The sequence below is a fragment of the Methylophilus sp. 3sh_L genome, from assembly GCF_046766015.1.
GTDB lineage: Bacteria > Pseudomonadota > Gammaproteobacteria > Burkholderiales > Methylophilaceae > Methylophilus.
Map to the genome: position 1 here is coordinate 286850 of NZ_JBKOUF010000003.1, position 57671 is coordinate 344520.

Genomic DNA, 57671 nt, shown 5'->3' on the forward strand with positions numbered 1-57671 from the left:
ACGAGCTCTTCAAGATTCTATTTTGGGTGGGCCTAATGTCTTTATCCAGTATCGAGAAAAAATTCAACGGAATTTGGTGTCGCGCTCTGGCGCATGGCCCGTTGAATGAGTTGACACCCGAACTCATTGAAAAATGGGCAACCGAAAAGAAACTTACCAATCCAGTGGCGGAAGTCGCTAACGTTGGTGCGTTTCACACAACACCATGTATTGTGTTGACCCTCGAGGAGGGTAAAGCTTGCTTTCCGACTATTCCAGATTCCGGGGATGAGAACTGGCAAATTCGACGAAAAAAATATGAAGACCAGGCTCTTCTGTGGGATAAGGTCGAGTGGTTTTTACCGCTTTGGGTGCCTATGGGTAAGATATCAGACCTTCTTGTTTCCGTTCAAAATGTAACGAGAAGCAGAGCTCTCGATCTATTCAGATATCACACCTCTACACTTTACACCTTGCCTTTCCAAGCGGTATGTATAGAGCAAATATTGCCACTGGCTAAAAGTTTGAAAGATATCGTGCCATTGGCACGAGAGGCGTATCTGGGTGCTTATAGCGGCTACTGGTCAACTAGTGTAGGTACTTTAATACCGGCAATTGAAGGCAGTCTGACACGAATAGTGTCGGATCTGGGAGCAAAGTCTACTACTACTGAAAAGATAGATCACGCAATAGATAAGGCGATTGAAACTGCTGCGCAGATCCATTTTGACCGGATGTGGGTGCCGGCTGAGTATAAGACCTCTACATATCTCTTTGGACAGGACGAGCGTGTTTACGCCTTTGAGACATTTCGGATGTGGCTCAAAAATCATTTTTTTTGCAATACTGAAGACTATCGAGGTGAAACATGGTTGAACAGACACATGTTTGCCCACGGTACAGTTGCTTCATGGCAGCGATCAGGAAATTTTGCTCGTATGATAGTTGCGCTTGCCACTCTCGCAGCCGTCGAATCTTGGTATGAATCTTCCCATAGCCGTCCTATATTGTGGCCCCCCTTACAAACAGGATTCTTTTGCTCATGGGATTACAGTACATGTTGGACCTGTTTTGGGTTGGCAGCCACCAAAAGCATGATAAACCTTGCAAATACAGGGCTAGCTTATTACTGGTCAGAAATGGAAGTCATATGCGAACAATTTGAGGTTTTCTGTGTGCACAAATGGAATTGCACTGCCTGAAACTAGCTTTATAGTTGTGTCTGCGGATCTCGAGCGCATAGACAACCCGATAAGAGTCGCCAGCAATCAATCTCTAGGTTGATGTTTAGAATTCCGATATTGTTTTAAGTTATTCAACAAACTCTCGGTATAAAACTTTAAAAATGGCAACAATTCTTTCGCTCTAAATCTCGCGACAAGTCGATGTCCATGCTCGGAGTCGGTGAATTCTACCCAATCAATAAGTTGTTCATCGCCTTCCGAAATAACGTCGATATTGAAATGCGCTATTGAGTGTCTGAGACTTTGAATCAACGTTTTGAGGTTAGAGATGTGTCCGCCAAATTCGGTTTCATTCAAGCCAATAGATGCCTTCAAGTTATTGTTTATGGGCAATTTCGGCAAATATGTTAAAGCCCTTTCCTTTGGCATGACTATTAGGCCCAGTAAGCAGTTAATCGTTAGAGTGTAGTTATATTGCTTTTCAAAAGGGTATTGGTCTAAAGATGCATAATATTGATTTATTAGAGCAATAGTTCTCTCAATAAACTCATATTCAAGGTCTTGGTAATTTCCCATAAAGTCCTAAACGTATAGCTGCTTGTTTAATAATGACACTTTACGCCCATTAATGGGGCGTCATTATCTATATGATGCACTTTTCCAGAAACGCAATTCCATGATTAATGAATGTAGAGCTTACCTTGCTCAAATTCCTCCAGAAACACCTTGACTACATTTGATGCGCCGTGCCGGGAACTCAAACTGGGCGGTTTGAATCGCTGCCCGCACACGGTCTTTACTCTCCTTCACTTCGGTTTCTGGCAAGCCGACGATGGTGAAACTGGGCAGACCATTCGCCAGATGCACTTCAACCACCACTTCTGGTGCATCCATCCCACTTAAGGCCCGACTGTATAACACGGCCAAACTCATGTCGCACTCCCGCACCAAAGAATGCTAACAATTGTAAATTAATTTTTACTTTTTGGCGGCGTCGGCTTGTTCCAGCTGGCTGATTTTTTCTTCAAGCTGTTTTAACTGTTGCTGCGTGCGTGCCAGCAAAGCGGCCTGAATATCAAATTCCTCGCGTGAAACAAGTTCCATTTTGGGGAGCGCGCCCTGAATTAGTGCATGCAAATTGTTTTCAAGCTCTGAAATGGGGCTTGAGTCAATTAGTTGTTTGATTTTAAAAGATAATTCTTTAATTTTTTCGTTTGAAAATAGCATGGCAAGCTCTCCTTGTGAGGCTATTCTAGCATGTAAGCACATCAAAAAAGTGTATGCAAATGGTTGATTTTTATATGTTTTTAATAAATAACATGATGTTGCGATGTTAATTTAACTTTTAGGATTAAATTATTTTATTAATTAATTGATTTTTAATGATTATATAGGTTGGCACGTGCTTTGCTTTTAGGTCAATGTTGTTTCATTCTCGTTTACAACAATTCGATCAAGATTTTCACAGAGAGAGGACTAAATAAATGCGCCAATCTAAGTTAATTACAGCTGTACTCGCGACACTGTCTTTCGCTAATTTTGCACATGCCGATGAGCCAAAGGTTTTGCATGAAGAGCTTAAAGAGGCAAAAGCACCATACATGGAAGAAAAACAGGCCGGTTCCGATTGGGCTGCGACAGGTAACATCGGTGTGGTATCTGACTACTACTTCCGTGGTATTTCACAATCCTGGCACAAGCCGACCGTACAAGGCGGTATGGATATTACGCATTCCAGCGGTTTCTATACTGGCGTTTGGGGTTCTGGTGTAACACCAAATACTTATCCTGATGCAAACACCGAAATTGATGTTTATGCAGGTTTTAATGGCACCATTCCTACAGTTGAGAAACTGGGCTATACAGTCGGTGTTTATGGATACTTGTATCCAGGTGGTTCTTGGAAAAAATACAAATTTACAGGCGATAACAATCCAGATGGTACTTTAAAAAGTCAAACCCCAAAAGGTGGTCGTTGGGATACATATGAATTGAATGCAGGTCTCTCATATGATTGGATTAGCGCAAAACTTTCTTACACGTTAACAGATTGGTTTGGCGCAGATAAAGATACTGGTTGGAACGGTAGCACCAAAGGCTCAACTTATATTGAATTGAATGCGGCGTATCCATTACCTTGGTGGGATTTAACGCTGATTGCTCACGTTGGACGTTTAAATGTTGCTGGCAAACTAGATCCTAACGCTGACTTTTCTGCAATCGGTGGTGGTTCAGCACCTAGCTCCTCTACATCGGGCGCTACGAATCCTGATTACACAGACTGGAAGATTGGTTTGAGTAAAGCATTCAAAATTGGGGCTACCGAAGGTTGGAATGCTGGGGTGTACTGGATTGAGTCAGACAACTCTCGTTATTGGGGTCGTAATGGCTATGGCGGCTCAAGCTTTAATGGAGCACCATCAACACAATTTAAGAACCTGAATGATGGTCGTGTTGTTTTAACATTAGGCCGTACATTCTAAGTAAGCAAGTTTTAGATCTGGCGGGCATGTGCCTGCCAGAGTTAACAACGGGAGAAGCAAATGAAATTTGTATCCGCAATAATCAAGCCATTCAAGCTTGATGAGGTGCGTGAGGCTTTGTCCAATATTGGCGTACAAGGCATCACTGTCACTGAAGTCAAAGGATTTGGCCGTCAAAAAGGGCATACCGAGTTGTATCGTGGTGCTGAATATGTCGTAGATTTTTTGCCTAAAGTTAAACTCGAAGTTGCGATCAAAGATGACATGCTGGATCAGGTCGTAGATGCGATTGAGAAAGCAGCAGCAACAGGCAAAATCGGCGATGGCAAAGTCTTTGTCTTCGATTTGGAACAAGTTTACCGTATACGTACCGGCGAAACCGGTCCGGATGCGTTATAAGAAAGGGCTTCTGTTATGAAGAAAATTCTTTCAATCTTATCGCTGGTCGCCGTGATGGGTCTGGCGGCAAGCCCAGTCAGTTATGCAGAAGAAACGGTGACTGAAACCATTACCGTACAAGAAACCGTTTCTACTGATGCGGCGCCTGCGGCCGAAGCGCCTGCAGCGGCCGAAGCTGCCCCTGCTGCTGAAGCAGCGCCAGCGCCAACAATGGATGTGGGTAATACCGCATTTATGATTGTTGCCACAGTACTGGTGATTTTGATGACGATTCCTGGCTTGGCATTGTTCTACGGCGGTTTGGTACGTCAGAAAAACATGTTGTCAGTGCTGATGCAAGTGTTTGTTGTCTTCTCAATGATTTCTGTGTTGTGGGCTGCGTATGGTTACAGCATGGCTTTCAGCGAAGGTAACATGATTGTCGGTGGATTAAGCAAGGCGTTTCTGGCGGGTGTTACACCAGAAAGCCTCTCCGGCACTATTCCAGAATATGTGTTTTTGACCTTCCAGCTGACATTTGCTGCCATTACGCCTGGGTTGATCGTTGGTGGGTTTGCCGAGCGTATGAAGTTCTCTGCTGTATTGTTGTTCACGGCATTGTGGGTGACTTTTGCTTATATCCCAATCGCACACATGGTATGGGGCGGTGGTTACCTGGCCGAGTTGGGTGCCAAAGACTTTGCTGGTGGTACTGTTGTGCATATCAACGCTGGTATCGCTGCTTTGATTGGTGCCATCATGTTGGGCAAACGTATTGGTTACGGTAAAGAAGCCATGCCTCCGCACAACCTGGTGATGACCATGATTGGTGCTTCCTTGCTGTGGGTGGGTTGGTTTGGCTTTAACGTTGGTAGTGAACTGGCTGCTGATGGCATTGCCGGTATGGTGTTGATTAACACACAATTGGCAACAGGTTCTGCAGTACTGGGCTGGATTTTTGCTGAGTGGTTGTTCAGAGGTAAGCCAAGCATGCTGGGTGCCGCTTCTGGTGCAGTGGCTGGTTTGGTTGCGATTACCCCTGCTTGCGGCTTTATCGGCCCGATGGGTTCTATCATCCTTGGCTTCACTGCCAGCTTCGTCAGCCTGTGGGGCGTGACCAAATTGAAAGGTGCGCTGGGCTACGATGACTCACTGGATGTGTTCGGTGTTCACGGCTTGGCCGGTATCTGGGGTGCAGTAGGCACTGGCGTGTTGATGGCACCAGGTTTGGGTGGTGTTGGCTACGCAGAAGGTGTGACCATGGGTGGTCAAGTAACGACTCAAATCATCGCAGTCGTGGTCACCTTGATCTGGACAGGTATCGTAAGCGTGATTCTTTACAAAGTGGTAGATGCGGTTGTGGGTCTGCGCGTGAGTGAAGAATACGAACGTGAAGGTCTTGATACGACCGAACATGGCGAACGTGCTTACAGCTTGTAATCGTTGTGTGGTATAAAGAAACGGCTCTTAGTGAGCCGTTTTTTTTTGGGGAACTAATATAAACGGTTGTTATCCATTTACAGGGCCTAGTTAACAACAATTCTTATTATGGCAAACATTCATACGACTTCCCTCACGCCTTTTCAAAGAGTCGTCAAGTTACTCTCATTTGAAAAACAGGATATTTTGCTGCTGCTGTATTTAACCGCGGCTTATGGTGTATTGGGCATCGCCACGCCTGTCGCCGTGCAGGCCATGGTGAATATTGTCACCATGGGCGGTATATTGCAGCCACTGTATGTGGTGGGCGTGATTCTGTTTTGTTTGCTGGCATTGTCTGGCGCGATTTATGCCATAGAGAGTTTTCTGGTGGAGATGATCCAACGGCGGATTTTTGTGCGCTACAGCTTGCAGATTGCACAAAACACCGGCCAGATTCATATCTCTGTGTATGATCAATTCAATCCGGTAGAGCTGGTGAATCGCTATTTTGATATTCAAACCGTGCAGAAGTCGATGGCGACCTTGCTTACAGTTGGCCTAACTGCCTTGTTACAAGGGCTGATAGGCAGCATTGTGCTGCTTTTTTATAGCCTGTATTTTGGCATTCTGGTCATCCTGATGCTCATCGTGTTGTGGGTGATTATTTTTGGTTTGGGTAAGCCAGCCGAAGAAACGGCAATCAAAGAGTCTAAAGCCAAATATGAAATGGCGGCCTGGTTGGAAACCATTGCCCGCAATAAATGGCTGTCAAAATTTTATGGCGCTAAACAGCGCAACACGGCCAATACGGCGCAGCTGGCAGAAGGCTATCTGCTAGTCAGGGCCAAACACTTTAAAGTCCTGATGATGCAATTGATTGGTGCCGTGGGACTGTATGCATTAATCGGTACGGGCATGCTGATTCTAGGCGGGACCTTAGTCATCAAAGGCCAGATCAATCTTGGCCAATTCGTGGCTGCCGAATTGATTATTTTTGGCGTGCTGTCAGCGTTTGTGCGGTTTGTCACCAAGCTTGAGTATTTCTATGATCTGCTCGCAGCAGTAGACAAGCTGGGCGTACTGGAAACATTACCCGTGGAGCGGTCTGGTGAGCATCAGCCTGGCGAGGAAGGATATACCAAACTTAAGGTCCATGAGTTGACCTTTCAGCATGCGGATCAAGCTGCGTTGGTCAAAAATCTGAGCTTTAGCTTACAACGCGGGGAAAGCCTGGCGCTCATGGGTGGCTTGGGCAGTGGTAAAACCACCTTGCTTGAGTTGATCATGGGCATGCGGCAACCGGGACAAGGGCATATCAGCTACAACGATATTGATGTGCGTCAGCTCGATTTGTCCCATTTGCGTGACCGCATAGGCGTGGCCAACAAAGTTGAGTGGCAGCATGGCTCTATCCTGGACAACCTAAAGTTGCAACGACCAGAGGTGAGCCTGGATCACGTGATCGAGTTATTACAGGTACTGGGCTTGTGGCAAGAAATCAGTAAGCTGCCGAATGGCATAGAAACTGTCTTGACTGACTTTGGCGCACCGATGACGCATACGCAGCTGCAGCGGTTAATGCTTGCTCGCGCCATGCTAGGTCAACCGGATGTACTGATTATTGATGGCTTGCTGGATCAACTGTCTCAAGATGAATTGGATCAGGTGCTGATGCTCCTTAAACGTCACCAGCAGGATTGGATGGTGCTGATTACCACGCGCTATCAGCATATTGCGCAGCAATGTAAACAAGTCATCAATTTGGAGAGCATGGCAAACACCGGGGTAGCAGGAGGTCAGCATGAGTAATGCGATTGAAAACGCGCTGACGCAGCGAGTACAGACCCCTGAGCGGTTAAGGCTGTGGATCAAACGGATGGCCTGGCTGCTGGTCGTGCTGCCAGTGGCTTTTTTACCCCTGCCGTGGCAACAAAACGTGACTGCGCTGGGGAAGGTTACCGCCTATTCCCCTTCCGAGCGGGTACAAACGGTAGATGCGCCCGTGAGTGGGCTCATCCAGCACTGGTATGTGCAAGAAGGCTCACAAGTGAAACAGGGCGATGTTTTGCTGGAAATCAGCGACACAGACCCTAACTTCCGGCAACGGTTGCAAGCGCAACGCGATAATCTGGAGGATAAACTGGCTTCTAAACAAAGCGAGTTGTCGGCTTACGCTGTGCAGCGAGACAACCTAGCTGCGGGCCGCGACGCCAAAATTACTGCCGCCCAATATAAATTGGATGTCGCCAACCAGAAGATTCTCAGTGCGCGCGAGGCGGTGAATTCTGCCCAAGCGACGCTGGATGCGGCCACAATGCAGGTTAAGCGCATGCAGCGCTTGTTAGGCGATGGTTTGGTGTCCAAGCGGGATACCGAGGTGGCTGAGCGTGACCATACCATTGCTAGCCGCAGCCTGAATAGTGCACAAGCGCAACTGCAATCTGCCATGGCGGAAGCGCAATCGGCACAGGCAGAAATCCGCCAGGTACGGGCCGATACGCAAGCTTATCTGGACTCGGTGACAGCCAATATCAACAAAATTAAAGGCGAAGTCTCGGATGCTGAAAACAGCCTGCATAGCTCAGAGATTTCACTGGCGCGGCAAAACATGCAAAAAATGATCGCACCACGCGACGGCACGATTTTCCGTTTGCCCGTCAATTCGCAATCTCAGATCATTAAACAAGGCGATCCCTTACTGATTATTGTGCCGCATACTTCACAGCGGGCCGTGGAGTTATGGGTCGATGGCCGTGATGCGCCGCTGATCACCCGCGACAGTACCGTACGCCTGGAGTTTGAGGGCTGGCCCGCCATTCAGGTGCCTGGCTGGGCGCAAGTGGGGGTTGGTACTTTTGAGGGCAAAATTGCCTTCGTTGACCCTACTGACAATGGCACCGGTCACTTCCGCATCATGGTCATCCACAAAGAAGGCACGCCAGAGTGGCCGGAAGCCCGCTTTTTGCGCCAAGGGATCAGTGCCAAGGGGTGGGTACTGCTAGAAAAAGTCACCATTGGCTATGAATTATGGCGCTTGCTCAATGGCTTCCCGCCCAGAATTCCGCATGAGCCTACGCCCCTCAATCTGCCTGCCGGTGTTGGAGCAAGCAAATGAGGCCTGCACTGCAAGCATCGGTATTCACCTGGCTGTTTAGTCTAGGCAGCATGCTATTGGCCACGGCAGCTGGTGCAGATGAGTTGCTGAATGACGGTCGGGCGCGCCAACGATTACAGAGCACAGAAGGCAGGGGGCTGGAGCCTTATGCTAAGGGCCAGGGAGTGCCATTGCATGATGCCATCAAACAACAGCAACTCCAGCGTAACAAGCCGGTCGTGATCGATCTTAAAAGTGCCCTGCAACCGTTTGACTCACCTGAAACCGTCAATATGCTCAGTAACGCTCCCAAACAGGGTGCGCAACTGACTATTGCCGATGTGCGGCAGAAAGCACTGCAAAACAACCTTAACCTGCAAGTGGCCAAAATGGATCCGGCCATTGCTGCGCAATCGTTGCGTGAAGAGCAGGCCAAGTTTGACCAGGTGATTTTTGCCTATGCCAAATATGGCCAGAAAGACTTGCCTGCGATGGCGGGTGATAAAGTCATTCTTAAATCGGCTAACTCTGCGCTGGATGGCGAGTTGGTCAAGCTCAATCCAGCCGCGCAAAACAAGGAATTCTGGGAGCTGGAAACCGGCATCAAAGTGCCGTTAAGAACGGGCGGTAGTGTCACCCTGAGTGCCCCCCTCGAAAACTATGAGAGTAAAGGCAGCCTGGCCAGCGACCAATACCGCAGTGCTTTACGCTTTTCTTTCAGCCAGCCCTTGTTGCGTAATGCCGGGCGGCAGGTGAATGAGGCGAGTATCCGTATCGCCGCACTCGACCAGGACAGCGCCCAACTCAGAACGCGTTTGCAAAGCATCCGTATTGTCACTATGGTGGATAAAGCCTACTGGGATTTATATGAAGCGTGGGCAGCCCTGGATGTGCGGCGCAACCAGTATGAATATGCCAGCCAAAACCTAGCCATGGTGAAACGCCGTGTGCAGGAAGGCCTGACGGCTGCGATTGAAGTCAACCGGGCTGAAATCGGTGTGGCCGACCGCATGGAAGCGCTGATTATTGCCGAAACCAACCTGAAATTGGCGCAAAGGCAGTTGCAATTTCTGCTCAATGAGTTGCCTGAACAGGGTAGCGCCAGCTTGCCGTGGGTGCCGTCTACCAGCCCCAATCTGGTCAAGTTTGAATTTGACCGTGAAAAACTACTCAAAGATGCGCTGGATAGCCGGATTGAACTGCTAGACCAGGAACTTAAGCTGAGTGCAGACCAGTTGCAAATTGATTATCTGCAAAACCAGACCCTGCCCATGTTCACACTGGATTACCAGTATGGTGCCTTATCCAGCTCAGCCAATCGGGCGGGCAATATTGGTCAAGACCTGTTGAATGGGCAATACAATGACTGGTCTGTCGGGCTTAAATTTGAAATGCCGGTCAGTAATGAGGCGCGCAAAGCCAAGCTGGACAAAGCCATTGCCCAGCGTATGCAGCGCCTGACCAACAAAACACTGCAAGCACTGACCGTCAAACGCGAAATTCATGATGCCCTGGATAAAGTTGAGCAAAACTGGCAGCGCATCCTTGCGGCAAGGCAGCAGGTGATGATCGCCGGCTATAACTATGAAGCTGAGCTTAAGCAGTTTAATGAAGGCTTGCGTACCATGACTGAGGTGCTGGAAACGCTGACCAGGCTGGGAGAGGCGCAGCTCAAGGAAATCCGGGCGATTAATGACTATCAGATTGGCTTGATCGACCTGACTTTTGCCACCGGGACGGTATTGGGCTATACGCAGATTAGTATGCAGTAGCTTGTTGGCACAGGCATGCTGTCATGTGGGATTCATAAGCACTGACAACAACAAACGACCAGGCAGCAGTTGGATATGAATACTGCGCCGTTCTCTTTAAAGTTTATTCAATGATGCCAGGTTTAAGCAGGGTTTCCACTTGCGCCAGCGTCATTCTATGGATGCCCGCCTTTTCACCGTGTTTGCGTGGTGCTGTACGCAGGTCGTCGGCTTCAAAAATACTGATGCGTTGTGTGCCGTAACGTGTTTCTACCAGCACGACAGGCACGCGTTTGCGTAACAGCTCGTGTTTTTGTTTGCTCGGGCGGTCAGACATGCGGTACTGCTGCTCGTCGAGGTGGTAGGGGATATTCTGGTTAAGCAGGTAGATTTCGAGTTCTTTCGCGCTCTCGGCGAAGACGTGGATTTCGGTGTCGGCATGCGGCCCGGCGGTGCCTTCCATCACTGCACCGGTTAAATAGGGTTGGAATTTTTGTAATAAGCGCATGGTGTGCAGAGCCGCCTGGCGCAGTTCCAATAGGTGCGCGGCATCAGTCTCATCTGCATAAAGCGCGTGATATTCCCGCAAGGCCGCATCAATTTCACCATTGGTCGGCAGCGGCGCATCTTGCGTGATCCCCATGGCTTTGATGGCTTTGCGTTTGGCACGGGCGTAATCACTGATACCTTCTTCAAACATCAGGCGCGCGGCAGATTGGGCAATTTCCTGCCTCAAGTCACTCGTAAAATCATCAAACATACTTTGGCTTTTCGTAGATTGATTGCTAATTCGGGCTCAGCAGTTTGGCTGCCGGATTGGCTGGCAATTTTCTGTCCTCATTGTTGCCGCTATGTTCGCCGATCAGGCGCTCCAAAAAGGAGGGCTCTTCTTCTTCCGGGGCGTGCTCGCCTTCTGGATCAAATAAGCCTGGCAGATTATCAGGTTTTGATTGAGGCAAATGTTCTTCGTAAAAATACTCATAAATACCGGCATCGTCTTCACTGATTTGTGCGCCGGTGTAAGCATCCACTTTCAATTGCAACACTCCCTCCGGCACTTTGTATTGATAAACCGGCTGACCAGACAAGGTTTGCTGCATGTAGCGTATCCAGATGGGTAGCGCTGCGCGGCCACCCGTCTCGCCGCGGCCCAGATTGTGCGGGTTGTCATAACCGACCCAGGCAACTGCGACTTCTTTCGGGTGGTAACCAGCAAACCAGGCATCAAACTGGTCGTTGGTGGTGCCCGTTTTACCGGCAATGTCAGGGCGCCGCAAAGATAATGCCGCACGCGCCGTCCCATCGCGCACCACGTCTTGCAGCATGGTCGTGATGATAAAGGCATTGCGCTGGTCAATCACCCGCTCGGCAGACACATGTTTGCCAGGTTGCACCGCCTGGATCACCTTGCCGCGACTATCCGTGATTTTTTCGATCAGGTAAGGATGTACTTGGTAGCCACTATTGGCAAAGGTGGCGTAGGCAGCGGTCAGCTGCCAAACCGTGGTGGAGCCAGCCCCCAATGCGGTAGACAAATAGGCCGGGTGATCTTTGGGGTCAAAACCAAATTTGCGCAGGTAATTTTGGGCATACCGCGCGCCTATGGCATTCATGAGCCGGATCGAAATAGTGTTTTTTGATTGTGCCAAAGCCTCGCGCAAACGCATCGGGCCTGCATATTTTTCATCGTAGTTACGTGGCTCCCAGCTACTGTTGCTACCCGTCTCGGTGGAGGTGAAGCTGATAGGGGCATCTTCAAACACGCTGGCGGGCGAATAGCCTTTTTCAAGCGCGGCAGAATAGATAAACGGCTTAAAACTGGAGCCAGGCTGGCGGCGGCCCTGGGTGACGTGATTGTATTTGTTGCGCTGGAAACTGAACCCACCAATCAACGCTTGTACCTGCCCGGTTTCAGGGTTAAGTGCCATAAAGCCACTCTCCACTTCAGGCAGTTGTACAACCATCCATTCCTCACCATTTTGATACACGCGAATGACCGCGCCCGGCTTGAGTGACAAGGGTGTGGCTTTGGCGGGCGGCATATGGTTTTTAACCAGCAATAATGATTTATCCTGCAGCTTAAGCACCTGCCCACGCTTGGTGACCAAAGTGAGCAGGTTGGGCTCAACCTGGGTGACCAAGGCGGGCACAAATTGGTTGTAAGTGACAAAATCACGCAATAAATCAGCAGCTTCCGACGCTTTGAGTTTGCCAGGCAGGGGCAATACTTGCTCTGTTCCACGGAAGCCGTGCCGCAACTCAAAATTGATGATCCCTTGAATAACCGCTGTGTTGGCTGCGGCCTGGTGTTTACTGTTGATAGTGGTGTAAACGCGCAAACCACTGGTATATGCCTTCTCGCCATAGCGTTTATATAAGCTTGCCCGGACGATCTCGGCGACGTATTCGCCACCCAGCGCTTGAATCTGGCGTCTGGATGACTGGAATTTCAGCGGTGCTTTTAGCGCCTCGTCATAGGCTTGATCTGTGATCATGCCGTAACGGTGCATGTCGCGCAGTACCTCATGCTGACGGTTGATGGCGTAGTCGGGATGAATATAAGGATCGTATTTGCTGGGCGCTTTGGGCAAGCCTGCCAGTAACGCGGCTTCGGCCAGGTTCAGTTGTTTGAGGTCTTTGTCATAATATGTTTTGGCTGCGGTGGCGAAGCCGTAAGCGCGCTCACCCAGGTAAATCTGGTTTAAATAGAGCTCGAGAATCTTATCTTTGCTGATGGCATGTTCAATTTTGATCGCCAGCAGTGCCTCTTTAATCTTGGTCCACAGATTGCGCGGCGTGTCGGGGCTGCTAAAAAAGTTTTTAGCGACCTGCATGGTGATGGTACTGGCGCCTTCGTGACCACGGCCGGTCAGGTTGTTGCGGATCGCCCGCAAAATCCCTGTGGTATCAATGCCGTTGTGTTGGTAAAAACGGCGGTCTTCAATCGCCAGAATGGCGTCTTTCATGACTTTAGGCGTTTGCTCAATGGGCACGAACGCACGGCGCTCCTGGCCAAATTCAGCCATCAATCCGCCATCGGCATCGTAGACCCGCAACGGCAATTTTGGATGGTAATCCGTCAGTGCGTCAATCGAAGGGAGTGAGGGGTAGAGGATGCTGATCATCAATACCAGCAAGGCTGCGACGATCAAACTGCCGGTGATGAAGAGGAAAAGAAGGGACTGCAACCAGGTTCTTGAATTCATGCGTCTTGCTGCCATCGAGAGAATTACCTATGAATTGTAATCTTTTTTTGCTGATTCATAGGCAGTTAATTATGGAATCATGCAAATAATCAGCATTTCTCTGACTCGCAAAAACGCATGTAAACCATTGCTTACCCACTCAAATGCACGAGTTGGCATGGTTGATGCATAGCAAGTCGAGCATTCAAATTTTTATAAAGGGCAATACCGTTGAGTCTGGGCTTTTTACAGCGCAAGAAAACCAGTTTTATTGGTGTGGATGTCAGTGCAACCGCCATCAAAATGGTGGAGCTCAGTGCCATGGGCAAACAACAATTCCGCCTGGATGGTTATGCCAATGTCACCTTGCCTAAGGGCGTGATCAGTGACGGCAATATCAATGACCTCACCCAGGTGGCAGAGAGCATGCGCGCAGCCTGGCGCTTACTCGGTTCGCGCGCGCGGCAGGTGGTATTGGCTTTGCCAACGGCGGCAGTGATTTCCAAGCGGGTCATTATGCCCGCCGGTTTGCGCGAAGAAGAGATGGAGTTACAAGTCGAGTCCGAAGCCAATCAATATATTCCATTCCCGCTAGACGAAATGAATCTGGATTTCCAGATCCTGGGACCAATAGGTAAAAGCACCGATGAAGTGGAGGTGCTGATTGTGGCGGCCAAGAAAGAGAAAATTGATGACCGCGTTGCTGTGGCAGAGGAAGCCGGGCTAAAAGTCAGCATCATGGATGTGGAAGCTTATGCGACAGAGACCGCCTATCGCCAGATTCTCAAACATTTACCAGATCACAGTAAAAAAACCGTGACCATGATTCTCGATATTGGCGCTTTTGTCACTCATATCAATGTGATGGTAGGCACTCACTCTGTTTATGCGCGAGAGCAAGCCTTTGGTGGAGCCGCCTTATCGCAAGAAATTCAACGCCGGTTTGGCTTATCGCCTGAAGAAAGTGAAATTGCCAAGCGTCAGGGCGGGCTGCCTGCCTCTTATGCAGAGGAAGTATTACAGCCATTTTTGCAAAATATTGCTGTAGAAGCCGCCAGGGCGGTTTCATTTTTTACTAACTCCACCCAGTACAGCAAAGTGGATCATCTATTGTTGGCGGGCGGGGTGGCAGCGACCGATGGCCTTGCCGCACTGATTGAAGAAAAAACCGGCGTGCATACGCTGATTGCCAATGCCTTTGCGGGCATGGCGTTGGCAAACAAGATTAAACCTTCCCAGTTACAAACAGATGCCCCGGCGCTCATGATCGCCTGTGGCTTGGCGCTGCGAGGGGTGGATGCATGATTAAGGTTAACCTGCTCCCGCATCGCCAGATCAAGCGCGCCGAACGTCAGCGTGAGTTTGGCTTGATGGCGGCATTGGTCGGTGTGGCCGCGATGGCCATTTTATTTGTGAGCTGGAGTTATATCCATAGCAAAGTCCAGGCACAGCAATCACGCAACCAACGATTACAGGATGAAATGAACCGTCTTGATGTGGAAATTGCCAAGATTGGTAATTTGAAGGAGCAAATCAAGAATGTTCTTGAGCGTAAGCAAATTGTCGAGGGGCTTCAAAGTGATCGTAATCAAGCTGTTCTGATCCTGGATGAGCTCGCAAGGCAATTGCCTGAAGGCGTGTTCTTCAAGAGTGTAAAACAGATCGAGGATGAAATTGAGTTGAAGGGGGTGGCAGATACTCATGCAAGAGTCGCGACATTAGTCCATAACCTGAGCAGCTCAGTCATCATGCAAAACCCAAATCTCGTTGAGATTAAAGCCTCAATGAATGCGCTTTCTGTCAAAGAGTATGACTTCGTTTTGCGCGTTACGCTCAAGCGTGATAAGCCTATGCCTGCTGAAAAGCAAAAATTATCTCCTGCTAAAGGATGACAAAAATGCAAGTGTCTGACTTTAATAACATTGATTTGAAAAATGCAGGTAATTTGCCTTGGCCAATGAAAGCTACATTACTGGCAATATTAGCTGGTAGCTTATTAGTCCTAGGATACTTATTTTTACTGAATCCCAATCTTAAGGAATTGAAGCTAGAAAAAGAAAAAGAGCAGGGATTGCGAGATGAGTATCTGGCAAAGAAAATGCAGGCATTAAAAATGAAAGCCTATGAGAAACAGGTGATTGATATCCAGCGGACTTTCGGTAATTTGCTTAAGCAATTGCCAGATAAATCTGAAATGGATGCGTTGTTAACAGATATTAACCAAGCAGGTCTCAGTCAAGGCTTATCTTTCGAGGCATTTGTTCCATTGCCTGAGGTATTTGCAGAATTTTATGCTGAAAAGCCTATAAATATCAAAGTGTTAGGGCGATATCATAATCTCGGTGCTTTTGTGACTGAGGTAGCGAAACTTTCCCGTATTGTTACTCTACATAATTTGCAGATTCATCCTGCAGGTAAGGAAGACAAGCAGACGCAAAAAGACATGTTGGTCATGGAGGCCGTTGCGAAGACCTATCGCTACCTTGATACCGAAGAGCTTGCTGCACGCAAGTCGCAAGAGAATAAGGCAATTAAAAAATGAGGTTGAAATCACAAATCTTACCATTTGCCCTGATCGTTTTTCTGGCTGCATGCGGGCGATCACAAAATGATGATTTAACTCAATTTATGAATGATGCGAATCAGACATTGCTTGCGCCTGTAGAGGCATTACCAGAGGTACTCGTATTTGCGCCAAAGGTGTATAACGCGGACGGTTTGTTACATGATCCATTTTACCCACGTAAGACAGCCATACAAAATGCTAATCAGCCTGATTTGAATCGCCCTAAAGAGCCCTTGGAAGCTTATCCATTGGAAAGTCTTAAGTTTGTGGGTGTTTTAAGTAAAAAGAATAGTATGTTTGCCACCATTCAAACACCAGATAGCCATATTTATCAAATAAAAACTGGTGCACATTTAGGAGAAAAATTTGGCGTAGTCACTGCGCTTGGGGAAAATCCTAATACTTTGAAATATGAGTTAAAAGTGAAAGAGACTATACAAGATCCGGTCACAGCTGAGTGGTCTGAGCAAATGACAACATTGGAATTGCAGGAACATCAATGATGAATACTTCTACCTATAAATTTACGCGAATCATTATGTTCGTGGCCACAATGATCTTCTCAACAGCCGCTCTTGCCGCAGAACCCGGGGATAGTAAAAATCAGTTACAAGCGGTTGAAGCTACTATGCAGCCAGGTGCAAAATTGAATTTGCAGCTAGAGATGTCACAACCTTTAGCAACCTCGCCCATCAGCTTCACTTTGACTAATCCACCTCGAATAGTTTTTGATCTGCCGAATGCAGTCAACTCAACTGGCAAAAATGTGATCCCGATTAATCAGGGGGTATTAAAGTCGGTTCAGATAGCGCAAACCAATGATCGTAGTCGTGTTGTTTTGAATTTAACGAAATCAGTACAACATCAACTAGACATACAAGGCATGTCCTTAATGGTTGGATTGACTCAAGAATTGCAAGACGTTCCCGTTGCAACAACTGCTGCAAAACGTTTTTCAGAGCAAGATGCGGGGGCGGCACACAAGATTCAACGTATCGATTTTATGAGAGGTAAGAATGGTGAAGGCCGCGTCCTGGTTGATTTATCAGATAACCGAGTAGGTGTGAATGTTCGTAATGCTGGAAAAACGGTTGTGATTGATTTTGCTGATACTGATCTGCCTGAGGCTTTGCAACGGCGCCTCAACGTGATTAATTTTAATACCCCTGTACTATTTGTTGATGCCTTACGGCATCAACACCATGCGCAAATTGTGATAGAACCACAGGGTGATTGGGAGCAGTCAGCTTACCAAGCTGATAAAAAACTGGTGGTGGATATACGCCCAATCGCTAAGGACCCGAACAAGCTTATACAAGGTTCTAAGCAGGGTTACGCTGGTGAAAAGTTATCGCTTAACTTCCAGCGTGTCGATGTCAGGGATGTGTTAAAAGTGATCGCTGACTTCACTGGTAAAAATATTGTTGTTAGCGATTCTGTGTCTGGAAGCGTTACGATAGGCTTAAAAGATGTGCCTTGGGACCAGGCGCTTGATGTGATTATGAAAAGCAAAGGTCTTGACATGCGAGTGAACGGCAGTGTCATATCGATTGCTCCAGCAGAAGAGTTCGCTGCCAAAGAAAAAGCACAATTGACCGCTGAGGCCGAGCGAGAAACACTGGAAACATTGCGTACGGAAGTGTTTTCATTAAAGTATCAAAAAGCTATGGATTTTAGAAATATGCTACTCGGCGGGGGTGCCGGTACAGGTAGTGCGAGTACCAGTATGTCAAGTTCATCAACAAGCTCCTCATCAGGACGAATGAACCGAATTTTATCGCAACGCGGCAGTGTAACGTTTGATGCTAGAACGAATACCATTTTTGTTCAGGATACACCTCGAAAACTTGAAGAGGTTCAGGCAATTATCAATAAGGTTGATGTGCCCGTTAAGCAAGTCATGATTGAGTCACGCATGGTGATTGCTTCCAACACTTTTTCTAAAGCTTTGGGAGCGCGCTTTGGAATTTCTCAGACTGGGACGCCAGGTAGTAACACGAATTTGTCAATTGGTGGGAATTTAGGAAATAAGGCAACAGCTTACACAGCTCCGACAACGGCAGGCGCTAATGGCACTTACACTTTAGGCACTCAAGGAGGAACTGTCCAAAGTGCGACAATTGGCGATTATATTGTTAGCTCGAATGGTCAACCTGATTTGATGTCAAACTTACCGGTAACCAATGCCTATGGCGGGATTGCCTTGAGTTTACTCAAGCTTTCTGCCAACTTGCTGCTTAATTTGGAGCTGTCCGCACTGGAGGCCGATGCACGAGGCAAAGTAATTTCCAGTCCACGCGTGACGACAGCCAATCAGCAAAAAGCCAGAATTGCGCAAGGGGTGGAAATTCCCTACCAAACTGCTACTAGTAGTGGGGCCACCGCGGTCAGCTTTAAAAAGGCCGAGTTGAGTTTAGAGGTGACGCCACAAATTACACCGGACCATAAAATTATTATGGACCTAGATGTGCGTAAAGACAGCAAGGGGGAAGAGACTTCTGGTGGCGTTGCGATCAACACGCAAAACGTGCAAACGCAAGTACTGGTGGGTAATGGCGAGACCGTCGTACTCGGCGGGATTTACGAGCAGGTTTCCCGCAAATCCACGGATAAAGTTCCATTCTTTGGTGACTTGCCGGTGGTAGGTTATGCGTTCAAGCGTAATACCAAGCAGGAAGACAAAACTGAATTGCTGATTTTTATCACGCCTAAAGTCATGGACGAAACGCTAGCACTAAACTGATCAATGCCAAGCTTGCTGAACGATTACTGACAGCAGGCAGGCTTTGCCTTAAAATGCCCAACTGAACAGTTGGGCATTTTTATGGGTACGCAAATACCAAATAACATTTTTTTGATCGGGTTGATGGGGGCGGGGAAGACCACGGTTGGCAAATTGATTGCCAAGAGTCTGGGCAAAACCTTCTATGACACCGATCACGTCATTGAGCAGCGCACGGGCGTTAAAATTCCTACTATTTTTGAGCTCGAAGGTGAAGCCGGTTTCCGCAAACGTGAAACAGCGACCTTGGAAGAGTTTGCGCAGCAGGAGAACATCGTGCTCGCTACCGGCGGCGGCGCGATTATCGCCGCCGAGAACCGGGAAATTCTCAAAAAATACGGCTATGTAATCTACTTGCGCGCCAATGTAAATGAGCTTTACTTGCGCACCCGTAACGACAAAAACCGCCCTTTACTTCAAAACGTGGATGTTAAAGCCAAGCTGGAACAATTATTCCATGCGCGTAATCCACTCTACACAGAGACTGCCCACCTGATTGTCGATACCGGTCATCAGCCAGTCGCTGTGATTATCCAGAAAATTGAGAGCGCCCTGAAAGCGTTGGAGCCGTCATGCAAACCTTAACCGTCAGCCTGGCTGACCGTAGCTACCCTATTCATATTGGCAATGGCCTGTTGCAACAGGCTGACCTGATCTTGCCGCACCTCAAGCGCAAGCAAGTGGCGATTGTGAGTAATACCACTGTGGCGCCTTTATACATGCAGGCCATTGCCCAGCCACTGCGTGCGGCCGGCGTGAGTGTGATTGAAATTATTTTGCCGGATGGCGAAGCCTATAAAAATAATGAGACCTTGCAAACAATTTATGACCATCTGTTACAGCATCGCTGCGAGCGCAATACCACGCTGATTGCGTTGGGCGGAGGCGTCATTGGTGATTTGACCGGATATGCTGCGGCGACCTACTTACGTGGCGTACCGTTTATTCAAGTGCCTACCACCTTGCTCTCGCAGGTCGACTCTAGTGTCGGTGGCAAAACTGGCATCAATCATCCGCTGGGTAAAAACATGATAGGCGCTTTTTACCAGCCCAAACTGGTCTTGGCGGATATCGACACCTTGAAAACCCTGCCCCAGCGGGAGTTGTCTGCCGGAGTGGCCGAAGTGATCAAGTACGGTTTGATCCGCGATGCTGATTTCTTTCACTGGCTCGAAACGAATATGTCCGCCTTGATGGCACTGGATAATGCAGTGGCCAGCTATGCCATTTACCGTTCATGTCAGAACAAAGCCGAAGTGGTGGCTGCGGATGAGCATGAGCAAGGCGAGCGCGCCTTGCTCAATTTGGGCCATACGTTTGGTCATGCTATTGAAAATGCCATGGGTTATGGTGTTTGGTTACATGGCGAGGCGGTGGCGGCGGGTACTGTGATGGCTGCAGACTTGTCGCAACGCATGGGCTGGCTGGATGCCGAACAAGTGTCCCGTATCACAACCATTATGCAAGCGGCAAAATTGCCAGTCACTGCGCCAGACTTGGGTGCAGAGGAGTATTTGCGTTTGATGCAACTGGATAAGAAAGTAGCGGATGGTCGTATCCGGCTAATCTTGCAACAGGCCATAGGCAAGGCCATTATCACGGCCGATTACGATGCCGATAAACTCAAACAGACGCTGTCACTGGCGGCCTGAGATAGAAAGTCCATGATGACGCTTGCCGTTTTTGCTGCCCATCCAGAACAGTCCCGTGGCCGCAAGGTCAGTGAGCAAGAATCGCCTTTGCGCAATGTCTTTCAGCGCGACCGTGACCGGATTATTCACTCCACTGCCTTTCGCCGGCTCGAATACAAAACACAGGTCTTTGTAAACCATGAGGGTGACCTGTTCCGCACGCGCCTGACCCATAGCATCGAAGTCGCGCAATTGACGCGTGGCATCGCCCGTACGTTGGGGTTGCACGAAGATTTAGCCGAGGCAATCGCGCTGGCACATGATCTCGGCCATACGCCCTTTGGACATGCCGGTCAGGATGCACTTAACCACTGCATGAAAGACTATGGCGGCTTTGAGCACAACCTGCAGTCTTTACGCGTGGTAGACCTGTTGGAAAACCGTTATGCCAGCTTTGATGGTTTAAACCTGACCTTCGAAGTCCGTGAAGGCATCCTCAAACATTGCTCACGCAAAAATGCGAAACTGTTGGGCGACGTCGGCGAGCGCTTTTTACGCGGGGAGTCGCCTAGTCTGGAGGCGCAGGTGACCAACTTCGCCGATGAAATTGCCTATAACAATCATGATGTCGACGACGGATTGCGTTCCGGGCTGATCACCATACAGCAGTTGTCGAATATCCAGCTATTTGCCGAGAATATGGCCGAAGTCAAAAAGCAATATGGCGAGATAGAAGAAAAGCGGCTGGTGCATGAAACGATACGCCGTATGATCAATGTGCTGGTGGTTGATCTCTGCCAGCATAGCCAGCAAGCGATCGCTGAGTTGAATCCTGCTAGCATAGAGGATGTGCGCAATGCACCGGCCTATCTGGTTGGCTTTAGCCAGGCCGTTGTGAAAAAGAATCACGAGTTGAAGCAGTTTTTGCGTAAGCATCTTTACCAGCATTACCGCGTCAACCGCATGAGTGCCAAGGCCAGACGTATTATTGAGGAGTTATTCCAGGCATTCATGGATAATCCGGCCCTGATGCCTGACGAGCACCAATTGGCGGCCAAGCAGGATCAAGCGAGAGCTGTGGCAGACTATATTGCCGGCATGACAGACCGCTATGCCATCCGTGAGCACAAGCGCTTGTTTGCGGTTGAAGAGCACTGGTAGCACTTCGTTAGCGGCGCACCCAATACAAAAGAAAAAGGCTGCATTAAGCAGCCTTTTTGTCATGTGCGATAACCTTAGTTAGGGCTATTTTGCCTGGGATTATTTTGCGACTTGTCTCTCGCGCATTTCGTCCAGTGTTTTGCAGTCTATGCACAGGGTGGCCGTCGGGCGGGCTTCCAGGCGTTTGAGGCCAATTTCTACCCCACAACCTTCGCAGTAGCCATAGTCTCCACTGTCGATGTTGCGTAAAGTCTCATCAATTTTCTTGATCAGTTTGCGCTCACGGTCACGGTTGCGTAGCTCCAGCGCCATGTCAGACTCTTGGCTGGCACGGTCATTTGGGTCAGCAAAACTGGTGACTTCGTCTTGCATGGTATGCACGGTACGGTCAATATCGTGACTCAGTTCTGCTTTCCAGTCATTCAGGATTTTGCGGAAGTGATCCTGCTGTTTTTTATTCATGTATTCCTCACCGGCAACAGGCTGGTAAGGGGTAAAGGATTTGTTAACGGTATCTGCCATGATGGTTCCAACGAACGAAACAACGAATAGTGAATGCCTGTAGCGGCATGGGTTAATGCATTACGTCAATCAACAATCGCGCGAGTGTACACCAGTTTCAAACCCCTGCAAAGCCTATTCTCAGAGGCGATTCTGGTCTGCTTAAGCTTGCTCACTAAGCTCTAGTGCTTTTAACGTGTTTTCCATCAGTGTCGCCACCGTCATCGGCCCTACTCCGCCTGGCACCGGTGTAATATGGCTTGCACGCTGGCTCGCAATGGCAAAGTCTACATCGCCAGTGATCTTGCCATCCGGTAAACGGTTAATCCCGATATCGACCACAATCGCACCCGGTTTAATCCATTCGCCCTTGATCAAGCCTGCTTTGCCGACCGCTGCCACAATTAAATCGGCGCGGCTGACATGGCTTTGCAAATCCTTTGTATGGCGGTGACAACTGGTCACAGTACAGCCAGCCAGTAATAGTTCCAGCCCCATAGGACGGCCGACATGGTTAGAGACTCCGACGACCACAGCATCCATGCCCTTGATCGCGATGCCGCTTGCTTGCAGCATTTTAATCACGCCATAAGGGGTGCATGAGCGCAAGAGCGGTTGACGGACTGCCAGGCGGCCTATGTTATAAGGATGGAAACCATCAACATCCTTCTCAGGGGCGATGAGTGCCAGAATGGAGGCCTCATCTATATGAGGTGGCAGGGGAGATTGCACAAGAATGCCATCTGTTTCAGGGTCTGCATTCATGGTCTGGATCAGCGCCAGTAAGTCAGCTTGCGTGGTATTGGCTGGTAAGTTATGTGCGATCGAGAGAATACCCACTTTTTCACAGGCCAGACGCTTGTTGCGCACATAAATGGCTGAAGCCGGGTCATCGCCGACCAGCACCACAGCCAGGCAGGGCACACGCTTGCCGCTCGCTAGCCGGTGGTCGATTTTGGATTTGATTTCATCTAATAGTTGATTGGCAATCTGCTTGCCATCAATAATTTGAGCGCTCATGAGCAAAAAATTTGTCGTAAAAAAGATAATTTTATCACATCGACATTGACACAAATTCGTAAAATCGGTTATATTTCTGCTTTCGGCGTGTAGCGTAGTCTGGTAGCGCGCCTGCTTTGGGAGCAGGATGTCGGGAGTTCGAATCTCTCCACGCCGACCAGTTTTCTCTGGATTGCCTGATCGGCATGTAACTACTATCTGCTCGTAGCTCAACTGGATAGAGCACCAGCCTTCTAAGCTGGGGGTTACAGGTTCGATTCCTGTCGGGCAGGCCAAAATTTCAGCCAATTTCTCTCAGTGGTGGCTATAGCTCAGTTGGTAGAGCCCCGGATTGTGATTCCGGTTGTCGTCGGTTCGAGCCCGATTAGCCACCCCATTTTCTAATTTTTCTGTTCAATCTCATAATTAGTTACCAAAGTCGGTTCTTTTCCTAATCAAGAATCATTCTTGGCTTTGGTAAAGTGTTCGAAACAATCTCTGTCGAACACATGCCTAGTCATTTAAATTTGAAAAAATTTATGCAAAGCCTGATCGGCCTGACACAGGTCAGGGAGAGCCTTGCATTGGATCCCGCACTGCTTACGTTGATGCAGCACTGGATGTGTATTTTCGCTGCCGAAGACAAGCCGATCAGGATGCAGGTATTATCCCGCCGGCAGTTAGTCTCAGTGATGGATACCAAGGATGAGACTGACCCCGCTTTTGAAGCTTGGCCTCAAGATATTTATCACGCGCTTCTGGGTTTTCTAGATCAGGAAACGCGACAATATTGTTGCCTGGATGCAGATGAGGGCAAGTTGCATATTTTCCCGCTCAAGCAAAGTGTGGCGCATAAAAATGCGATTCTTCTGATTCAACACCCACAGTTATCCTCAGAGGCCATCGCGCTGGTAGAGCAATGCTTGCAGGTATTTAATCATTATGCCGGGCTGATCATTGAGAATGAGCGTGACGCACTGACCGGCCTGCTTAACCGTAAAACGTTTGATAAATGTGTGAGCAAAATTTTGCTCAACGACTATAAGCCTGAGTTCAGGTTTCCTTTACACCATTACCTGGTGATTTTCGATATCGATTTCTTTAAGAAGATTAATGACAGCTATGGTCATTTGATCGGCGATGAAGTTTTGCTGCTCTTGTCTCGGCTCATGCAGCAAACCTTCCGTGATGGTGATTTATTGTTTCGCTTTGGTGGCGAAGAGTTTGTGGGCGTGTTTTCATGTGCCGACAAAGAGGACATCGTCTCGTTGCTAGACCGCTTCAAGCAAGCTTTGGCCGCCTATAGCTTCCCGCAGGTAGGGCGCGTTACCATCAGTATCGGCTACTCTAAAATGTCTCTGAATTTACTGCCTAACACGGTGCTGGAACGGGCAGATGAGGCACTTTACTATGCGAAAGAGCATGGCAGGGATCAAATTTGCTGCTACGAAGCGCTCGTTGCGCAAGGTTTGCTCAAAGACAACATGATCAGCGGCGAAATAGAGCTTTTTTAAGCTTTTCTCACCCCGTCCCGCACTGGACGACCCCATAGTGCTTGATAGATTGACAGTTAACATAGCTTGTATTTAATATATGTTAAAAAATGTCAATAATCATGCGGAGGGGGGTAATGCGTATCGCAGTCATCCTGTGGTTGGTCATTGGACTGGTGGCATGTCAAAGCTTGCCTCCAGGCGGTGCTGGCCATACCTCGTTACATTTACCTTCCATCCCCGCAGCCTCTCAGGCTGAGAATAACTCAGCAAGTTATCCTGAAATCGATACAGCAGAAATTGTCTCTTCTTCCGCGATCAAGCCGCCAGCGATTAAAGCCGCTATCCCTACATTATTGATTAATCTGGTCGTTCGTGAGGCCCCTGTGCAAGAGGTCTTGTTTGCATTGGCTCAAGAAAGCGGACTGAATTTTGACGTGCATCCGGCGTTGAGCGGTAAAGTCACTCTAAATGCCCAGCAGCAATCGGTGCCTGCGATCCTTGCACGCATGGCCAGGCAAATCGATATGTATTACGAGTGGTCAGAGGGTGTTTGGCTGGTGACCCCGGATACGCCCGTGATCCGTAGTTATAAACTCAATTATGTGAATATGAGCCGCGACACCTATGGCTATATCGGTGTTGCCAGTGAAATTAATGGCACTGGGCGAGGAGGTACCGCTGCGGCTAATAATGGTGGTGCACAGATACAAGCATTGCCCGCCGCAGGTGGCAGTAGTAACAGCTCCAGAACGGCGGTGACCTCACAGTCACGCTATCACTTATGGGAGAGTGTGGTAGAGAATGTGCAGCTGTTGCTGGATGAGACGGATCAGGCGACAAGTGCGCGCGCAGAACTGATGGCGCAGCTGCCGGGTCATGTGGCCATGCCGATGAATCTTGCTGACAACACGCAAAACTCAACGGCGAATAATGAAAAAATGGTTGGGGAATCCTCGCCACCATTGCAAGAAAAGACACAGCAAGCGCAGCGCCGTTGGCGGGCTTCCAAACTGATTGCAAATGCCGAAACCGGAATTTTGACCATACGCGCCTCACAAAGTCAGCAGGCGCAAGTCAAAGCCTATCTGGAGTCCGTCATGCAAGTGGCCGCCAGGCAAGTCTTGATTGAAGCCACGATTGTCGAGGTAGAGCTCAATAAAAGCTTTCAGATGGGCATAGACTGGAGCCGCTTGTCTGCCTCTGCACAGCAACGTGGCTGGGCACTTTCCCAGTCATTAGGGAGCGATGCAGCCCAGTTTAACCGTGCGACTGGGCAGTGGGAAAGCAACAACAGTAAAAACGCCTTGGGCCAAAATAATGGCAATGTCGCTTTTATGTTGAGTTACTTAAATCCAATGAGCCGCTTAGGTAATCTAAGTGCTAGCGTCACCTTGCTGGAGCAGTTCGGCAAAACGCGCGTCCTTTCCAGCCCCAAGCTGATGGTGCTCAATAACCAGACCGCGATTCTAAAAGTGGTCGATAACCTGGTTTACTTCACCATCCAGTCACAAATCTCGCAAAGCAACAGTAACAATGGCGCCAATTTGCAAGCCGTGACGACGACTGCCAATACCGTACCAGTTGGCTTGGTGATGGCGGTGACGGCACAAATCAATAGTCACCAGCGCGTCAATTTAAATGTCAGACCGACCGTGTCCAAGGTCCTGCGTTATGTAGAAGATCCCAATCCGCAATTGGGGAGTGGCGGCAGCCGCATTGTCAGCAGCGTGCCCGAGATACAGGTGCGGGAGATGGAGTCTGTGCTGAATGTCGCCAGCGGCCATATCGCCGTATTGGCTGGCCTCATGCAGGATGATCAACGTGAATTTAGCGACCGTGTGCCTGGCCTCTCGCGACTGCCTGTAATCGGGCAGGCTTTTATTGGCAAAAATCAGGCGGCAAAAAAGACGGAACTGATTGTTTTTTTGCGCCCCACCGTGATTGGTCGGGCAGATGTCAAATCTGGTGATTTGCAATCGTTTCAACCCTTGCTGCCCGAAGCATTGCCAGCGGATGCATTTGAAATCAATGTCGAGGAGCCGTCATGATACTTTTGCCTACAGGGCGGCTTTATTCAAAGCGACACTGTTGTAAAAATGTATATGCCAAATCACTGATGCTCTCGGAGTGGCAGCAGGTTGAGCATCGGATGCTTTGCTTAGTGTGGCTCATTCTCATGATCACCGCTGGCTATGTGTTTCAGCAAGGCTGGATGGTTTTCTCAGCTCCCACAGTCGTTAGTGCGCTTAATGATAACGCCATCATTCAGCAGCCATTCTCCAAGCAGATGCGATTGCTGGGTGCTCAACCGTCCTCAGGCGCGGAGGAAACATCAGCATACACGCTGCCCAGTCTCTTTCATTTGACTCCTGAAGCCGAGCACTCTGCCAGCCACGTCAATACAAGCAACCCGGCCAAAAGTCTACCATCCGTAAACAGTCAAACTACTCCACCAGCGCGCTGGGTGATGCAGATACAACGAGCGCCCCTCCTGTCCCCATCGACCTCCACATTGTTTGAGGAAGCTCGACGGTGTTTACGGCAGGGGCAATTGGAACAGGCTCAATTTATTTACACGCAAGCGTTACAACAAGACCCGCATCAACTACAGGCCTTAGTTGGCATGCTTTATATCAGTCAAATGCGCGCTGATAACGAGCAATATGCGCACTATTTGCAGCGCGTTCAGCAACTGATCCCCGGCAGTGAAGCTAACAACGCTTTATTTGCACAAGTTCTGGAGGATGAGTAATGCGAATCGGGGAGTGGATGCTGGCGAAAGGCATGATTACCCATGATCAGCTCGATATTGCACTGATCGAGCAACGCAAGCAGCACCTATTACTTGGGCAGCAATTGGTCAGATTGCACTTTATCACGGATGCCATGGTGAGGGATGTCTTGGCGCAGTTTCATGTGCAGGAAAGTATGGATTTGCAGCATGCGATTCCCGACCCGAAACTGATCGCAAAAGTGCCAGAATCCTTTGCCAGGCAACATCGGTTGTTGCCGCTAGATATCACGCCAGACCAACAGTCGTTGCGGATTGCGGTGCAGGATCACCAGAATACACGCGCGATTGAGGCTCTCAAACATTTATTGGGCGGACGGATGACGCTGATTCCTGTACTGGCAACAGAAGTGCAGATAGAGCAAGCACTGGATCGGTTTTATGGACATAGTCTTGCACTCGAGCGCTTGTTGCAGGAGATCGAGCAGCAGGAGGCTGCTACCAGCGTTTCCTCCCTGCCATCAGCCTCGCATCCTGTGGTCCGGCTGGTGGACGCCATATTGTTAGATGCGGTGAAGCAAGGCGCCTCAGATATCCACTTCGAGCCAGAACAGGCTTTCGTCAGGATACGGTATCGTATCGATGGGGTGCTTTGGCAGATAAGGTGTTTACATGACCGCTACTGGCCAGCCATGTGTGTGCGCCTCAAAGTGTTAGCTGGGATGGATATTGCCGAGCAGCGTTTGCCACAAGACGGTCGTGTCAATTTGTTCTGGTGCGGGCGCGAGGTGGATTTCAGGGTCTCCAGCCATCCTACCTTACATGGCGAAAACCTGGTGCTGCGGGTGCTGGACAGGCATAAATCCATTATTCCCTTAGCGCAGATGGGGATCCGTAGCGCCCAGTTAGCGCGTTTGAAAGCCATGCTGGCAAAACCGGAAGGCCTGTTAATCGTGACGGGGCCGACCGGTAGCGGGAAGACTACCACGCTCTACTCCATGCTGGGCCATCTCAACCAGACCGGGGTGAATATCATGACTCTGGAAGATCCGGTCGAGTATCCACACCATTTAATGCGGCAAACCTCTGTTAACGAAGCCAGTAAAGTGGATTTTGTGACGGGTGTCCGCGCCATTTTACGGCAAGACCCGGACATTATCCTGATAGGCGAAGTCAGGGATGAGGCCACGGCTGCCATGGCGGTGCGTGCCGCCATGACCGGGCATCTTGTGTTGACCACCTTGCATACCAATCACGCCGCGGCTGCCTTTTTACGCTTGCAGGATTTGGGTATTCAGCCGCAAGCCATGCCGGGCTGCCTGGTGGGGGTGATCGCTCAGCGTTTGTTGCGGCGCTTATGTCTGCACTGCAAGCGGCAAACATCACCCAGCCCGCAATTGTTAGCCATGTTCCAAAAAATGGACGCTGAGCGTGCGTCTGAAGGGGACACTTGTTTTGAGGCGGTGGGTTGCCCTGAGTGTCGGCAAAGTGGTTATCAAGGGCGCAGCGTCATTATGGAAATCCTATCTATGCATCCAGACCTGGAAGAAGCCTTCACGCCACTCTCACTGCCTCGCTTACAACAGCAAGCAAGGAGACATGGCTACACCACTTTGGCCGAGGAGGGCTTGCGTTTAGTCATGGCAGGAGAGACCAGCTTGCAAGAACTAAAAAGAGTGGTCGATTTAAGTGTGCTTGATGTAAATCGTGGTGATGAATAGCGATGACCAGTTACCGATACACCGCGATTGATAGGCTAGGACAGTTAAGGCGCGGCTATCTGGTATTCGACTCGGAACAGGCGCTGGCTGAATACTTGCAGCAGCAAGGCTGGGAGTTGATCACTTTTAAACTGGCCGAGCCATTACGCTGGCAGCAGCCACGCGTGCATCCAAAAATGTTGATTGTGTTTTGTGTGCAGCTGGAGCAATTATTGCAGGCTGGCTTACCGCTCTGCCAGGCCATTGCGGTCTTGGCAGAGCAGGCTGAACAGGCAGTGATGGCAGAGGCCTTACGCGGTTTGTTGCGCGATCTGGAGTCTGGCAAGTTACTCTCACAAGCCTTGCAGGCGCAGCCAAAGGTCTTTCCAGCGTTGTTTTATCAGCTGGTCAATGCAGGAGAGCGGACGGGTCAGCTTCCGGAAACGTTTGGGCAGTTGAAGGCCACCTTAACGTGGCAATTTGAGCTGAACTCACAAATCAAGCGCGGTCTGAGCTATCCCGCCGTGTTATGTGTGATGGTGCTCATCGCGGCATACGTGATGCTGACTTTTCTGGTGCCTCAAATGGCGGGTTTCCTGCAAAGCCTGGGACAGGCGTTACCTTGGAGTACCCGCTGTTTATTGGCACTGTCCGAGGGGGTGATGCATTACGGTGGCTATCTGCTGATTGCGCTGCTCTTGTCAATCCTCATCGTTCGTCTGACCATCACGCGCTCGGTGAAATGGGCGTATAGATTGGATAGCCTGATCTTACGACTACCGGTCTTTGGTCGCTTGATTCAGGCATTGGTGATCACGAGGCTATGTAGGTTTCTAGGACTGATGTACCAGGCTGGGATTCCATTGTTGCAGGCATTGCAATGGTGCCAGCCTTTGTTGACGCAGCGCGTGATGGCACGTGCACTTGCAGACGCATATGCGCGTGTGGAATCCGGTGACAGCCTCACCGCCAGCTTTGCGGCGAGCGGACAGTTTCCACCCTTGATGTTGCACCTGCTCAAGGTGGGGGAAACCACCGGCGGCTTGGACCGTATGTTGTTTCAATTGGCTGAATACTATGACCGCGAGGTGCAAGCACGCATTCAGTCACTACTGCGGATGTTGGAGCCCGTACTGACGATTTCATTGGGCTTGATGTTGCTGTTTTTGATGGCCGCCGTCATGTTGCCGGTTTATGACAGCTTTTCAACGATCAGGTACTAAGCATGCCAAGCCAGCGCTTTATTCTCCTGATCGATACGCAAGGGTGGCGGCTCGCGCGATTCAAAGGCAATCAGTTCTGTGAGCTACGTAAATTCGGCATTGATGAGGTGGGTCAAGCGGCGCTGTCCGAATGGATGAATGCTTATTCCGGGGCAAGATTGGCAGTGTTAACCAATCTGCCCGACGAGCATTATCAGGTGGAAGTGATGCCTATGGCACGTGGCGCAGCTGGACGCTTGCTGCTCAAACGCAAACTTGCCGCGTGGCCTTATGCACAAGGTTTCTATACGGCCTTTCAGTTAGATACACTTCAGACAAGTCGATTAGAAAACCGGTTTTTGTTTGCCGGGTTGTTTTTCCCGCCGCTGACAGACTGGTTAGCCAAGCTGGAAGCCGCGGCATTGAGACTGCAGGGTGTTTATACGCAAGCAGTATTGATGCCGTATTGCTTGCCAGCAAGCGGGCAGCGACTGAGCGATTGTATTTGTGTGCACTTTGAGCAGATGACGGTATGCTTGAGTTATTTCAAACATCAACGGCTGTGTTTCAGGCGTCGTCTTTCCATCCCCACGCAAGAAGTCCACGATGTGCAGGCGGTGATCCCGGCACTCATTCAATTGCATCAGGTGTTGGTCAGTCAATTCAGCTTATCCGAGGCTGCAAGTCTACCTGTATTTTGCATCACCCCAGAAAAACACATTCCCGAGGTGCCCGTGCTTCCCCTCCCTTTTCAGTGGCAATCAATCACTGAGGATGCACTCATTCAATCTGTAGGCCAAGGCCCACTCCCTACTGATATTAGTGCTGTCGAGTGGGTTGCCCTGCATGCAATATTGGCAGACCAGCCGCTACCCAACCTTGCGACGGAAGCTAGCCTGTTGCCCGACAAACTCAAGCAACTGCAGCGCACGATTCACTGGGTAGGGGCCGGTCTGGCGTTGTTATTAGTGTTGTTATCTGTCATTCATGTGCTGGCCACCCAGCAGCTGCATGCACAAGCTCAGGCTGTACAGGCAAAGCTCAAAAATACCTCACCTCTGCCATTGGCTGCAGGGCTGCGTCCAGAACAATTGCCTGCGATTCGGGCATTGACGAGTGCTGTGCAAGCCATCGGCGCATCCGCCAGGCTGCCCGATCAGGCTTTGCATGATCTACAACCCATTCTCAGTGAGTTGCATGCATGGCAGTTGATCCGGCTCGAATGGCAGGCTGAACTGCCTGCAGCCACGTCTACAGAGACGCATGCGTATCAAGCCTTGAACATGACTTTTCAAAGAAAGGAAACAGGACGCGCTGCGGTTGCATTGCGGGAGTGGCAGGCGCTGATACAGCATCTCACGCAGTTGCCGTCGGTAAAGCAGCTACAAACAGCGGCGCCTACCCCGCAACATGAGTCCAATAGACGCCAAGGCAGTACCGATCCGCTTGCAATGCTAGCGTTGCAACCTGTACTTTCGCTGACCTGGGCTGACAGCAAGCAGGAGCATTTGTGATGCACAGACAGGGATGGACGGCGTTAAAAAAAACCATATTTTTTTGGTTGGGCGTGATGAGTGTGATCGGGCTGTGTAGCTTGGTGCAATATCAACAATATGAAGAAGCCGCACTGAATTTAACGCAGGTGAACGCCCAGTGGCAGCAAAGACAGAAACAAATCGCCTATCAGCAGTCGTTTTCTTCAGAGATTGAGGCCTATTTGTCCCAGCACAAGCAATGGGACAAGCTAGGATTGATGTCTCCCTTGAATGTCGCTGCGTGGGAGCAGTCGCTTGCTGAAATGCAACAAGGGTTGGACTTGAGTCATCTCCACTACGAGTTTTTGCCGGTCACCCCTTGTGACCCTGCCCAATGTTTGGCAAATGCGCCCATGGGTCAGCAAGCCAACATAAAAGTGATGCTTAGCCGTCTGCAGCTCTCATGGTCGGTCAAGCATGAGACAGACATATTGGCATGGTTGAACGCCTTGGCGCATCGATATACAGGCGCAATCAAAGTTCATCATTGTGTTTGGGCAGTGACGCCGCCATTCGTGGAGATTGATGCGCAATGCGAACTTCACTTGTTTAATTTCCCCGATGTACTGTCCAACGCGTCAGCTCTGCAGCCATGACCGTATATGCAAACCTGCAACGAGGGGTCGCGATCTGGGCGCTGTTACTGTTGTTGTCCGGCATGGCGGGCATGTTGGTGTATCCCTGGTTGGGACGAGAAGTTTTCAGTCAGGCGTCATTGCATCAAACCATGGCCGTTTTGGCCAGGGCTGAGCAGGCCTTGCTTGCCTATGCGCAGCAACCCTTGGGCACCACCGCTTGTGAGTTGAATTGCCCACGCCCTGGCGATTTACCATGCCCGGACCGCAACAATGATGGCATTGCCGAAACCTCATGCAGTAATTCCGCCCGCTTGGGCCGGTTGCCCTGGAAAACGCTGGGCCTGGGTGACTTGCGGGATGGCAGCGGTGAACGCTTATGGTATGCGGTCTCAGAGCGCTATAAAAACAATCCCCGGTTGCGCCCCTTGAATTTGGATACGCAAGGCAGTTGGAGCGTGGAGGCTAAGAATGGGCCGACTTGGAGCGCAAGTTTGGGGAGCGGCGTGGTGGCGGTGGTGATCGCACCTATGCAACCCTTGTTACGGCAGGATGGCTGGCAGCAACGCCGGCTGCAGCCAAGCGACGTTGCCCAAGAATATCTTGATGTTGAGGGGGCTTTGGATAATGCCAACCCCACAGAGTACAGCGATCATGGGTTCGTCATGGCGCCTGCTTCTGCACAATTTAATGACGTGGTCTGGCCGATCTCTTCAAACCGTATGCATCAGGCCATGCAAAAGCAGGTGTTATCTGAGCTCAAGCGCGCATTTACTTGCACAGTCAAGCCCTGTGCGGTTTTACCTGCGCCAGCCGCGATTACCGATGCGACTTGTTTGGGAGCGCAATCATTGCAAGCCGGGCAGTGTGTGTCTGCTCAATCCACCCTAGGCCGTTTGCCGGTCGATCAGGACTTGCGCGGCCCGCTGGCAAATCAAGCCATGCTGGATGGTCAGGCCATGCATCACTGGTTTCAGCAAAATGGCTGGCGCGAGCAAGTGTTTTATGTACCACGGTCTGCGCAAGCGGTCCTGGTGGTGTCTGGGGAGATTTTGCCTGGGCAATTACGGCAGACGGTTGCGCAAAAAACTGAGTATGCGAATTTTATCGAGATGTCGACAGTGACTACCTTAAGTCTGGTTGGCATCAGCGCATGGGATGCAGCAAGTAATGACCAGCTGGAGCAAATCCCAAGATGAAGGGCATTAGAGTGCATTTGCTTCGATCGCCCTGTTCCCAAAATGGCTTCAGCTTGCTTGAAATGGCAATCGCCTTGGTGATTTTAAGCTTGATGATGGGCTGGTTAATGACGCCGCTAAAGGTGCAATATGGCTTGCAAAAATATCAGCAAACCGAACAGCGGCTATATACCGCGCAGCAGGCCTTGCTAGGGCATGCTTTGATTTATCATTATCTACCGTGCCCTGATACGGATCAGCCGCCAGATGGCTGGGAGAACGTATTATCTAACCAAAGCTGTGCCAGTGATGAGGGGACAATGCCCTGGCAACAACTCGGCATCGCGGCCACCGATGCTTGGGGCCGCTTTTTTCGGTACCGTGCGGACAGCACATTTACCCATCATAGCCAGTGGTTTTCAGTCAATGCTGCCGAGAGCGCCAGTAATATTCAGGTCAGCAGTGATACTGGTGCAGCCACCAGTGTGCCGAGTCGGCCTGCAGCAATCATCCTTTCGCATGGCGAAAACGGGCTGGGTGGCATACAATCCGTTTCTGGCGGCGGCGCCTATGTCATGGCCGCGCCCGCGCATGCGGATGAGCGCGAAAATGCAGATGGCGACCTGGCGTTTGTCGATCAAGCACAACAACAAGCCGGTACGGCAGTATTTGATGACCGGCTGATCATGTTGTCGCCCAAGGTGTTGATTCAGCAAATGGTGCAAGCGCAACGCCTGCCATGAATATTGGAAGATAGATGCAAGACGATTTGTTGTTACGGTACAGTCGGCACATTATGCTGCCGCAAATTGAATATGCGGGGCAAGAAACGCTGACGCAAAGTCATGCTCTGGTGATTGGCGCGGGTGGTTTGGGTGCGCCGGTGGCGATGTATCTGGCCGCGGCCGGGGTGGGTACGCTGACTATTTGCGATTTTGACCAGGTGGATCTGACCAACTTGCAACGTCAAATCATTCATACGACGGCTGCCGTTGGGCAAAACAAAGCCCTGTCTGCCCAGGCGACGATTGCACAGCTGAATTCTGAAGTAAAGGTTCATGTCGAAACCACGCGGCTCAATGCCCAAGCGCTTGCCGGACGGGTTGCTGCCGCAGATGTAGTGATTGATTGCTCTGATAACTTTGCCACGCGCTATTTGCTCAACCAGCTTTGCTTTGAGCATAAAACCCCTTTAGTCTCGGGCGCCGCGATCCGCTTTGAGGGGCAGTTAAGCGTGTTTGATTTCCGCCATGCCGAAAGCCCTTGCTATCACTGCCTGTATCCAGACGTTGGGGATGACCAGGCATTACGTTGTGCAGATAACGGCGTATTTGCCCCGCTGGTCGGTATGATAGGCACAGCGCAAGCCGCTGAAGCGATTAAGGTGTTGCTCAATATAGGCCAGACGATGGAGGGCCGGTTGCTGTTGCTGGATGCGCTCAGTGCAGAATGGCGCACCATCCGTCTCAAAAAAGACCCGCATTGCCAGATTTGTGGTCAGTCTGAATCGGTGGCCTGAGACTGTAACGAGTTCACCAATTCCGTGATCTCCCATTCGCAGCCAGCGCAGCCTGACAGCGCGCCAGAATAACGCGAGATCCCGTCCAGATCTTTACCTTGCCTGACCAGCTCGATAATCAGACCGCGCGTGGTGCCGCTGCAACTGCACAGCACTTCTCTGGGATCGTTTTCAAGCAAGTCAGCCATTCTTCCTTTTGTTCCTCAGCGCCGCCCTATTCGGCAGCCACCCTCAATCCACCTTTGTATTGCAAGCTAGACCAACAATAAAGCCATTGGTTTATTTCATAGGCTTTTAAAAGCGCATCGGCCGCCCTCTGACTGCAGGGCGTCAATGAATACCAAATGACCAACCGCTTTAATACAAGCGGGTGATGCGTGCGTATACATGCGATACATACGCTAGACCATTACTTGAGTTTGGCTAGTTGCGCCTGCAGTTTTTCCAGGTTGGCGCTAAATTCTGCCAGGCGGGCTTTTTCCTGCTCAACCACGGCAGCCGGCGCGCGGGCGACAAAGCTTTCATTGCCCAGCTTGCCATTGGCCTTAGTAATTTCGCCTTGCAAGCGCGCAATTTCTTTTCCTAAACGCTCTTTTTCGGCGGCGACATCAATTTCCACCTTGAGCATCAGTTTAAAGTCAGCGGCCAGCATCACTGGCGCATCGGCTTCCGGTAACTCGGCGACAATCTCGACGTTTTCCAGCTTGGCCAGTGATTTGAGATAGGGCGCATAAGCTGCCAGTTGCTCGGCATCGCCAGCGGCAATCAATGGCACTTTGGCGGCAGGTGAAATACTCATTTCCCCCCGCAGGCTGCGGCAGGCTTCGACGGCCGTTTTAAGGGTGGCTACCCAGGCCTCGGCCTGCTCGTCGATTTTCTCCAGATCGGCTTTAGGATACACCTGCAACATGATGCTTTCGGTGCTGCGCGATTTGTCTTTCAGTTCGGTCATGGGTGCCACGGTCTGCCAGATTTCTTCGGTAATAAACGGAATAATCGGGTGCGCCAGACGCAAAATGGTTTCCAACACTCTTAACAAGGTACGTCTAGTTGCGCGCTGTTCGGCTTCATCGCCGCCTTGCAGTTGTACCTTGGCAATTTCCAGGTACCAGTCGCAATACTGGTCCCATACAAATTCGTAGATCGCCTTGGCGGCAAGGTCAAAGCGGTAGTCGTTAAACGCACGCTCGACTTCGGCTTCAGTGCGTTGCAGCAAACTGACAATCCAGCGGTCTGCCTGGCTAAATTTGCGGCCACCGGCGTCACAACTCTCGGCGCCAAAGCCATTGTCCTTGCCTTCCGTATTCATCAGCACAAAGCGGGTGGCGTTCCACAGCTTGTTGCAGAAGTTACGGTAACCTTCACAACGTTGCAGGTCAAACTTGATGTCACGGCCAGGTGAAGCCAGGCTGGCAAACGTGAAGCGGAGGGCATCGGTGCCATACGCTGCAATGCCTTCCGGGAATTCCTTGCGGGTACGTTTCTCGATTTTTTCCGCATCTTTCGGGTTCATCAGGCCGGTGGTGCGTTTTTTCAGCAGCGATTCCAGGTCTATGCCGTCGATCAAATCAATCGGGTCCAGCACATTGCCTTTGGATTTGGACATTTTCTGGCCTTCGGCGTCGCGGATGAGGCCGTGCACATACACATGCTTGAACGGGATCTTGCCGGTCAGGTGCTTGGTCATCATCACCATGCGTGCGACCCAGAAAAAGATAATGTCAAAACCGGTGACCAGCACGCTGGAAGGCAGGTATTGCTGCAAGGCCTGATTTTGCGCATCCAGTGCCTCGTCGCCGGTCCAGTCCAGGGTCGAAAACGGCCACAGGGCGGAGGAGTACCAAGTATCTAATACATCCTCATCACGTTTCAGGTGGCCGGTATAGCCCGCTTGTGCTGCCATTTGTTTGGCTTCAGCTTCATCATGCGCGACAAATACTTCGCCATTTTCGCCATACCAGGCCGGAATCTGATGCCCCCACCACAGCTGACGTGAGATACACCAATCCTGAATATTATTCAGCCACTGGTTGTAAGTGTTCACCCAGTTTTCCGGGTAGAACTTGATCTGGCCATCGGCGACCACTTCCAGGGCTTTTTCAGTAATGGATTTACCATCTGTCCCCGGCTTGCTCATGGCGACAAACCACTGGTCAGTCAGCATGGGCTCAATGACCACATTGGTGCGGTCACCGCGCGGCACTTTGAGTTTGTGTTTCTCGACCTTGACCAGGAAGCCGCCAGCTTCAAGATCGGACACGATCTGTTTACGGGCAGCGAAACGCTCCAATCCAACCAAGTTGCCAGGTAAGGCAATCGAGGGTTTGGCGCTACCATCCGCGGCATATACCTCTGCAACCTCTGGAACAAACCCCTGCAGGTTGAGAATCACGATCTTATCCAAGCCTTGGCGCTGGCCGACCATATTGTCATTGAAGTCATGCGCAGGCGTCACCTTCACCACGCCGGTGCCAAACTCTTTATCTACATAATCATCGGCAATAATCGGAATTTCACGGTCACACAGCGGAAGAATAACGTTTTTACCTATCAACTGTTTGTAGCGCTCATCTTCAGGATGCACCATCACGGCCACGTCACCCAGCATGGTTTCCGGGCGGGTGGTCGCTACGGTTAAATGGCCGGAACCATCCGCTAGCGGATAGTTGATATGCCACATCGAGCCGTCTTCTTCTTCCTGCACTACTTCGAGGTCAGACACGGCAGTGCCCAGTTTCACATCCCAGTTCACCAGGCGTTTGCCGCGGTAAATCAGGCCTTCGTTAAACAAACGGACAAAACTCTCGGTGACTACCTTGTTGAGGCCCGCATCCATGGTGAAGCGCTCACGGCTCCAATCAGGTGAGGTGCCCAGGCGGCGCATCTGCTTGGTGATGGTGCCGCCGGAGTATTCTTTCCATTCCCAGACTTTTTCGAGGAACTTCTCGCGGCCCAAATCGTGGCGGCTCACACCTTGCGCGTCCAGCTGGCGCTCTACCACAATCTGCGTGGCGATGCCCGCATGGTCAGTGCCCGGTTGCCACAAGGTGTTGTCGCCACGCATACGGTGATAGCGCGTCAGCGCATCCATGATGGTCTGGTTAAAGCCATGGCCCATGTGCAGCGTGCCGGTCACGTTGGGTGGCGGCAGCAAAATGCAGAAGTTGTCTTTGACCTCCGGATTCATGCCGGCGGCGTAGTAGCCCTTGCCCTCCCAAAAAGCATACCACTGGCTTTCGATGGTTTTCGGGTCAAAGGATTTGGCGAGTTCGCGCGTAGGCGCAGCAGTGTTGGTGTGTGTAGTCATGCGCGGGATTTTACCACAGCCGACCCTCTGTTCTGGTGCCTGCGCCAGCTTGGCACTAGTCCTGTCATATTAAATTCACCGTGAGCGATTAATTTAGTCAAAATTTTTTATTCTGGAGTTTTGACATGACTTTTAAATTAGCCGCCATGACCGTGGCGATTTCACTGGCGTTGCCTGCATTGGCTAATGCAACGCCTTCCCTGATTGCCATTGGCAGTTTGTCCAGCACGACTGATTTGTCGAGCTTTACTGGCATGCTCGAAAATGGGGTCGATCATCAGAATGTATTAGGGGGCATTGGCTCTGGCTTGGCCTGGGCGGGCGGCAATACCTTCCTGGCCTTGCCAGACCGTGGCCCGAATGCCACCGAATACAACCCGCTGGTAGACAATACCACTTCGTACATTTCGCGTTTCCAAACACTCAAGCTTGATTTGCAACAAAGCTTCAATGGGAGCAGCTACAGCTATAACCTGACCCCGACATTGACTGGCACCACGCTTTTATACAGCAATACGCCGCTGAACTACGGCACCGGGGCTGCTGGCACGGGTAGCGTAGGCGGCCAAAGCTACACATTGGGCAGTGGCGCGACTGTAAATGCAGGTAAATATTATTTTAATGGCCGTTCGGATAACTTTTTGGCGGGCACTAACTCCAGCAACCCGAATAATGGCCGTTTCGACCCCGAGGCGATCCGTGTTTCAAATGATGGTAAAAGTGTTTACGTCAGTGATGAATACGGCCCGTATGTCTACCAGTTTGACCGCGCAACAGGCGCCAGAACGAATGTTTACAATTTGCCGGCTGCGTTTACTGCCCAAAACTTGAGCAGCCAGGGGGCGAATGAAATCAGTGGTAATGCCAGCGGCCGTGTGGCCAACAAAGGCATGGAAGGCCTGGCGATTACCCCGGATGGCAAAACATTGGTTGGCTTTGAGCAAAGCCCGTTGATTCAGGATGGTGGCGATGGTAGCCGTACCAACCGTATTGTGACCATTGATACGAAAACAGGGGCCACCAAGCAATACGTGTACGACAACTATCTTGCTGATAAAAGCAAAACCTATAACAGCAGCGAAATTCTGGCTGTCAACGACCATACTCTGCTGGTGCTTGAACGCGATGGCAAGGGCCTAGGCGATGGCTCCAAGGCGGATGTGAAACGCATCTACAAAATCGACCTCAATGATGTGAATGGCGATGGCGTTGTGGGTGATCAGGCTGTAGATATTGGCTCATTGAATAGTGGCGCAGGCATCAGTGGCCAAACTAACCTGCAGAGCTATGCCGTGCAAAAAAGCTTATTCCTTGACCTGAAAGCTGCACTGGTGAATGCTGGTATTAGCAATACTAATATTCCTGCCAAGCTCGAAGGCATGACTTTTGGCGAGGACATCATGGAAGGTGGCGTGTTGTATCACACGCTTTATGTGGCTAACGACAACGACTTTGTACCAGGCATTGCAGGGGACAATAAATTCTTTGTCTTCAAGTTTACCGATGCAGACTTGAACGGCAGTCAATTTGTGAACCAGGCGTTATCAGTCAGTGCTGTACCAGAGCCAGCCAATGTTTCGATGTTGATTTCCGGCCTGTTCCTGATGGGTTGGTTGCAACGCCGTCGTCAGCGCTAATCCAGCGTTGTTTGTAAAAAGCCGCCAATGAAAGGCGGCTTTTTTATTGGCACCATGATTTGTTAATGGGTTTGTTAATGGTCGTTGGCAAAGACAAGCGGCTCGACTTTTTTCCAATAGCGGCTAAACCGCATGAGCTCATGATCACTGAAGCCGATATCATAGAGGCTGGGATTTGTTAGCCAAGTGAGTCGTACATCGCCTGCCGCTGCTTTTAGGGTGGTGTTTGGGGTGTTCTGGCTAATGAGCTGTCTCTGCGAATAGCTTGCCAGTACTTGCGCTGTGCTGCCGGTCCATATTTCTGTCTCTGGAATTTCGCTCAGGCAATCGGCCATGAATTGCAGGCGTTTCACGGGCCATTTTCCGTAAAGCGCAGGGTCAAATACAAAGACGCGCGGGGCATTGCTTTTTAGTAGAGCATGCTCAGGCGATAACATTTCGTCATGGAGCCAGACCACTGCGCTGTCGTCATGAGGGGGCAAATGCTGCGCTGTTATTTCCACAGGCAAATGTGCGCTGTGGCTGGCAGCAACCTCATCACCTGTTTGTGGAGGAGGGGCGCTAAACAATTGTTGATGCAATGTTTCGTAGCTGGCATCAAACGGGCAACGCACAGGACATTGCTGGCACCAGTGTCCACCGCCGAATTTAACGATATTCTCCTTGTTGAAGAAATAAGGTTTATGGCTAAAACTGGCCCCTATCCATTGCCATGAAAGGTGATTGGAGGCCAAGTCACCATCCAGCAGGTTTTGTTCAAACCAGTCTGCCGCTTGGCGCCAGTCTACTTTTAACCAATGCAACACATAGGCGGCAAACCACATGCGGGCATGGTTGTGTACGTAACCCTCTTGCCGCAGCTGACGCACAATTTCATCCATGCACACCAGCCCCGTGAATCCCTGCGCAATAAAGTCAGGCAAGGGCTGTGTGCCCAGAGCCACTTTAGGTGACTCCATGGGTTGTTTGATTGTCTCACCAAAACGGTACCAGACTTGCCTGAAGTAGTCGCGGTAGCTAAGCTCGGCAATCAGTTTGACACCGCGCTGACCAGCGCTTTGGCGGATGCTGTTCACCGCCTCGTGCAAGGACAGGCAGCCGTGGCGCAAGTAAGGCGAAAGCCGGGTGGCTGCGCCATCCAGATGATTCCGGGTCTGACGATACGCATCGGCATCAATGGCCGCCAACCGCTGCAATGCCGCGGTACGGCCACCTTGCCAGCGTTCATCCAGATCTGGTCCGCTAGCGTGCGGAAAGCAGGTGCGGATTTGTGCCAGCCGTTCTTGGCGGTCAGTGGCAAGCGTAAGGCGGACGGGCAGTTGAGACATCCGCCCATTTTGACACAACTAGTGATACCATGCGCTCAAAGACTCATCGTCGTTCATTCATTGTGGGTAAGGGGCGGTTTATGCAGGCAGGTTGGTGGTGGTGCGGATTGGGCCTGGTGCTGTTATGCTCAGAAATGTTGCTAGGCACCTTGTATTTGCTATGGCTGGGCATTGCTGCATTGGTGATGGCAGCACTCACCCTGGTTTGGCTAGAGATGCCTTTGGCGTTGCAAGCCGTCAATTATGCCGTGCTGTCGGCATTGGCGTTAGCCATCATGCGCAAGTTGGAGAAACGTAAACCAGACTTGCGGATCGGCCAGGCGCAGGGCGATGAAATTGGCCGGGAAGGCGTGGTGACAGAGGCCATTTCACCCATGCAACCAGGCAAAATCCGTTTTGCCCAAGGCGTGTTAGGTAGCCGCGAATGGGTGGCTTATGCCGACTCGGCGATTGCGGCGCAGCAAACCGCAATCATCGTTGCGGTGGAAGGCAATAGCTTGCGTGTGGCACCTGCCCACCCAGCGTCATCATTTTAGTTATTAAGGAGTCGTCATGACCGAAGTCAGTCTGATTGTTATCGTACTGGTAGTGATCGCCATCGTAAAAGGGGTGCGTATTGTGCCGCAAGGTGAGGAGTGGGTGGTTGAACGGCTTGGTAAATTCGCCGGCATTCTCAAGCCTGGTCTCAATGTGATCAATCCGGTATTTAGTACCGTCAGTTACAAGGTGACGACCAAAGATATTATTCTTGATGTGCCAGAGCAAGAGGTGATCACGCGGGATAACGCGGTGATCCTGGCCAACGCAGTGGCGTTTATCAAGGTGACCAACATAGAGCGCGCGGTCTACGGCATTGAAAACTTCCGTGAGGCTATGCGCAATATGGTGCAAACCAGTTTACGCTCGATTATCGGCGGCATGGATTTAAACCATGCGCTGACTTCGCGTGACCGCATCAAAGCCGAGCTGAAAGAAGCGATTGCCGATGAGGCGCTGGACTGGGGTCTGACTGTAAAGAGTGTGGAGATTCAGGACATCAAACCCTCAGCCAATATGCAGGATGCCATGGAGCGCCAGGCGGCGGCCGAGCGGGAACGCGTGGCCGTGGTCACAGAGGCTGAAGGCGCCAAGCAGTCTTTGATCCTGAATGCAGAAGCCAGGCTGGAAGCCGCCCGTAAAGATGCCGAAGCGCAAATGGTGGGGGCTAAGGCCTCCGCCGAGGCGATCAAGATGATTGCGGAGGCGGTCAAGGAAAATAATACTTCAGCGACGTTTTTGCTGGGTGACCGTTACATTCAGTCACTGCAAAAAATGGCAGACTCAAGCAATAGTAAAATTGTCGTGATGCCAGGCGATGTGGTGAGTGCGGTGAAAAACCTGGTCGGTGGCGGCAAGTAATCCAGTCACCGTTTTTACTGTTTAGATTGCTGCCACGCGGGGCTATTTTGCGTGGCTGGCATATTTCCTGCATCACACTGCTTAAAATCATAATATTCTTGAGGATCAGCAGTGGCTATACGCGTCGCTTTACATCACCGCACCCGCTATCAATTCGACCGCCTGGTTAACCTTTCTCCGCACGAAGTCCGCCTCAAACCCGCTGCCCATGCGCGTACGCCGATTTTGTCGTATTCGCTGACCGTGAACCCGGAAAAGCATTTTATTAACTGGCAGCAAGACCCTTACGGCAACTATATCGCCCGCTACGTGTTCCCCGAAATGGTGCGCGAGCTCGATTTTACGGTCGATTTAGTGGCAGACATGACGGTGATTAATCCGTTTGATTTCTTTGTCGAGAAATATGCTGAGCACTATCCTTTTCAGTATACCGCGCAGCAGTCATTTGAGCTGACTGCCTATTTGCAGCCTGATCCGGTCGAGCCCCTGCTCAAGCGACTCATGGCCGAATTGCAGAACAAGGTGATTCAACCGGAAATGGGCATCGTCGATTTTCTGGTGGCGGTCAACCAGCATGTACAGGCGGCGATTGGCTATACCGTGCGCATGGAGCCGGGTATACAGACGCCAGAAGAAACCCTCACTAAGTTGACCGGTTCTTGCCGGGATTCCGCCTGGTTGCTGGTGCAAATCATGCGCAATCTGGGGCTGGCTGCCCGCTTTGTCTCCGGCTACCTGATCCAGCTTAAGGCGGATGTCGCCGCGCTGGATGGCCCCAGTGGGACGGATAAGGATTTTACCGACCTGCATGCCTGGACTGAGGTGTTTATCCCTGGCGCCGGCTGGGTCGGGCTGGATCCCACGTCCGGCTTGATGGCAGGCGAGGGGCATATCCCGCTGGCTTGCACGGCGCTGCCTTCTTCTGCCGCTCCGGTGACGGGGTATACCGATGTGGCGGAGGTGACGTTTAGCCATGAGATGAGCGTGACACGTATCCATGAAGATCCGCGGGTGACCAAGCCGTACAGTGAGGAAGATTGGCAAGCCATTCTCAAGCTGGGAGACAAGGTAGATGCGCAGCTCAAAAAGCAAGATGTGCGGCTGACGCAAGGCGGGGAGCCGACCTTTGTCTCGATTGATGATATGGATGGCGCCCAATGGAATACCCAGGCACTGGGCGATCATAAACGGCAATTGGCCGGTGACCTGGCCTTGCGCCTGAAAGCACATTTTGCTCCCAACGGCTTTTTGCATTATGGCCAGGGCAAATGGTATCCCGGCGAACCGTTGCCTCGCTGGGCCATTAATATGTACTGGCGACCCGATGGCAAACCGGTCTGGCGTGATGCCAGCCTATTCTCTGCCGAGGGCGTCGGTGATGGGTATGCTGTAAAGCAGGCGCAACTGTTTGCAACGCATCTGGCGGACATGCTGGGCTTCCCTACGGCGTGTGTCATTCCGGCCTATGAAGATGTGATGAGCTTGGCGCAACAGGAACAACAATTGCCTGCCAACGTCGACCCGCTCAAGGCTGACCTCAAAGATGCGGCTGAACGTAAGCGGTTGGCCAGCTTGCTTAACCAAGGCTTGGGGCAGGTCGTGGGGTATGTCATGCCGATCAAGCCGGACGAAAGCCGCAGTGCTGGCGAATGGTTGACCAGCAAATGGCCGTTAAGGCGTGAGCATTTGTATCTGTTGGGTGGGGATTCACCCATGGGATTGCGCTTGCCGTTGTCTTCATTGCCCTGGCAACTGCCTGCGGACATAGAGCCAGAGTTTCCGCTGGATCCGTTTGCTGACCAAGAAGCTTTGGGGACATCGAAAACACCCAAAGTCAGGCTCAAACACAAAACCACCCAGCCGCTGGCGCGAGAGGTGGTACACACGGCGCTCTGTGTGCAAGTGCGCAATGGCCGCTTGCATGTGTTTATGCCGCCGGTAAACCGTCTTGAAGACTATCTGGATTTGTTGAGTGCCATTGAGCAAACCGCCAGTGACTTAAAACTCAAATTGTGGCTGGAGGGCTATACGCCGCCGCGTGACAGCCGCCTCAAGTTACTCAGTGTGACGCCGGACCCCGGCGTGATCGAAGTCAACATTCATCCAGCCAAGACCTGGAAGGAGCTAGTCACCAATATTAATGTGCTGTATGAAGAAGCCAGGTTGTGCCGGCTGGGGACAGAAAAATTCATGCTGGATGGCCGCCATACCGGCACCGGTGGCGGCAACCATGTGACGCTGGGGGGTGAGACTGCCGCCGATAGCCCGATGTTGCGGCGCCCCGATGTGTTGCGTAGCCTGATTACTTACTGGCAGAACCATCCGGCACTGTCTTATTTGTTCTCGGGCACCTTTATTGGCCCAACCAGCCAGGCACCGCGTGTGGATGAAGCGCGCGATGACAATTTGTATGAGTTGGCGATTGCCTTCCAGCAAATGGCGCAAGCCTTGCCGGCTGGCGAGGAGAGCCAGCAGCCTTGGCTGGTTGACCGCTTATTGCGCAATTTGCTGGTGGATTTAACCGGCAACACGCACCGCTCCGAGTTTTCCATCGACAAACTGTATTCGCCTGATGGCCCGACCGGCCGCTTGGGCCTGGTGGAATTCCGCGCTTTTGAAATGCCGCCGCACGCACGCATGAGCTTGCTGCAAAGCCTGTTATTACGTGCGCTAGTGGCCCGCTTCTGGAAAACGCCTTATACCGGCAAACTGGTGCATTGGGGGACCGAGCTGCATGACCGCTGGATGCTGCCGCACTTTGTGGCACAGGATATTGCCGATGTGGTGGCCGACTTGCGGGAGGCTGGCTATGCCTTTGAACAGCGCTGGTTTGAGCCGTTTGTCGAGTTCCGTTTTCCGCGCTATGGCACCGTTGCCTATCACGGCATCGAGCTGGAGTTGCGTCAGGCCATTGAGCCTTGGAATGTGCTGGGCGAAGAGATGGCGGGCGGCGGCACGGCACGCTATGTGGATTCTTCGGTGGAGCGTATGCAGTTGCGTGTGCGCGGCCTCACCGATGGACGACATGTTGTAACCTGTAACGGACGGCCTTTGCCACTGCAAGCCACTGGCCATGCCGGCGAGTATGTGGCCGGGGTGCGCTTCCGTGCCTGGAGCCCCTGGTCGGCGTTGCACCCGACGATCCCGGTGCAGGCGCCGCTGGTATTTGACCTGGTGGATACTTGGAGTGGCAAGTCCCTGGGCGGATGTACTTACCATGTCTCGCATCCGGGGGGGCGTAATTACAACACTTTCCCGGTCAATGCCAACGAGGCCGAGGCGCGGCGCTTTGCCCGTTTCTGGGCGCATGGCCATACGCCGGGCAAAGTGACTGTGGTAAAAGAGCCACCAAATCCGCGTTTCCCGTTTACGCTCGACCTGCGTTGGCAGCCGAATGTGTGAACATCCTGTTACACTCAGTGTCTTGTTAAATACTCCCTCAACGATCACTTAACTACGCATGCAACCGGTGCTTAACCAGCTTTACTTCTCTGACCGCTACAACGAATTGTTGGATAGCCAAGGCCAGCCACGTCCGCATTGGCAGGCGCTGGTGGCTCAGCTGGAAAGTGAAGAGCCTGCCGTTATGCGTAAGCGCATAGAGGCCGTGCAGCGGCAGATCCGCGATAACGGCGTGACCTATAACGTCTATGCGGACACGCATGGTGTCCAGCGGCCATGGGATCTGGATGTGTTGCCACTGATCATCCCGTCGGAGGAGTGGCAGGAGATCGCCGCCGCAGTGGCACAACGGGCTACCTTACTCAACCGGGTGTTGCTGGATATCTATGGCGAACAGCAGCTGTTTGCCAGCGGCCAACTGCCGCCAGCACTGATCTATGGCCATAATGGCTTTTTGCCGTCTTGTGTTGGAATTCCGCATTACGACAATATTGCCTTGCACAACTATGCCGTCGATATTGCGCGTTCGCCCAACGGGCAGTGGTGGGTGGTGTCTGACCGTACCCAGTCGCCCACCGGGGCTGGCTATGCGCTCGAAAATCGCACGATTATTTCCAGTGTGTTCCCAGAGATGTTCCGTGACCTCAATATTGAGCGCTTGAGCGGCTTTTTTGCCAGCATGCGGGATAGCCTGGCCCATTGGGGGCATCGTGTGGCACAAAATCAGGCACAGACGGTCCCTGGCATTGCCCCGCTCAGCCAGGGGGAGCCGCCACTGGTGGTGATCTTGACCCCGGGGCCGTATAACGAAACCTATCATGAGCAGTCATTTTTAGCCGGGTATCTTGGCTATCCGCTGGTGCAAGGCAGTGACCTGACCGTGCGTAACGGGGTGGTCTGGCTCAAGACCATCGCCGGGCTCAAGCCTGTGCATGCCATTTTGCGCCGCATAGACGATGATTACTGCGATCCATTGGAATTGAATGCCGAGTCACTTTTAGGTGTCGCCGGACTAACCCAGGCTGCTCGCCTCGGCAATGTGCTGATTGCCAATGCGCTGGGGGCGAACCTGCTACAGTCGGGGGCTTTGTTGGGCTTTTTGCCCAACTTGTGCCAGTCCTTGCTGGGGGAATCGTTGCGCATGCCTTCGGTGGCGACCTGGTGGTGTGGCGAATCGGCGGCGCTGGAATATGTGATTGGGCATCTGGATGACCTGGTGATTAAACCTGCCTATCCGCAAGTGCAATATTCGCCGATTTTTGGCGAGGATCTCAATGCGGCGCAAAAAGAAGCCTTGATTGCCAAACTGCGCGCACAGCCGGGGCACTATATCGCCCAGGAGCAAGTGGATATTTCGCAGGCCCCTGTGCTCAGCCATCATCACCATCAAACGCAAATGGGTTCGCTGGCTGTGAGCTTGCGCGTGTATGCTTTTGCGACACCCAATGGCTATGCCATTATGCCAGGGGGACTTTCACGGGTCGCCAGTGGTAAAGATAGCCGTGTGGTGACCATGCAGCGCGGCGGCACCAGCAAAGATACCTGGGTACTGTCGGAGTTTACCCAGTCGCCTTTTAGCCTGTTGCGCAAAACCACCTCCAGCCAGGACCTGGTGCGTGAAAATCGCTCGCTCTCCAGCCGCATGGCAGAAAACATGTTCTGGTATGGCCGTTATTCGGTACGCAACCTGCAAAAAGCCATGATGCTGCGCGCGACCTTGCGCGCCTTGCTCGAATACACGCCGGAGTCGCGCGAAGGCGAGTGGCCGACCATGCAGGGGCTCTGCCAGTGGTTTGACCTGTTGCCCTCGCCCAAAGATGAAGAAGAGTGGGCGACATGGCAGCCGTATAGTGATGATGATATTGAGCCTTTGCTGGTGCAGGCGGTGTTCTCGCAGCAGTCCGGTAGCCTTGCCACCAGCGTGCAGCAGTTGTATCAACAGGCATTTAACCTGCGTGAACGCATCTCCAATGACCATTGGCGCACCGTGAACGTGTTGTCACGGCAGTTTATTACCCGGGATGCGCATGCCACCTTGCAGGATGCGATGTCGTATATCGAGCAGGCAGTGAATCATTTTGTCACCTTGACCGGCTTTGCCATGGACTGGATGACGCGTGACCTGGGCTGGCGTTTTATGTCGCTGGGGCGGCGGATTGAGCGCTTGCAATTCATGTGTGTGCTATTGAGCCGTGCCTTGCAAATGCCTCAGCACAGTAACCTGGAATGGTTGTTACAAGTGACCAATAACCTGGTTACTTACCGTGCCCGTTACGCCTCGCAACCCGAGTGGTTGCCGGTGCTGGATTTACTGCTCATGGATGGCAACAATCCGAATGCCATCGTGTTTCAAATGAAGGGCCTGGTCAAATATCTTGAAGAGATGGACGCGCATGACAATGCGGGCGGCATTGCCAGCGAACTCAAGGACTGCTGGCAAGCCTTGCTGCAACTGGATCCTGACCAATGCTTCCTGCCAGGCGACGCGACACTGTCAGCCTGGTTAAATCACACTTACGATGTCACGATGACCTTGTCTGACCGGCTGAGCCTGCGCTTTTTCAGCTATGCCAGCCCGGTGGGCATGTCCGGGCATTAAGGCACAAGATGCGTTACCAGGTCGAACATCAAACTGTTTATAGCTACGATTTGTCGGTGCTTCAATCACAGCAATTGCTGCATCTCATGCCACGGGAGACGCCTTTTCAGCAATGCGTTTCTTTTACGCTGGCCTGTGAGCCACTGCCCGCCGAGCAATCGCGGCGGCAAGACTTTTTTGGCAATAATAATGACTATTTCACCATCCTGACGCCGCACCAGTCGCTAGAGGTCACCTCCAGGTTCCAGGTCGATATCCAACCACGGCCACAGATGGCTGATTTTGTGCAAAGCCCGCCCTGGGAGCAGGTGCAGCACCTGTTAAAAGATCAGGATACCCAACATCTGGATGCTGCTCCCTACGTGTATGCCACCACGCGTGTCACGCTTAGTGAAGCGCTGGCCAGCTTTGCCCTGAGCTGTTTTACGCCGCAGCGGCCATTGCTGGAAGCCGCCATGGCCCTGACGCAAAAAATTTATAGTGAGTTTGAGTTTGATCCCCAAGCCACGGATATCTCCACCCCCCTGGATACGGTGCTGGAAGGTCGCCGTGGCGTCTGCCAAGACTTTGCCCATCTGATGCTAGGCGCCCTACGCTCTATTGGCCTGGCTTGCCGCTATGTCAGTGGGTATATCCTCACCCATCCGCCCGCTGGTCAGCCGCGCCTGGTCGGTGCTGACGCATCGCACGCCTGGGTGTCTGTGTATTGCCCGGTCTACGGCTGGGTGGACTTTGATCCGACGAATAATTGTTTAGTCCAGCAGGAACATATCACAGTCGCCTGGGGCCGCGACTTTGGCGATGTCTCCCCCATGCGCGGCGTGGTGCTGGGCGGCGGTCAGCAGCAGCTGAATGTGAGTGTGACCGTGACGCCATTGGCCCATGCCTAACCGGCATGACATTCCCCTGAATCCATACGCAAATACACGCTAAAATAGCGTTTTGTTCGCCCTAGAGTATTGCCTGTGATTAAAGCCGCAATTTTTGACATGGACGGTCTGCTGATCGATTCTGAACGTATCATCATGCAAGGCTGTATTGAAGCCGCCGCCAGCATAGGCATCACTTATACCGAGCAGCAATATGTGCAACTGGTGGGACGTATCTGGTCAGACTCCAGCCGCATCATGGCGGAGCAACTTAATGGTGAGCACCATATGCAGCAGGTGATCGCGGGACTCAATACCTTTCTTGATGCGCGCAACCATGTGTTTCCGCTAAAAACCGGGGTGCTTGAGCTATTACAGTTTTACCGTGACGCAGGCGTCATTTGCAGCGTGGCATCCTCATCACCCATTCCGCATATTACCCACCGCCTGAGCCACACCGGTGTGCTGGATTACTTTGACCATATCACCAGTGGTCAAGAGGTGCAACGCGGTAAACCCAACCCGGATATCTACCTGCTGGCCCTGGAAAAATTAGGCTTGCAGGCCGATGAATGTATCGCGTTTGAAGATAGCGAACTGGGCGCCCAAGCCGCCATTGCTGCAGGCTTGCGTGTGATTGTGGTACCGGATCTTAAACAACCGGGCGATCTGGTACGGGCACAGGCTTTTCATGTCGTGGAAAGCTTGCAGCACTGGCATCAGAATCACGAGGTGATGATGGGCTGCATCCCAAATGCTGCAGCCGTGGCTTAGCGCGTAATGCTCCTAGCCTACCGCTCGCGGGCCTGTAGCAACCAGACTTGCTCTTGCGCCGGGCATTTGCCTTTGAGGCCGCCTTCCAGTGCCACATCGGCCAGCAAGCTTAATGTGAAGTCCTTAGCATAGAGTTGTTGCACCGCTTGGGCATCAACACTAAAGGGTGGCCCGGCTTGCAGTGACTGGTCGTAGTCAAAACTCACCAGCAGTTGTTTGGCGTGTGCGGTCAGGTGGGCTAAATGCTGGCTGTAGCGTGGGCGCATGTCGGCGGGTAGCGCCACCAATGCGGCGCGGTCATACACTGCATCTATCTGATCGATGTGTGCCTGGTGGAGTTGAGCCTGGCTGAGCGCAAAAAAATCGCCATTAAACACAGTCAGTGGCCCGGCATGGTAACAGGTGAGTCCCCCCATTTCTTTTACTTCCGGGGTCAGGGCCAACTCCTCAAACAATGCCTGCACGGCAAGTGGGCTGAGTTCGATGCCGACCACTTGTAGCCCTTGGTCTAACAGCCAGGGGATATCCAGCGACTTTCCGCATAGGGGCACAAAAATACACTGCCCCGGCGTTAATGCCAGATGATGAAAGTGGCTCACCAGCAGCGGATTGGCTTGGTCCAGATGAAAGCCAATCTGCTGATTTTGCCAGCGGCTGTGCCAGAATGCGTGATCCATGCAAATTCCTTGGTCCAAAATTCCCTAGTCTAGGCGTCAAAGCCTGAGCCTAAAGTCGTTGAGTATAAAGAGCCTAAGTATAGATCAAGATGCGAGCCACTGTTACTTCCCTGCGCGTTGGCTCAATCGTGCCTGTTGCTCCAGCACGCCTTCCTCCACCCCGGCGGCTTCAGTCAGTTTGGCGACATTATCCCGAGTGAAAAAGCCGTCAAAGCCGTCATAGCGTTGTACGTATTCAATAATCAGCGACGAATGTTCCGAGGCATTTGAGAAAATTTGTTTCAGGCCTTCTTCCTTGGAGCCTATCACATCGAGCAGAAAACCTTTGCCCTGGCTGGCAATGGCATCGACGACAAATTCGATATTTTCCTTACCGTCCCGGGTGCCATCTTTGACCGACAAGGCAATATGGTGCAAGCGCGGGCCATAGTTACGCACAAAGGTCTCGGTCGGCGAGGGCAGTTTTTCCAGGTGGTTTACAAAATAAGGCGTGTTATTGGCAGTAAACACTTTGGCCGGGCTCTTGGTTTCGGGGAACCCATGTACACTCTTGGTGACATTGGTGGAGGAGTTCTGGTCCCAGATGTTATAGGCGCCCCAGAAAAAATAGCTGGACCAGGACAGGTATTCGAGAATCGCGACCTCACGGTTTTGGCTATAGACGCGGGTCGCTAGGTGATCCACCGGTAAGATCAAGTCGTCAATGCGTAGCTTTGCTTGCAGATTTTTTGCCTCTTCATACGCGGCTTGCACATCGGCACGGATGGTGCTGATCCCCAAGGCATACACGCGCAATTCATCCGGCTCACGTTTCATATAGCCAACGATATTATGCGTGTAAGGCGAGGGCTTGCTGATCGCCACATTGCCCGGTAGCTCCAGTTTGCGCACTTCGTCCTGGGTAAAAAAACGGAATTCGCGTTCCTCTTGCAGCTTCACCACGTCATGCATATTGGTGACACGGATGATTTCACCCATGTAGCGGCTATTCGGTTTACGCGCACCGACCGGGTAAATCTCGTTGAGCGCGCGGAAAATGCCCCTGAAGTTAGGGTCTTTGACCTCGCGGACCAGTAAATCCGGCGAGTCGAGATCTATGCGCAAAATATGTGTCCAGTGCTTTTCACTCTCCAGTGTGACCAGGTAATGGTAAGAGGTCATTAAAGATAATTCAGCGATGTACTGGATCGAATGGTCTGGGTCTACCGTAATCATCAGCGCATCAATTTCCTGAATCATGTCGGTTAACCCCAACTGGTCGCGCTCTTCGAGTAGCTTTTGCAGATACTCTTCAAAAAAGGCAGAGTTTTGTTTGTCGCCGTGGCGGGCAAAATCGAGCGAATTAATCATGAGGTTCCATCTAGTGTCTAAAACTTTAACCAAGCAAGCGCTGTTCCCGGCACGGGTATGGAGCCAGCACCCGCTACAAATGGCTTGTTATCGTGGTTTTGGGGGCATGGTGATGAGATGGCTGGCGGGTGAAAAGCAACAGGGCAGCGATGGCTGCCCTGTTTTAGTGCTATTAGTGAGGCCCGCAGGGCTGTAAGTTAACGGCCCTTGCCACTCAGTGAACCGCGTTTGAGGATAGGGTCGTCAAATGCGATGCAACGGCCGATGCCCAAAAAGCTGGGGCGCATGCCCAATGGACAGCTATTACTACGCTCAAATTGCTCGACTTTGACTTTGGCTTCCTCAGCTTTTTTGGCATCCTTAAACTCCCAGTAGCCATTGGAATGCAGCACGACTTCGTCGCCATTGGCGGTTTTCGCTTGAATATCATCCGCCTCTTCTTTTGCGGCAAATGCCGCCGCCGGCAACAAGGCAATCAGTAACACACAGAGGGACAGACGAGACATTTTTTAATCCTTAAAACGATCTGCTTAGCATAGCGGCGGCGTGTCAAAAAGCCAAGTGTCAGACACTTGGCTAGAGGTAAAAATGATTAACTTGCCATGCCGTTATGGCGTAACAAGGCATCCATACTTGGCTCGCGGCCTCTGAAGGCCACAAAAGACTCCATGGCCGGACGTGCACCACCTTGCGCCAGCACCTCGTTTTTAAAGCGGCTACCTGCTTCGGCAGACAACACGCCCAGCTCTTCAAACAGGCTATACGCGTCGGCAGACAGTACCTCTGCCCATTTATAGCTGTAATAGCCTGCGGCATAACCGCCAGCAAAAATATGGCTAAAGCTATTGGGGAAGCGATTCCATTTAGGCGGACGCAACACGGCTACTTCATCCCGTACCTGTTCGAGCACGTCGAGTGCCGTCTGCGTGCCCGCCGGGTCAAAGCTGCTGTGCAAACGCATATCAAATAATGAAAACTCGATCTGGCGCACGGTTTGCATGCCGGCCTGGAAGTTTTTGGCCGCCACCATTTTGTCGAACAGGGCGCGCGGCAGCTGTTCACCGCTATCGACATGTGCCGTCATATGACGCAGTACGTCCCATTCCCAGCAGAAGTTTTCCATAAACTGGCTGGGGAGCTCTACCGCGTCCCATTCCACGCCCTTGATGCCGGAAACACTATATTCCTCGACTTGGGTCAGCATATGGTGCAAGCCGTGACCAAACTCATGGAACAGCGTGATGACTTCGTCATGCGTGAAGAGTGCAGGCTTGTCGCCCACTGGCGCCGAGAAGTTGCAGGTCAGGTAAGCGACCGGCAGCTCAATACCATTGGTGATTTTGCGGCGGGTAATGCATTCATCCATCCAGGCGCCCCCGCGTTTGCCATGCCGCGCATATAAATCCAGGTAGAAATAGGCAATTGGCTGGCGCTGCTGGTCGCTGATTTCATAAAAACCTGCATCTTTATGCCAGAGCGGCGCATCGGTTTTGCGCACCTGCACGCCAAAAATGGTTTCAACCACTTTGAACAGGCCTGCCAGCACCTTGTCTTCAGGGAAGTACTGTTTCACTTCCTGGTCTGAAAACGCGTATTTGTCCTGGCGCAGTTTTTCGCTGATGTAGGCCACATCCCAGGCCTGCATATCGCTAAAGCCTAGTTTCTCGGCGTAGGCTTTGAGTTCTGCCATGTCTTTTTCGGCATAGGGTTTTGCGCGTTTGGCCAGGGTATCTAAAAATTCAATCACTTGTGCCGGTGTGTCGGCCATCTTGGTCGCCAGCGACAGTTCGGCGTAGTTGTTAAAGCCTAGCAGTTGCGCTTCTTCTTGCTTGAGTTTGAGCAGGTCAGCGATCAGGGCGGTGTTATCCCATTCGGGTTTGCTGAACTCTGAGGCGCGCGTGGCATAGGCCCGGTAGAGCGTTTCACGCAGGGCACGGTTGTCGCAATATTGCATCACCGGCATATAAGACGGGAAATGCAGCGTAAACAGATAACCGGTTTTCTCCTCTGCTTTTGCGGCTTCGGCGGCTGCTTGCAGCGCGTCTTCGGGCAGGCCGCTCAATTCGGCTGCATCTGTCACCAGATGCTTGAAGTCGTTGGTGTTATCTAGGATGTTTTCTTCAAACTTGCTGCCCAGTTTTGAGAGTTGCTCGGCGATTTCTTTAAACCGCACTTTTTCGGCTGGGGGCAGTTCGGCGCCGCCCAATTTAAAGCCACGCACTTCGTTGTCGATAATCTTGCGTTGTGCACGGCTCAGTTGTGCGTAGCCCGCGCTGGCCTGGATGGCCTTGTATTTGGCATACAGGCGCTCATCTTGTGACAGGTCGCTATAAAAATCGGTCAGTTTGGCCAGGTTTGCATTGTAGGCCTCACGCAGTTCAGGCGTATTGACCACGGCATTCATATGCCCGACCGGCCCCCAGCTGCGGGACAGTTTTTCCGAGTAGTCTTCAATCGGCTGCACAAAGTTTTGCCAGTCCGGTGTCTCACTCGCGGTCGCCAGGCGTTCTACCAAGGCGCGGCCTTCTGCCAGTAATTGATCAATGGCAGGCGAGACATGCTCTGGACGGATATCATTAAATTTGGGCAGGCCACTAAAAGCAAGTAATGGGTTGGTGCTCACGGCAAATCCTTTATTGAATGCGATAGATGATAGAGGCGTATTATTCGCCAAATGTTCGCATTTGGCTCATTGTATATATTGATGATGGTGATGAGTTTTGTTTAATACAAGGGGATCTGCGCAGCGTTAGTGCACTTCCCCGTTAAATTTTTTAATCAGCGGGTCAATTTTTTCCAAATCGGTCATCGACAGGATTTTTTTCGCTTGCTTGGCCAGCACGTTTTCTTCGCTTTGCAGGATTTGTGACTTCACACTCAGGATATGCGCCGGATGCATGGATAACTGGCGCATGCCCATGCCGACCAGCAGGCGTGTCAGTTTGGTGTCGCCCGCCATTTCGCCGCAGACAGAGACCGGTTTGTCATATTTGGCAGCGGCGGCAATCGTCATCTGGATCAAGCGCAAGACGGCTGGATGCAAAGGGTTATACAAATGTGCCACCGCATCGTCAGCACGGTCAATCGCCAGTGTATATTGAATCAGGTCATTGGTGCCTATGGACAAAAAATCCAGTTCTTGCGCAAAGGCGTCGGCATTGATGGCGGCGGCCGGTACTTCGATCATGCCGCCGATAGGCACCTGTTCGTCAAACGGGATGCCTTGCTGGCGCAGCGATTCTTTGGCACGGGCAAACAGTAATTTGGTTTGCCGCAGTTCAGCCAGGTTGGACAGCATGGGAATCAGGATTTTCACCTGACCGTAATGCGAGGCACGCAATAAGGCACGGAACTGGCTATGGAAAATCTGTGGCTCAGCCAGGCAATAGCGTACTGCGCGCAAGCCCAGGGCCGGATTAGTGGCCGTCACCACTTCATCGGGATTGAGCTGCTTATCGGCACCGATATCCAGCGTGCGGATGGTGACCGGGTGGCCTTTCATGGCTTCTGCCACATGTTTGTAGGCCTCAAATTGCTCCTGCTCATCGGGCATTTCAGCGCGGTTCATAAACAGGAACTCGGTCCGGTACAATCCCACGCCGACTGCACCTGACGCTTTGGCGGCAACCACATCATCCGGTACTTCAATATTAGCCAGCAAATCAATGGCCACGCCATCCACCGTGACGGCTTTGGTGGTTTTAATCCTTTGCAGCTTTTGCTGGGCGAGTTGCCACTGATTTTGTTTGAGTTGGTATTCCGCCAGCACTTCCGGGTCAGGATTGACAATGACCACGCCCTCGCTGCCATCGACGATCATCAGTTCGCCATCATTGATCAGGTCGCGGGCGCGCTGCAAGGCGACGATGGACGGAATATTCAGGCTGCGCGCAAGAATGGCGGTGTGTGAGGTGACGCCGCCGACATCGGTGATAAACGCCGCAAACTGGTGATGTTTGAACTGGATGGCATCGGCGGGTGAAACATCATGCGCCACGAGGATCATGGCGCGCTCTTGCCGGGCTTGCAGTTTTTTCTCACTGGCGGCGAGTTGGTCGCGGCCCAGCAACACCTTGATCACACGTTCGACCACCTGCACCACATCCTGCTTGCGCTCGCGCAAATAGGCGTCTTCAATCGCATCAAACTGGGCGACGATGTCGTCCATTTGCTGTTTGAGCGCCCATTCGGCATTGCACAGTTCGGTACGGATAATGGCCTTAGGCGCTTCGGACAATGATTTGTCGCTCAGCATGGCCAGGTGGGTATTGATAAAGGCACTCAGCTCGGCGGGGGCGTTTTTAGGCAACTGGGCTTTGAGCTGTTCCAGATCGTGCTTGACCAGGCCGATGGCCCGTTCAAAACGCGCAATTTCCTCGTCTATGGCAGAGGCCTCGATTTTGAAATGTACGACTTCGAGCAGGGCATGCGAAATCAGGTGTGCATTGCCAATGGCAATGCCACTCGATACGCCCACCCCGTGCATGCTAAAGCTGGTCAATTACTCACCCTCGCCAAAATAGTCGTTTACCAGCGCTTGTAGCGCTGCCAGCGCCTGATCTTCATCAGGACCGGTGGCTTCAATGTCTATGGTGCTGCCTTTGGCGGCGGCCAGCATCATCACGCCCATAATGCTTTTGGCATTGACCCGGCGGCCATTTTTCTCCACCCAGACTTCGCTCTTGAATTGGCTGGCGGTTTGGGTGAATTTGGTAGAGGCGCGTGCGTGCAAGCCGAGTTTGTTGATGATTTCTAAAGAAAGTTTGGCCATGTTTTTATGAGGTTATTGTGCGTGATGACAAGTGGTTTTGGTAAAGTGGACAACGCCGTCGCGGCCGCCACTGAGTGCTTTCTGGATACAGGAATGCAGACCTTCGTGGCGGTAGTTAAGCACGCGCACCAGCATGGGCAGGTTCACCCCAGCCACGCCTTCAGTCTCGTCTGGCGTCAGCAGTTTTGTCACGATATTGCAGGGGGTTGCGCCATAAATATCCGACAATACCAGCACGCCCTGACCGCTATCCAGGCGTTGCACCAGCGCTTGCGCTTTGGGCAGTACCGTTGCCGGGTCGTCATTCTTTGAAATTTCCAGGTAATCCAGTTGTGCCGGGCGGTTACCCATCACATGGGTTGCGCAATCAATCAGGCTGGGTCCCAGGCTACCGTGCGCAATAATCAAAACACCAATCATAAATGTACTTTCAGAGTCTCGTTACGGGGTAGCGATTGCAGCAGCATCCTGTAGTTCGCGGTGGCGAATCATCACCTGATGCTGCTG

General features: G+C 51.5%; 50 protein-coding genes, 3 tRNA genes and 1 pseudogene (1 of these 54 cut by a window edge). 36 read left to right on the forward strand and 18 right to left on the reverse strand.

Annotation, left to right across the window (positions count from 1 at the left end; genetic code table 11):
* Window positions 1-35: 35 nt before the first annotated feature.
* Window positions 36-1181: a hypothetical protein gene (locus ACIDF8_RS09115; RefSeq protein WP_412010299.1), complete on the forward strand. Its 1146-nt coding sequence runs from the start codon at window positions 36-38 to the stop codon at window positions 1179-1181.
* Between the two features lie 66 nt (window positions 1182-1247).
* On the opposite strand, the gene ACIDF8_RS09120 is transcribed toward ACIDF8_RS09115, so the two are convergent.
* The 3 genes and pseudogenes from ACIDF8_RS09120 to ACIDF8_RS09130 form a co-directional block, all read right to left on the reverse strand.
* Window positions 1248-1739: a HEPN family nuclease gene (locus tag ACIDF8_RS09120; protein WP_412010300.1), complete on the reverse strand. Its 492-nt coding sequence runs from the start codon at window positions 1737-1739 to the stop codon at window positions 1248-1250.
* A gap of 162 nt (window positions 1740-1901) precedes the next feature.
* Window positions 1902-2096 (reverse strand): annotated as a pseudogene (locus ACIDF8_RS09125) (magnesium chelatase domain-containing protein); the annotation flags it as partial.
* Window positions 2097-2141: 45 nt separating this feature from the next.
* Complete coding sequence (locus ACIDF8_RS09130; protein WP_412010301.1) at window positions 2142-2432, reverse strand: accessory factor UbiK family protein; 291 nt, start codon at window positions 2430-2432, stop codon at window positions 2142-2144.
* Between the two features lie 215 nt (window positions 2433-2647).
* Here ACIDF8_RS09130 and ACIDF8_RS09135 point away from each other — a divergent pair, with 215 nt between their 5' ends.
* From ACIDF8_RS09135 to ACIDF8_RS09160, 6 genes are all read left to right on the forward strand, one after another.
* Complete coding sequence (locus tag ACIDF8_RS09135) at window positions 2648-3646, forward strand: TorF family putative porin (protein WP_412010302.1); 999 nt, start codon at window positions 2648-2650, stop codon at window positions 3644-3646.
* Between the two features lie 60 nt (window positions 3647-3706).
* Window positions 3707-4045, forward strand: a complete 339-nt coding sequence (gene glnK / locus ACIDF8_RS09140) for a P-II family nitrogen regulator (RefSeq protein ID WP_018986930.1) — start codon at window positions 3707-3709, stop codon at window positions 4043-4045.
* Between the two features lie 15 nt (window positions 4046-4060).
* Window positions 4061-5464, forward strand: a complete 1404-nt coding sequence (locus ACIDF8_RS09145; protein ID WP_412010303.1) for an ammonium transporter — start codon at window positions 4061-4063, stop codon at window positions 5462-5464.
* Window positions 5465-5572: 108 nt separating this feature from the next.
* The gene (locus ACIDF8_RS09150; RefSeq protein ID WP_412010304.1) at window positions 5573-7255 is read left to right on the forward strand and encodes a peptidase domain-containing ABC transporter; all 1683 of its coding nucleotides are present in this window, start codon (window positions 5573-5575) and stop codon (window positions 7253-7255) included.
* The gene (locus ACIDF8_RS09155) at window positions 7248-8561 is read left to right on the forward strand and encodes an HlyD family secretion protein (protein WP_412010305.1); all 1314 of its coding nucleotides are present in this window, start codon (window positions 7248-7250) and stop codon (window positions 8559-8561) included. Before ACIDF8_RS09150 ends, ACIDF8_RS09155 begins: the two co-directional genes overlap by 8 nt.
* Complete coding sequence (locus ACIDF8_RS09160) at window positions 8558-10312, forward strand: TolC family protein (RefSeq protein WP_412010306.1); 1755 nt, start codon at window positions 8558-8560, stop codon at window positions 10310-10312. The genes ACIDF8_RS09155 and ACIDF8_RS09160 overlap by 4 nt, the downstream gene beginning before the upstream one ends.
* A 103-nt stretch (window positions 10313-10415) precedes the next feature.
* Here the strand turns inward: ACIDF8_RS09160 and ACIDF8_RS09165 are convergent, their stop codons facing one another.
* Entirely contained in the window at window positions 10416-11051 is a 636-nt protein-coding gene (locus tag ACIDF8_RS09165) for a hypothetical protein (protein ID WP_412010307.1), read from the reverse strand.
* A gap of 25 nt (window positions 11052-11076) precedes the next feature.
* On the reverse strand, window positions 11077-13497 hold the full coding sequence (locus ACIDF8_RS09170) for a penicillin-binding protein 1A (RefSeq protein WP_412010308.1): 2421 nt from the start codon (window positions 13495-13497) through the stop codon (window positions 11077-11079).
* A gap of 210 nt (window positions 13498-13707) precedes the next feature.
* Here ACIDF8_RS09170 and ACIDF8_RS09175 point away from each other — a divergent pair, with 210 nt between their 5' ends.
* The 8 genes from ACIDF8_RS09175 (at window position 13708) to ACIDF8_RS09210 (ending at window position 21616) form a co-directional block, all read left to right on the forward strand.
* Window positions 13708-14781 (forward strand): pilus assembly protein PilM, encoded by a 1074-nt coding sequence (locus ACIDF8_RS09175; protein WP_412010309.1) that lies wholly within the window; start codon window positions 13708-13710, stop codon window positions 14779-14781.
* On the forward strand, window positions 14778-15368 hold the full coding sequence (locus ACIDF8_RS09180) for a PilN domain-containing protein (protein ID WP_412010310.1): 591 nt from the start codon (window positions 14778-14780) through the stop codon (window positions 15366-15368). Before ACIDF8_RS09175 ends, ACIDF8_RS09180 begins: the two co-directional genes overlap by 4 nt.
* 5 nt (window positions 15369-15373) lie before the next feature.
* Window positions 15374-16018 (forward strand): type 4a pilus biogenesis protein PilO, encoded by a 645-nt coding sequence (locus ACIDF8_RS09185; RefSeq protein WP_412010311.1) that lies wholly within the window; start codon window positions 15374-15376, stop codon window positions 16016-16018.
* Window positions 16015-16545 carry a pilus assembly protein PilP gene (locus ACIDF8_RS09190; protein WP_412010312.1) on the forward strand — a complete coding sequence of 177 codons (531 nt, stop codon included), beginning with the start codon at window positions 16015-16017 and terminating at the stop codon, window positions 16543-16545. The genes ACIDF8_RS09185 and ACIDF8_RS09190 overlap by 4 nt, the downstream gene beginning before the upstream one ends.
* 35 nt (window positions 16546-16580) lie before the next feature.
* Entirely contained in the window at window positions 16581-18785 is a 2205-nt protein-coding gene (gene pilQ / locus ACIDF8_RS09195; protein WP_412010374.1) for a type IV pilus secretin PilQ, read from the forward strand.
* A gap of 81 nt (window positions 18786-18866) precedes the next feature.
* Window positions 18867-19409: a shikimate kinase gene (locus tag ACIDF8_RS09200; RefSeq protein ID WP_412010313.1), complete on the forward strand. Its 543-nt coding sequence runs from the start codon at window positions 18867-18869 to the stop codon at window positions 19407-19409.
* Complete coding sequence (gene aroB / locus ACIDF8_RS09205; protein ID WP_412010314.1) at window positions 19397-20476, forward strand: 3-dehydroquinate synthase; 1080 nt, start codon at window positions 19397-19399, stop codon at window positions 20474-20476. The genes ACIDF8_RS09200 and aroB overlap by 13 nt, the downstream gene beginning before the upstream one ends.
* A gap of 12 nt (window positions 20477-20488) precedes the next feature.
* Window positions 20489-21616, forward strand: a complete 1128-nt coding sequence (locus ACIDF8_RS09210) for a deoxyguanosinetriphosphate triphosphohydrolase (protein WP_412010315.1) — start codon at window positions 20489-20491, stop codon at window positions 21614-21616.
* A gap of 99 nt (window positions 21617-21715) precedes the next feature.
* Here ACIDF8_RS09210 and dksA read toward each other — a convergent pair whose 3' ends face one another.
* The gene (gene dksA, locus ACIDF8_RS09215; RefSeq protein ID WP_412010316.1) at window positions 21716-22138 is read right to left on the reverse strand and encodes an RNA polymerase-binding protein DksA; all 423 of its coding nucleotides are present in this window, start codon (window positions 22136-22138) and stop codon (window positions 21716-21718) included.
* Window positions 22139-22279: 141 nt separating this feature from the next.
* A complete protein-coding gene (gene folD, locus ACIDF8_RS09220; protein WP_412010317.1) occupies window positions 22280-23137 on the reverse strand; it encodes a bifunctional methylenetetrahydrofolate dehydrogenase/methenyltetrahydrofolate cyclohydrolase FolD in 858 nt (285 codons plus the stop codon).
* 83 nt (window positions 23138-23220) lie between these two features.
* Here folD and ACIDF8_RS09225 point away from each other — a divergent pair.
* From ACIDF8_RS09225 to ACIDF8_RS09285, 13 genes are all read left to right on the forward strand, one after another.
* Window positions 23221-23297 (forward strand) — tRNA-Pro (locus ACIDF8_RS09225).
* Window positions 23298-23335: 38 nt separating this feature from the next.
* Window positions 23336-23412, forward strand: a tRNA-Arg gene (locus tag ACIDF8_RS09230).
* A gap of 25 nt (window positions 23413-23437) precedes the next feature.
* Window positions 23438-23513 (forward strand) — tRNA-His (locus tag ACIDF8_RS09235).
* A gap of 142 nt (window positions 23514-23655) precedes the next feature.
* Window positions 23656-24630: a GGDEF domain-containing protein gene (locus ACIDF8_RS09240; RefSeq protein ID WP_412010318.1), complete on the forward strand. Its 975-nt coding sequence runs from the start codon at window positions 23656-23658 to the stop codon at window positions 24628-24630.
* Window positions 24631-24746: 116 nt separating this feature from the next.
* Window positions 24747-26660 (forward strand): type II secretion system protein GspD, encoded by a 1914-nt coding sequence (locus ACIDF8_RS09245; RefSeq protein WP_412010319.1) that lies wholly within the window; start codon window positions 24747-24749, stop codon window positions 26658-26660.
* On the forward strand, window positions 26657-27364 hold the full coding sequence (locus ACIDF8_RS09250) for a tetratricopeptide repeat protein (RefSeq protein ID WP_412010320.1): 708 nt from the start codon (window positions 26657-26659) through the stop codon (window positions 27362-27364). Before ACIDF8_RS09245 ends, ACIDF8_RS09250 begins: the two co-directional genes overlap by 4 nt.
* Window positions 27364-29064, forward strand: a complete 1701-nt coding sequence (locus ACIDF8_RS09255) for a GspE/PulE family protein (RefSeq protein WP_412010321.1) — start codon at window positions 27364-27366, stop codon at window positions 29062-29064. Before ACIDF8_RS09250 ends, ACIDF8_RS09255 begins: the two co-directional genes overlap by 1 nt.
* A gap of 2 nt (window positions 29065-29066) precedes the next feature.
* Window positions 29067-30266 (forward strand): type II secretion system F family protein, encoded by a 1200-nt coding sequence (locus ACIDF8_RS09260; RefSeq protein WP_412010322.1) that lies wholly within the window; start codon window positions 29067-29069, stop codon window positions 30264-30266.
* 2 nt (window positions 30267-30268) lie between these two features.
* Entirely contained in the window at window positions 30269-31759 is a 1491-nt protein-coding gene (locus ACIDF8_RS09265) for a hypothetical protein (RefSeq protein ID WP_412010323.1), read from the forward strand.
* Window positions 31759-32376 (forward strand): hypothetical protein, encoded by a 618-nt coding sequence (locus tag ACIDF8_RS09270; protein WP_412010324.1) that lies wholly within the window; start codon window positions 31759-31761, stop codon window positions 32374-32376. Before ACIDF8_RS09265 ends, ACIDF8_RS09270 begins: the two co-directional genes overlap by 1 nt.
* Window positions 32373-33554 carry a hypothetical protein gene (locus ACIDF8_RS09275; RefSeq protein WP_412010325.1) on the forward strand — a complete coding sequence of 394 codons (1182 nt, stop codon included), beginning with the start codon at window positions 32373-32375 and terminating at the stop codon, window positions 33552-33554. Before ACIDF8_RS09270 ends, ACIDF8_RS09275 begins: the two co-directional genes overlap by 4 nt.
* Window positions 33551-34276 (forward strand): type II secretion system protein, encoded by a 726-nt coding sequence (locus ACIDF8_RS09280; RefSeq protein WP_412010326.1) that lies wholly within the window; start codon window positions 33551-33553, stop codon window positions 34274-34276. The genes ACIDF8_RS09275 and ACIDF8_RS09280 overlap by 4 nt, the downstream gene beginning before the upstream one ends.
* A gap of 14 nt (window positions 34277-34290) precedes the next feature.
* The gene (locus ACIDF8_RS09285) at window positions 34291-35052 is read left to right on the forward strand and encodes a HesA/MoeB/ThiF family protein (RefSeq protein ID WP_412010327.1); all 762 of its coding nucleotides are present in this window, start codon (window positions 34291-34293) and stop codon (window positions 35050-35052) included.
* Here the strand turns inward: ACIDF8_RS09285 and ACIDF8_RS09290 are convergent.
* Window positions 35031-35240 (reverse strand): (2Fe-2S)-binding protein, encoded by a 210-nt coding sequence (locus ACIDF8_RS09290; RefSeq protein ID WP_412010328.1) that lies wholly within the window; start codon window positions 35238-35240, stop codon window positions 35031-35033. The two genes, ACIDF8_RS09285 and ACIDF8_RS09290, sit on opposite strands and share 22 nt — an antisense overlap.
* A gap of 221 nt (window positions 35241-35461) precedes the next feature.
* Entirely contained in the window at window positions 35462-38359 is a 2898-nt protein-coding gene (locus ACIDF8_RS09295; protein WP_412010329.1) for a valine--tRNA ligase, read from the reverse strand.
* A 125-nt stretch (window positions 38360-38484) separates the two neighbouring features.
* On the opposite strand from ACIDF8_RS09295, the gene ACIDF8_RS09300 reads away from it, so the two are divergent.
* Entirely contained in the window at window positions 38485-39996 is a 1512-nt protein-coding gene (locus ACIDF8_RS09300; RefSeq protein ID WP_412010330.1) for an esterase-like activity of phytase family protein, read from the forward strand.
* 74 nt (window positions 39997-40070) lie between these two features.
* On the opposite strand, the gene ACIDF8_RS09305 is transcribed toward ACIDF8_RS09300, so the two are convergent.
* Window positions 40071-41324: an FAD-binding domain-containing protein gene (locus ACIDF8_RS09305; protein WP_412010331.1), complete on the reverse strand. Its 1254-nt coding sequence runs from the start codon at window positions 41322-41324 to the stop codon at window positions 40071-40073.
* A gap of 80 nt (window positions 41325-41404) precedes the next feature.
* Here ACIDF8_RS09305 and ACIDF8_RS09310 point away from each other — a divergent pair, with 80 nt between their 5' ends.
* From ACIDF8_RS09310 to ACIDF8_RS09335, 6 genes are all read left to right on the forward strand, one after another.
* Window positions 41405-41860, forward strand: a complete 456-nt coding sequence (locus tag ACIDF8_RS09310; RefSeq protein WP_412010332.1) for an NfeD family protein — start codon at window positions 41405-41407, stop codon at window positions 41858-41860.
* A 16-nt stretch (window positions 41861-41876) separates the two neighbouring features.
* A complete protein-coding gene (locus ACIDF8_RS09315) occupies window positions 41877-42722 on the forward strand; it encodes an SPFH domain-containing protein (protein WP_412010333.1) in 846 nt (281 codons plus the stop codon).
* A 111-nt stretch (window positions 42723-42833) separates the two neighbouring features.
* On the forward strand, window positions 42834-46124 hold the full coding sequence (locus tag ACIDF8_RS09320) for a DUF2126 domain-containing protein (RefSeq protein WP_412010334.1): 3291 nt from the start codon (window positions 42834-42836) through the stop codon (window positions 46122-46124).
* A gap of 58 nt (window positions 46125-46182) precedes the next feature.
* On the forward strand, window positions 46183-48723 hold the full coding sequence (locus tag ACIDF8_RS09325) for a circularly permuted type 2 ATP-grasp protein (protein ID WP_412010335.1): 2541 nt from the start codon (window positions 46183-46185) through the stop codon (window positions 48721-48723).
* Window positions 48724-48731: 8 nt separating this feature from the next.
* Window positions 48732-49613: a transglutaminase family protein gene (locus ACIDF8_RS09330; RefSeq protein ID WP_412010336.1), complete on the forward strand. Its 882-nt coding sequence runs from the start codon at window positions 48732-48734 to the stop codon at window positions 49611-49613.
* 75 nt (window positions 49614-49688) lie between these two features.
* Window positions 49689-50366, forward strand: a complete 678-nt coding sequence (locus ACIDF8_RS09335; RefSeq protein WP_412010337.1) for an HAD family hydrolase — start codon at window positions 49689-49691, stop codon at window positions 50364-50366.
* Between the two features lie 17 nt (window positions 50367-50383).
* On the opposite strand, the gene tmpT is transcribed toward ACIDF8_RS09335, so the two are convergent.
* Together tmpT and ACIDF8_RS09345 are read right to left on the reverse strand one after the other, a co-directional pair.
* Window positions 50384-51043, reverse strand: a complete 660-nt coding sequence (gene tmpT / locus ACIDF8_RS09340; RefSeq protein WP_412010338.1) for a thiopurine S-methyltransferase — start codon at window positions 51041-51043, stop codon at window positions 50384-50386.
* Between the two features lie 102 nt (window positions 51044-51145).
* Window positions 51146-52393, reverse strand: coding sequence for a hypothetical protein (locus tag ACIDF8_RS09345; protein ID WP_412010339.1), 1248 nt, complete (start codon window positions 52391-52393; stop codon window positions 51146-51148).
* Window positions 52394-52406: 13 nt separating this feature from the next.
* Between ACIDF8_RS09345 and ACIDF8_RS09350 the strand changes: the two genes are divergently transcribed.
* Entirely contained in the window at window positions 52407-52589 is a 183-nt protein-coding gene (locus ACIDF8_RS09350) for a hypothetical protein (protein ID WP_412010340.1), read from the forward strand.
* A 1-nt stretch (window position 52590) separates the two neighbouring features.
* On the opposite strand, the gene ACIDF8_RS09355 is transcribed toward ACIDF8_RS09350, so the two are convergent.
* The 6 genes from ACIDF8_RS09355 to rapZ all read right to left on the reverse strand — a co-directional run.
* Window positions 52591-52899 carry a hypothetical protein gene (locus ACIDF8_RS09355; protein ID WP_412010341.1) on the reverse strand — a complete coding sequence of 103 codons (309 nt, stop codon included), beginning with the start codon at window positions 52897-52899 and terminating at the stop codon, window positions 52591-52593.
* 86 nt (window positions 52900-52985) lie between these two features.
* On the reverse strand, window positions 52986-55016 hold the full coding sequence (locus tag ACIDF8_RS09360) for a M3 family metallopeptidase (protein WP_412010342.1): 2031 nt from the start codon (window positions 55014-55016) through the stop codon (window positions 52986-52988).
* Window positions 55017-55142: 126 nt separating this feature from the next.
* Window positions 55143-56894 carry a phosphoenolpyruvate--protein phosphotransferase gene (gene ptsP / locus ACIDF8_RS09365; protein ID WP_412010343.1) on the reverse strand — a complete coding sequence of 584 codons (1752 nt, stop codon included), beginning with the start codon at window positions 56892-56894 and terminating at the stop codon, window positions 55143-55145.
* The gene (locus ACIDF8_RS09370) at window positions 56895-57164 is read right to left on the reverse strand and encodes an HPr family phosphocarrier protein (RefSeq protein WP_412010344.1); all 270 of its coding nucleotides are present in this window, start codon (window positions 57162-57164) and stop codon (window positions 56895-56897) included. It abuts the gene before it with no gap.
* A gap of 12 nt (window positions 57165-57176) precedes the next feature.
* On the reverse strand, window positions 57177-57584 hold the full coding sequence (locus tag ACIDF8_RS09375) for a PTS sugar transporter subunit IIA (protein WP_412010345.1): 408 nt from the start codon (window positions 57582-57584) through the stop codon (window positions 57177-57179).
* 21 nt (window positions 57585-57605) lie between these two features.
* On the reverse strand, window positions 57606-57671 hold the 3' portion of the coding sequence (gene rapZ, locus ACIDF8_RS09380) for an RNase adapter RapZ (protein ID WP_412010346.1). It continues 816 nt past the right edge of the window; the window shows 66 of its 882 coding nt (coding positions 817-882); its start codon lies beyond the right edge, outside the window; the stop codon is at window positions 57606-57608.

Coding starts and splice junctions, on each gene's coding strand:
- ACIDF8_RS09115 (WP_412010299.1), top strand. CDS start 36: ATGTCTTTATCCAGTATCGAGAAAAAATTCAACGGAATTTGGTGTCGC.
- ACIDF8_RS09120 (WP_412010300.1), bottom strand. CDS start 1,739: ATGGGAAATTACCAAGACCTTGAATATGAGTTTATTGAGAGAACTATT.
- ACIDF8_RS09130 (WP_412010301.1), bottom strand. CDS start 2,432: ATGTGCTTACATGCTAGAATAGCCTCACAAGGAGAGCTTGCCATGCTA.
- ACIDF8_RS09135 (WP_412010302.1), top strand. CDS start 2,648: ATGCGCCAATCTAAGTTAATTACAGCTGTACTCGCGACACTGTCTTTC.
- glnK (WP_018986930.1), top strand. CDS start 3,707: ATGAAATTTGTATCCGCAATAATCAAGCCATTCAAGCTTGATGAGGTG.
- ACIDF8_RS09145 (WP_412010303.1), top strand. CDS start 4,061: ATGAAGAAAATTCTTTCAATCTTATCGCTGGTCGCCGTGATGGGTCTG.
- ACIDF8_RS09150 (WP_412010304.1), top strand. CDS start 5,573: ATGGCAAACATTCATACGACTTCCCTCACGCCTTTTCAAAGAGTCGTC.
- ACIDF8_RS09155 (WP_412010305.1), top strand. CDS start 7,248: ATGAGTAATGCGATTGAAAACGCGCTGACGCAGCGAGTACAGACCCCT.
- ACIDF8_RS09160 (WP_412010306.1), top strand. CDS start 8,558: ATGAGGCCTGCACTGCAAGCATCGGTATTCACCTGGCTGTTTAGTCTA.
- ACIDF8_RS09165 (WP_412010307.1), bottom strand. CDS start 11,051: ATGTTTGATGATTTTACGAGTGACTTGAGGCAGGAAATTGCCCAATCT.
- ACIDF8_RS09170 (WP_412010308.1), bottom strand. CDS start 13,497: ATGAATTCAAGAACCTGGTTGCAGTCCCTTCTTTTCCTCTTCATCACC.
- ACIDF8_RS09180 (WP_412010310.1), top strand. CDS start 14,778: ATGATTAAGGTTAACCTGCTCCCGCATCGCCAGATCAAGCGCGCCGAA.
- ACIDF8_RS09185 (WP_412010311.1), top strand. CDS start 15,374: ATGCAAGTGTCTGACTTTAATAACATTGATTTGAAAAATGCAGGTAAT.
- ACIDF8_RS09190 (WP_412010312.1), top strand. CDS start 16,015: ATGAGGTTGAAATCACAAATCTTACCATTTGCCCTGATCGTTTTTCTG.
- pilQ (WP_412010374.1), top strand. CDS start 16,581: ATGTTCGTGGCCACAATGATCTTCTCAACAGCCGCTCTTGCCGCAGAA.
- ACIDF8_RS09200 (WP_412010313.1), top strand. CDS start 18,867: ATGGGTACGCAAATACCAAATAACATTTTTTTGATCGGGTTGATGGGG.
- aroB (WP_412010314.1), top strand. CDS start 19,397: ATGCAAACCTTAACCGTCAGCCTGGCTGACCGTAGCTACCCTATTCAT.
- ACIDF8_RS09210 (WP_412010315.1), top strand. CDS start 20,489: ATGATGACGCTTGCCGTTTTTGCTGCCCATCCAGAACAGTCCCGTGGC.
- dksA (WP_412010316.1), bottom strand. CDS start 22,138: ATGGCAGATACCGTTAACAAATCCTTTACCCCTTACCAGCCTGTTGCC.
- folD (WP_412010317.1), bottom strand. CDS start 23,137: ATGAGCGCTCAAATTATTGATGGCAAGCAGATTGCCAATCAACTATTA.
- ACIDF8_RS09240 (WP_412010318.1), top strand. CDS start 23,656: ATGCAAAGCCTGATCGGCCTGACACAGGTCAGGGAGAGCCTTGCATTG.
- ACIDF8_RS09245 (WP_412010319.1), top strand. CDS start 24,747: ATGCGTATCGCAGTCATCCTGTGGTTGGTCATTGGACTGGTGGCATGT.
- ACIDF8_RS09250 (WP_412010320.1), top strand. CDS start 26,657: ATGATACTTTTGCCTACAGGGCGGCTTTATTCAAAGCGACACTGTTGT.
- ACIDF8_RS09255 (WP_412010321.1), top strand. CDS start 27,364: ATGCGAATCGGGGAGTGGATGCTGGCGAAAGGCATGATTACCCATGAT.
- ACIDF8_RS09260 (WP_412010322.1), top strand. CDS start 29,067: ATGACCAGTTACCGATACACCGCGATTGATAGGCTAGGACAGTTAAGG.
- ACIDF8_RS09265 (WP_412010323.1), top strand. CDS start 30,269: ATGCCAAGCCAGCGCTTTATTCTCCTGATCGATACGCAAGGGTGGCGG.
- ACIDF8_RS09270 (WP_412010324.1), top strand. CDS start 31,759: ATGCACAGACAGGGATGGACGGCGTTAAAAAAAACCATATTTTTTTGG.
- ACIDF8_RS09275 (WP_412010325.1), top strand. CDS start 32,373: ATGACCGTATATGCAAACCTGCAACGAGGGGTCGCGATCTGGGCGCTG.
- ACIDF8_RS09280 (WP_412010326.1), top strand. CDS start 33,551: ATGAAGGGCATTAGAGTGCATTTGCTTCGATCGCCCTGTTCCCAAAAT.
- ACIDF8_RS09285 (WP_412010327.1), top strand. CDS start 34,291: ATGCAAGACGATTTGTTGTTACGGTACAGTCGGCACATTATGCTGCCG.
- ACIDF8_RS09290 (WP_412010328.1), bottom strand. CDS start 35,240: ATGGCTGACTTGCTTGAAAACGATCCCAGAGAAGTGCTGTGCAGTTGC.
- ACIDF8_RS09295 (WP_412010329.1), bottom strand. CDS start 38,359: ATGACTACACACACCAACACTGCTGCGCCTACGCGCGAACTCGCCAAA.
- ACIDF8_RS09300 (WP_412010330.1), top strand. CDS start 38,485: ATGACTTTTAAATTAGCCGCCATGACCGTGGCGATTTCACTGGCGTTG.
- ACIDF8_RS09305 (WP_412010331.1), bottom strand. CDS start 41,324: ATGTCTCAACTGCCCGTCCGCCTTACGCTTGCCACTGACCGCCAAGAA.
- ACIDF8_RS09310 (WP_412010332.1), top strand. CDS start 41,405: ATGCAGGCAGGTTGGTGGTGGTGCGGATTGGGCCTGGTGCTGTTATGC.
- ACIDF8_RS09315 (WP_412010333.1), top strand. CDS start 41,877: ATGACCGAAGTCAGTCTGATTGTTATCGTACTGGTAGTGATCGCCATC.
- ACIDF8_RS09325 (WP_412010335.1), top strand. CDS start 46,183: ATGCAACCGGTGCTTAACCAGCTTTACTTCTCTGACCGCTACAACGAA.
- ACIDF8_RS09330 (WP_412010336.1), top strand. CDS start 48,732: ATGCGTTACCAGGTCGAACATCAAACTGTTTATAGCTACGATTTGTCG.
- tmpT (WP_412010338.1), bottom strand. CDS start 51,043: ATGGATCACGCATTCTGGCACAGCCGCTGGCAAAATCAGCAGATTGGC.
- ACIDF8_RS09345 (WP_412010339.1), bottom strand. CDS start 52,393: ATGATTAATTCGCTCGATTTTGCCCGCCACGGCGACAAACAAAACTCT.
- ACIDF8_RS09355 (WP_412010341.1), bottom strand. CDS start 52,899: ATGTCTCGTCTGTCCCTCTGTGTGTTACTGATTGCCTTGTTGCCGGCG.
- ACIDF8_RS09370 (WP_412010344.1), bottom strand. CDS start 57,164: ATGGCCAAACTTTCTTTAGAAATCATCAACAAACTCGGCTTGCACGCA.
- ACIDF8_RS09375 (WP_412010345.1), bottom strand. CDS start 57,584: ATGATTGGTGTTTTGATTATTGCGCACGGTAGCCTGGGACCCAGCCTG.